Annotated in this window: 35 protein-coding genes, 2 tRNA genes and 1 pseudogene; 11 read left to right on the top strand and 27 right to left on the bottom strand. The window is 45.4% G+C overall.

From position 1 onward, the window contains the following. Positions 1-158 precede the first annotated feature (158 nt). Positions 159-232 (bottom strand) — tRNA-Pro (locus tag QZ331_RS09330). A gap of 108 nt (positions 233-340) precedes the next feature. After that, positions 341-1,399 (bottom strand): 3-dehydroquinate synthase, encoded by a 1,059-nt coding sequence (gene aroB / locus QZ331_RS09325; RefSeq protein WP_294629636.1) that lies wholly within the window; start codon positions 1,397-1,399, stop codon positions 341-343. Between the two features lie 81 nt (positions 1,400-1,480). Here aroB and QZ331_RS09320 point away from each other — a divergent pair, with 81 nt between their 5' ends. From QZ331_RS09320 to cls, 3 genes are all read left to right on the top strand, one after another. Then, a complete protein-coding gene (locus QZ331_RS09320; RefSeq protein ID WP_294629635.1) occupies positions 1,481-1,885 on the top strand; it encodes a hypothetical protein in 405 nt (134 codons plus the stop codon). 83 nt (positions 1,886-1,968) lie between these two features. Then, entirely contained in the window at positions 1,969-4,893 is a 2,925-nt protein-coding gene (locus QZ331_RS09315) for a TonB-dependent receptor (protein WP_294629634.1), read from the top strand. Positions 4,894-5,024: 131 nt separating this feature from the next. Then, positions 5,025-6,464 (top strand): cardiolipin synthase, encoded by a 1,440-nt coding sequence (gene cls, locus QZ331_RS09310; RefSeq protein ID WP_294629633.1) that lies wholly within the window; start codon positions 5,025-5,027, stop codon positions 6,462-6,464. A gap of 24 nt (positions 6,465-6,488) precedes the next feature. Here cls and QZ331_RS09305 read toward each other — a convergent pair whose 3' ends face one another. The 3 genes from QZ331_RS09305 to QZ331_RS09295 are packed head-to-tail and all read right to left on the bottom strand — an operon-like array spanning position 6,489 to position 8,469. Next, positions 6,489-7,022, bottom strand: coding sequence for an RsmD family RNA methyltransferase (locus tag QZ331_RS09305; RefSeq protein ID WP_294629632.1), 534 nt, complete (start codon positions 7,020-7,022; stop codon positions 6,489-6,491). Further along, positions 7,013-7,783 carry a DUF3822 family protein gene (locus QZ331_RS09300; RefSeq protein WP_294629631.1) on the bottom strand — a complete coding sequence of 257 codons (771 nt, stop codon included), beginning with the start codon at positions 7,781-7,783 and terminating at the stop codon, positions 7,013-7,015. Before QZ331_RS09300 ends, QZ331_RS09305 begins: the two co-directional genes overlap by 10 nt. Beyond that, positions 7,783-8,469, bottom strand: a complete 687-nt coding sequence (locus QZ331_RS09295) for a hypothetical protein (protein WP_294629630.1) — start codon at positions 8,467-8,469, stop codon at positions 7,783-7,785. The genes QZ331_RS09300 and QZ331_RS09295 overlap by 1 nt, the downstream gene beginning before the upstream one ends. A 95-nt stretch (positions 8,470-8,564) precedes the next feature. Here QZ331_RS09295 and QZ331_RS09290 point away from each other — a divergent pair, with 95 nt between their 5' ends. Beyond that, positions 8,565-9,983 (top strand): AAA family ATPase, encoded by a 1,419-nt coding sequence (locus tag QZ331_RS09290; protein ID WP_294629629.1) that lies wholly within the window; start codon positions 8,565-8,567, stop codon positions 9,981-9,983. 377 nt (positions 9,984-10,360) lie between these two features. Here QZ331_RS09290 and QZ331_RS09285 read toward each other — a convergent pair whose 3' ends face one another. The 4 genes from QZ331_RS09285 to alaS all read right to left on the bottom strand — a co-directional run bounded on the left by QZ331_RS09285 (position 10,361) and on the right by alaS (position 18,618). Next, positions 10,361-11,281 carry a PD-(D/E)XK nuclease family transposase gene (locus QZ331_RS09285; RefSeq protein WP_294629628.1) on the bottom strand — a complete coding sequence of 307 codons (921 nt, stop codon included), beginning with the start codon at positions 11,279-11,281 and terminating at the stop codon, positions 10,361-10,363. A 3-nt stretch (positions 11,282-11,284) separates the two neighbouring features. Then, positions 11,285-13,549 carry a GH92 family glycosyl hydrolase gene (locus tag QZ331_RS09280; RefSeq protein WP_294629627.1) on the bottom strand — a complete coding sequence of 755 codons (2,265 nt, stop codon included), beginning with the start codon at positions 13,547-13,549 and terminating at the stop codon, positions 11,285-11,287. Positions 13,550-13,582: 33 nt separating this feature from the next. Then, a complete protein-coding gene (locus QZ331_RS09275) occupies positions 13,583-15,823 on the bottom strand; it encodes a GH92 family glycosyl hydrolase (protein WP_294629637.1) in 2,241 nt (746 codons plus the stop codon). A gap of 176 nt (positions 15,824-15,999) precedes the next feature. Continuing rightward, complete coding sequence (alaS, locus tag QZ331_RS09270) at positions 16,000-18,618, bottom strand: alanine--tRNA ligase (protein ID WP_294629626.1); 2,619 nt, start codon at positions 18,616-18,618, stop codon at positions 16,000-16,002. A 106-nt stretch (positions 18,619-18,724) separates the two neighbouring features. On the opposite strand from alaS, the gene QZ331_RS09265 reads away from it, so the two are divergent. After that, complete coding sequence (locus QZ331_RS09265) at positions 18,725-19,693, top strand: M23 family metallopeptidase (RefSeq protein ID WP_294629625.1); 969 nt, start codon at positions 18,725-18,727, stop codon at positions 19,691-19,693. A gap of 26 nt (positions 19,694-19,719) precedes the next feature. Continuing rightward, on the top strand, positions 19,720-20,061 hold the full coding sequence (locus tag QZ331_RS09260) for a MerR family transcriptional regulator (RefSeq protein ID WP_294629624.1): 342 nt from the start codon (positions 19,720-19,722) through the stop codon (positions 20,059-20,061). Positions 20,062-20,380: 319 nt separating this feature from the next. Here QZ331_RS09260 and QZ331_RS09255 read toward each other — a convergent pair whose 3' ends face one another. The 12 genes from QZ331_RS09255 to QZ331_RS09200 form a co-directional block, all read right to left on the bottom strand. Beyond that, on the bottom strand, positions 20,381-21,856 hold the full coding sequence (locus QZ331_RS09255) for a thioredoxin family protein (RefSeq protein WP_294629623.1): 1,476 nt from the start codon (positions 21,854-21,856) through the stop codon (positions 20,381-20,383). Positions 21,857-21,909: 53 nt separating this feature from the next. Further along, complete coding sequence (locus QZ331_RS09250) at positions 21,910-22,884, bottom strand: fibrobacter succinogenes major paralogous domain-containing protein (protein ID WP_294629622.1); 975 nt, start codon at positions 22,882-22,884, stop codon at positions 21,910-21,912. A gap of 9 nt (positions 22,885-22,893) precedes the next feature. Beyond that, a complete protein-coding gene (locus QZ331_RS09245) occupies positions 22,894-23,943 on the bottom strand; it encodes a hypothetical protein (protein ID WP_294629621.1) in 1,050 nt (349 codons plus the stop codon). Positions 23,944-23,981: 38 nt separating this feature from the next. Next, the gene (locus tag QZ331_RS09240) at positions 23,982-25,553 is read right to left on the bottom strand and encodes a RagB/SusD family nutrient uptake outer membrane protein (protein ID WP_294629620.1); all 1,572 of its coding nucleotides are present in this window, start codon (positions 25,551-25,553) and stop codon (positions 23,982-23,984) included. 11 nt (positions 25,554-25,564) lie between these two features. Continuing rightward, positions 25,565-29,203 carry a SusC/RagA family TonB-linked outer membrane protein gene (locus tag QZ331_RS09235; RefSeq protein ID WP_294629619.1) on the bottom strand — a complete coding sequence of 1,213 codons (3,639 nt, stop codon included), beginning with the start codon at positions 29,201-29,203 and terminating at the stop codon, positions 25,565-25,567. A gap of 196 nt (positions 29,204-29,399) precedes the next feature. Next, positions 29,400-30,560 (bottom strand): FecR domain-containing protein, encoded by a 1,161-nt coding sequence (locus QZ331_RS09230; RefSeq protein ID WP_294629618.1) that lies wholly within the window; start codon positions 30,558-30,560, stop codon positions 29,400-29,402. Positions 30,561-30,644: 84 nt separating this feature from the next. Continuing rightward, positions 30,645-31,151 carry an RNA polymerase sigma-70 factor gene (locus tag QZ331_RS09225; protein ID WP_294629617.1) on the bottom strand — a complete coding sequence of 169 codons (507 nt, stop codon included), beginning with the start codon at positions 31,149-31,151 and terminating at the stop codon, positions 30,645-30,647. 1 nt (position 31,152) lies between these two features. Beyond that, the gene (locus tag QZ331_RS09220) at positions 31,153-33,393 is read right to left on the bottom strand and encodes a RelA/SpoT family protein (RefSeq protein WP_294629616.1); all 2,241 of its coding nucleotides are present in this window, start codon (positions 33,391-33,393) and stop codon (positions 31,153-31,155) included. 72 nt (positions 33,394-33,465) lie between these two features. Further along, complete coding sequence (locus QZ331_RS09215) at positions 33,466-34,758, bottom strand: lytic transglycosylase domain-containing protein (protein WP_294629615.1); 1,293 nt, start codon at positions 34,756-34,758, stop codon at positions 33,466-33,468. Between the two features lie 34 nt (positions 34,759-34,792). Then, positions 34,793-35,677 (bottom strand): DUF5683 domain-containing protein, encoded by an 885-nt coding sequence (locus QZ331_RS09210; protein ID WP_294629614.1) that lies wholly within the window; start codon positions 35,675-35,677, stop codon positions 34,793-34,795. Next, a complete protein-coding gene (locus QZ331_RS09205; RefSeq protein WP_294629613.1) occupies positions 35,678-36,568 on the bottom strand; it encodes a ParB/RepB/Spo0J family partition protein in 891 nt (296 codons plus the stop codon). An 11-nt stretch (positions 36,569-36,579) separates the two neighbouring features. Further along, positions 36,580-37,344, bottom strand: coding sequence for an AAA family ATPase (locus tag QZ331_RS09200; RefSeq protein ID WP_294629612.1), 765 nt, complete (start codon positions 37,342-37,344; stop codon positions 36,580-36,582). Between the two features lie 356 nt (positions 37,345-37,700). Between QZ331_RS09200 and surE the strand changes: the two genes are divergently transcribed. From surE to QZ331_RS09185, 3 genes are all read left to right on the top strand, one after another. Then, positions 37,701-38,468, top strand: coding sequence for a 5'/3'-nucleotidase SurE (gene surE, locus QZ331_RS09195; RefSeq protein WP_294629611.1), 768 nt, complete (start codon positions 37,701-37,703; stop codon positions 38,466-38,468). Next, positions 38,468-39,604: a lipid-A-disaccharide synthase gene (lpxB, locus tag QZ331_RS09190; protein WP_294629610.1), complete on the top strand. Its 1,137-nt coding sequence runs from the start codon at positions 38,468-38,470 to the stop codon at positions 39,602-39,604. The genes surE and lpxB overlap by 1 nt, the downstream gene beginning before the upstream one ends. A 91-nt stretch (positions 39,605-39,695) precedes the next feature. Next, complete coding sequence (locus QZ331_RS09185) at positions 39,696-40,466, top strand: NigD-like protein (protein WP_294629609.1); 771 nt, start codon at positions 39,696-39,698, stop codon at positions 40,464-40,466. A gap of 235 nt (positions 40,467-40,701) precedes the next feature. Here QZ331_RS09185 and QZ331_RS09180 read toward each other — a convergent pair whose 3' ends face one another. From QZ331_RS09180 to rsfS, 3 genes and pseudogenes are all read right to left on the bottom strand, one after another. Continuing rightward, complete coding sequence (locus QZ331_RS09180) at positions 40,702-41,550, bottom strand: phosphatidate cytidylyltransferase (protein WP_294629608.1); 849 nt, start codon at positions 41,548-41,550, stop codon at positions 40,702-40,704. A 25-nt stretch (positions 41,551-41,575) separates the two neighbouring features. Next, positions 41,576-43,597, bottom strand: a pseudogene (gene ftsH / locus QZ331_RS09175) (ATP-dependent zinc metalloprotease FtsH); the annotation flags it as partial. A gap of 9 nt (positions 43,598-43,606) precedes the next feature. Then, entirely contained in the window at positions 43,607-43,966 is a 360-nt protein-coding gene (gene rsfS / locus QZ331_RS09170; protein WP_294629607.1) for a ribosome silencing factor, read from the bottom strand. A gap of 263 nt (positions 43,967-44,229) precedes the next feature. On the opposite strand from rsfS, the gene QZ331_RS09165 reads away from it, so the two are divergent. Further along, positions 44,230-44,300: transfer RNA gene (locus tag QZ331_RS09165), tRNA-Gln, on the top strand. Between the two features lie 185 nt (positions 44,301-44,485). Here QZ331_RS09165 and QZ331_RS09160 read toward each other — a convergent pair. The 3 genes from QZ331_RS09160 to rsmA form a co-directional block, all read right to left on the bottom strand. Beyond that, positions 44,486-46,339 carry a DUF349 domain-containing protein gene (locus QZ331_RS09160; RefSeq protein WP_294629606.1) on the bottom strand — a complete coding sequence of 618 codons (1,854 nt, stop codon included), beginning with the start codon at positions 46,337-46,339 and terminating at the stop codon, positions 44,486-44,488. Between the two features lie 85 nt (positions 46,340-46,424). Further along, the gene (mgtE, locus tag QZ331_RS09155) at positions 46,425-47,765 is read right to left on the bottom strand and encodes a magnesium transporter (protein WP_294629605.1); all 1,341 of its coding nucleotides are present in this window, start codon (positions 47,763-47,765) and stop codon (positions 46,425-46,427) included. Positions 47,766-47,772: 7 nt separating this feature from the next. Continuing rightward, positions 47,773-48,564: a 16S rRNA (adenine(1518)-N(6)/adenine(1519)-N(6))-dimethyltransferase RsmA gene (gene rsmA, locus QZ331_RS09150; RefSeq protein ID WP_294629604.1), complete on the bottom strand. Its 792-nt coding sequence runs from the start codon at positions 48,562-48,564 to the stop codon at positions 47,773-47,775. 114 nt (positions 48,565-48,678) lie between these two features. On the opposite strand from rsmA, the gene QZ331_RS09145 reads away from it, so the two are divergent. Continuing rightward, a partial coding sequence (locus QZ331_RS09145; protein ID WP_294629603.1) for a lysylphosphatidylglycerol synthase transmembrane domain-containing protein occupies positions 48,679-49,019 on the top strand: 341 nt, incomplete at its 3' end.

Here is a 49,019-nt window from a genome sequence, read left to right as displayed (position 1 = left end):
CAAACTAACAGGGTAAATTTAACATACCCACAGGGTTTTCGGACTGACCCGAAAATCCCTACGGATTTTCTACTGCTCCCTGAAAAGGGTGAACAGGTTGTAATAGCTATAAATAAAAAGGAGTTAAACCTTAGGCTTAACTCCTCAATGCTCAACAGTCGGGATGACAAGATTCGAACTTGCGACCACACGCCCCCCAGACGCGTACTCTACCGGGCTGAGCTACATCCCGAATTGCGAGTGCAAAGGTAGTGCTTTATTTTTAATCTGCAAATAATATGCAGAAAAAATATCAGTAAATACCGTTTGTATGTCTACTTATATTATACCTCCAAAGGTTTTACCCCATACATTCTCGGTAAAAGTCGAGCATTTCGAAAATAGTATCCTTGTCGGCAGTTTGGTTGATGCAAATATCTCCGATATCTTTCAGTAAGGTAAAGTTAATAGTTCCTGAAGTATTCTTTTTGTCGTGTGTCATGTATGCATAGAGTTGCTCATACTGCTTGCAGTCGAATGTGAACACGCCATAGTTGTCTTTGATAAACCGGATAGTCTGCCGCATTTTCTCTTTCGGGAAACCGGCTTTGAGATGAGACAGATATAATTCGCATACGATTCCCCAAGCTACTGCATAGCCGTGCAATACTGGACGGTTTTCTGCTAATGCCATACTTTCAAATGCGTGTCCCACGGTATGTCCCAGGTTTAGTGCTTTGCGGATACTGTGTTCGAAGGGGTCTTGTTCCACAATATTTTCCTTGACTTTAACCGATTCGCCGACCAAACGTCTGAGAACTGTATAATCAATGTCTGACGTATCGAAATTCAACAATTCCGCCCAATGGGCAACGTTACTGATTAATCCGTGTTTTAGCATTTCCGCATATCCGGAGAAGAAATTGCATACATCCAGTGTACGGAGAAATTCAGTTTCAATCAGTACACTGCTTGCCGGAGCGAATGCACCTATTTCGTTCTTCAATCCATTGAAGTTGATTCCAGTTTTGCCGCCAACGGAAGCATCCACCATTGCCAGCAGGGTAGTTGGTATATTGATATAAGAGATACCGCGTTTGAATGTAGCTGCAGCAAAGCCTCCCAAATCTGTGACCATTCCTCCACCGAGGTTGATAAGCAGGGAGTGACGTGTAGCCCCCTGGGTACTTAAAGCCATCCATACGGAAGCGAGTGTTTCCACCGTTTTATGAACATCTTCGGTGCCGATACAGATTTCAACGGTCTCTTTTAATAATGTGGTTGCTTTCAAGGCAGGCAGGCAGAGGTGCCTGGTATGCTCGTCTGTGAGGATGAATAATTTGTCATGCGGACACTGTTCAATGGCACGACTTAGGCTCGTTTCCAAGCTTTCACAGAGGATAACTTCTTGTCTACTCATGATTCTTTTGCTTTTTTTGATGTGCAAATGTATATAAAATATCTTTTTTTGCTTACTTTTGTCCTGTTAAAACGATTAATTATGAAAGCATTATTACCTGTATATTGTCGTCCTTTGGGATATGTGGTTTTGTTGATAGCTCTGTTCATACCTTTTCTTTTAGTGATGCAGGGAGTGATAACCGACAGCAATCTGCTGTTTTATAAAGAATGTACAAAGTTGCTGATGATGGCAGGATGCTTGTTGATAATCTTTGCGTTAAGCAAACAGGAGAGCCGTGATACGGAACAGATTCGCAACTCGGCTGTTCGTAATGCAATCTTCCTGACATTTCTGTTCGTTTTCGGAGGAATGCTATGGCGTGTCATGCAGGGAGATGTGATAAATGTAGATACTTCCTCTTTTCTTACTTTTTTGATTTTTAATGTGCTTTGTTTGGAGTTTGGGCTGAAAAAAGCACTTGTTGATCGATTCTTTAAAAGATAATTTGCCTTTCGATTAAACCTTTTGCGATTCTGTTTGTCAAAAAGACATTGTTATTGCTACTAATATAATCGTAAATAAGGTAAATGAAAAGATTTTTTGCTGGGTTGGTACTGTTGTTATGTGCCTTCTCTATTTTTGCGCAGAATAAGGTAATTACTGTTTCGGGACGTGTGGTGGAATCCGATTCAAAGGAACCTGCGGCACAGGCTACTGTCCAATTGTTGTCGTTGCCCGATAGTGCTTATGCCGCTGGTATAGCCAGTAGTAATCAAGGGTGGTTTACTCTTCCCAAAGTGAAAGCCGGGAAATACGTGTTGAAAATTTCCTATATTGGCTTCCAGACTAAAATCGTACCGGTACAGTTGACTGCCAATGTCCCCGACAAAAAGATGGGAAACATTGAACTGCAACCGGATGCTGTCATGTTGAAAGAAGCGGTAGTTACTGCCGAAGCTCCCCAAGTAACCGTGAAAGAAGATACGTTGGAGTATAATTCGGCTGCCTATCGTACCCCCGAAGGGGCTATGCTTGAAGAATTGGTGAAAAAACTTCCGGGAGCAGAGATTGACGACGACGGTAATGTCAAAATCAATGGTAAGGAAGTAAAGAAGATTATGGTGGACGGTAAAGAATTCTTTGGCGGTGACGTAAAAACCGGGTTGAAGAATCTGCCGGTCAACATGATTGATAAACTGAAGACCTATGATAAGAAGTCAGACTTGGCGCGTGTCACCGGAATAGACGACGGGGAGGAAGAGACAGTTCTTGACTTGAAGGTGAAAAAAGGAATGAATCAAGGCTGGTTTGGTAATGCAAGTGTTGCCGGTGGTACGGAAGACCGCTACGGAAGTAACTTGATGTTGAACCGCTTTGTCGATAACAGCCAGTTTTCTTTGATAGGTTCCGCCAATAACGTAAACGACCAGGGATTCTCCGGTGGCGGCGGGCCGCGTTTCAGAAACAGCAATGGACTGACTGCTACCAAGATGTTAGGAGCCAACTTCGCTACGCAAACGGAGAAACTCGAATTAGGAGGTAGTGCCCGCTATAATTATAGCGACCGGGATGCAATCTCTAAAAACTATTCAGAACTTATAATGCCGAATGGAAATTCTTATTCTAACTCGAATAGTAAAAATCGGAATAAGAATATGAACTTTAATGCTGATTTCCGTTTGGAATGGAAACCGGATACATTGACTAATATTATTTTCCGGCCGAATGTTTCTTATGGGAAATCTAAAGGATATTCTATTTCCGAATCGGGTACTTTTAATGATGACCCGTTAAATTGGGTGTCCAATCCAAATGATTTCTTGAATAAGATTCAGTGGGGAAGTGACGACCCGTTGAAGGATATCCGTGTCAATGCCAGCAATAGTGAATCTGCATCCGAAAGTGAAAGTCTCTCTGCCAATGCTTCTTTGCAGGTGAACCGCAGATTGAATAATATGGGGCGGAATATTACTTTTCGCGGTACATTTGGTTATGGAGACAGCGATAGTGAACAATTCAGTGAGTCGCTGACCCGTTATTTCGACCCTGAAGCAAACAGGAAGGATGACGAACGTAAGCAGTATATCACTTCTCCGTCCAATAATTATGATTATACAGCCGAATTGACTTATAATGAACCGATTGCCAAAGCTACTTTCTTGCAGTTCCGCTATAAGTTCCAATATAGATATAGCGAGAGTGACAGAAGTACATACAGTTTGATTCCCGAAACGGAAAAACTACAGGATTGGATTTGGAATTTCGGAGACGAACTGCCCGAAGGATACGAAAACAATAAGGATATGAGTTTGAGCAAATATGCCCAATACAAGTATTATAACCATGATATCAATGCGGGTATGAATATTATCCGTGAGAAATACCGGTTCAATTTCGGATTGTCTTTGCAACCACAGAACACCCGGTTGGATTATAAAAAAGCAGAAATAGATACTGTAGTAAAAAGAAATGTGTTCAATTTTGCTCCCAATGTTGATTTCCGTTATCGGTTCTCTAAAGTGAGCCAATTGCGTTTTACGTATCGGGGACGTGCAGGTCAGCCGAGTATGGAAAACCTTTTGGATATAACCGATGACTCCAATCCGTTGAGAATCACTAAAGGTAATCCGGGGCTGAAACCTTCTTTTACTCATTCTATGCGTTTGTTTTACAATACTTATAATGCTGACAAGCAGCGTGGAATGATGGCACACGCCAACTTTAATACGACTCAAAACAAAATTACTAATGCTACCAAGTATAACCAGAAGACTGGTGGAACAATCACACAGCCGGAGAATATTAATGGTTATTGGACTGCAATGGGGATGTTTGGATTTAATACAGCTTTGAAGGACAAACGTTTCACTATCAACTCTTTCTCACGCGCTAGCTATACCAACGATGTGTCCTTCCTCTACAATGATGACACGCAGGTGAATGACAAGAACACAAGTACATCGCTGACTTTGGCTGAGAACCTGAATGGAACGTTCCGTAATGATTGGTTTGAGTTTACCATCAATGGTTCAATTAATTATAACTTTGAACGTAATAAATTGAACCCGAGCACCAACCAAGAACCTTATACTTTCGGATATGGAGCAAGTACCAATATCTCGTTGCCCTGGAGCATGACGTTATCTACCAATATAACGAATAATTCACGTCGTGGCTACCGCGATGCCAGCATGAACAGAAATGAACTTATTTGGAATGCACAGATTGCTCAGAGTTTCTTGAAGGGAAATGCTGCGACCATCAGCTTTGAAATATACGATATTCTGAGACAACAGTCTAATATCAGCCGTTCGTTGTCCGAAGGTATGCGTTCTGTTTCGGAATATAACGGAATCAACAGTTATTGTATGCTTCGTTTTTCTTACCGTCTGAATGTTTTCGGCAATAAAGAAGCACGTGGAAATATTCGTCAGGGCGGTTTTGACGGTGGAGGCCATCGTGGTCCTCGCGGGCCGCAGGGTACTGCTCCGATTCGGATGATGCGTTATTAAGAAGATGTGAATAATGACGAGATGGGAAGTCCCAGTGACAACGATTGATAGAGTTGTCGCCGGGACTTCTTTGTTTATCCGATAATTTACTCTATATTTGTTGTTTAGTATCCGTTTAAAAGAAGATTTCTATGATTGATTGGAATTATATACTCAGTCAGATAGCAACGGTGGCTTTTGATATTCTCTATTTTGGAGCCGTTATCGGTACGATTGTCATTATCATTCTTGACAATCGCAATCCGGTTAAGACGATGGCATGGATACTGATATTGCTTTTCCTTCCTATCGCGGGTCTTGTCTTTTACTTTTTCTTTGGGCGCAGCCAACGCCGCGAGCGTATTATCAGCAGGAAGAGTTACGACCGCTTGCTGAAGAAACCGATGGCGGAATATCTGGCACAGGATTGTTCGGAAGTGCAATATTCATATTCGCGGTTAATCCAATTGTTTCAGCATACCAATCAGGCTTTTCCTTTTGAGGGCAATCGCGTAGCTGTTTATACCGAAGGTTATACGAAATTACAATCATTATTGCGCGAGCTTCAGAAAGCGCAGCAACATATTCACATGGAATATTATATCTTCGAGGATGATGCTGTTGGACGTTTGGTAAGGGATGTGCTGATTGAAAAGGCTTCCCAGGGAATTGAAGTGAGGGTGATTTATGACGATGTGGGATGCTGGCGTGTCCCTAACAGTTTCTTTGAAGAAATGCGCAATGCGGGAATTGAAGTGCGCAGTTTCTTGAAAGTGCGCTTCCCTTTATTTACCAGCAGGGTAAATTACCGGAACCACAGAAAGATTGTGGTTATTGACGGACGTATCGGGTTTGTGGGAGGAATGAATTTGGCGGAGCGATATATGCGTGGTTACTCTTGGGGGATTTGGCGTGATACACATATCATGCTGGAAGGGAAGGCAGTGCACGGATTGCAGACAGCATTTCTTCTCGATTGGTATTTTGTAGACCGTACGCTGATAACCGCGTCCCGCTATTTCCCGAGAATAGATTCCTGTGGAAGTTCATTGGTGCAGATTGTTACCAGTGAACCTATCGGACCGTGGAAGGAAATCATGCAGGGATTGACTGTGGCGATAACCAATGCCAAGAAATATTTCTATATACAGACACCCTATTTCTTGCCGACAGAACAGATATTGGCAGCTATGCAGACAGCCGCCCTTTCTGGAGTGGATATACGCCTGATGCTGCCCGAACGTGCCGACAATTGGATTACGCATCTTGGTTCACGTTCCTATCTGGCGGATATATTGCAGGCTGGTGTCAAAGTCTATTTTTATAGGAAAGGCTTTCTTCATTCCAAGTTGATGATTTCGGACGATTTGCTTTCTACGGTAGGTTCAACGAATGTGGATTTCCGTAGTTTCGAGCATAATTTTGAAGTGAATGCCTTTATATATGATGTGGATACGGCACTTGAGATGAAGGAGATATTTCTTCAAGACCAGCGTGAATGTACGCAGGTATTCTTGAAAAACTGGATAAGGCGTCCGTGGAGACAAAAGGCAGCGGAGTCTGTCGTACGTTTGTTGGCTCCGCTGCTTTAATACTTTCTATAGTTTGGCGGTGACTTATCGGAACAGAGAGAAGTTTACGCTTCCATACACTCTTCTTTCAATGAAGTGTGGATTTTCTTCAAAGTTATTCTCTTTTCCATGTTCCAATACCAATAATCCTCCTTCTTTGAGTAGATTGTTCTGAAAGATTAGTTCGGGTATTGTTTCCAATTCTTTTAAGGCGTAAGGTGGATCGGCAAAGATAAAGTCGAACTGCTCGCGGCTGCTTTTGATAAACTTGAATACATCTCCGCGTATCGGCAGACACTTGTCTGTCTGTACCTCTTTCATGATTTTGGTGATGAATGAATGGTGAGCCGGTTCTTTTTCAATGCTGATAACGCGATCGCATCCTCGGGAAACGAGTTCGATACTGATGCTTCCGGTTCCGGCAAACAGGTCGAGGGCATTCACCCCTTCTTCAAAATCAATGTAGTTATTGAGTACGTTGAACAGATTTTCCTTTGCGAAATCTGTTGTGGGACGCGCTTTGAACGTTCGTGGCACGTCAAATCTTCTTCGTTTGTATATACCGCTGATTACTCGCATATTAATAAGGCTTGCATATCGATATTAGCAGCAGGACTCATGATGAAGACCTGCAAGATAAACTTTTTCAATTCATTGAGCAGAAATTCTTTGTCCGGAAGCGTTCCGGTGAGGTGCAACTCATCCCGTTCCTGATTGAATTCTAATTGTTTCCATACGCACAACAGATAGTAGATGCGGTCTTCTTTGTGTGTGCATTCAAAGGAGTTGGCGAGAAGGAGATGTCCCCGTTCGAAACAGTAGACATCGATTCCGTTCCGGCGTATGGAGGCATACATCTTTTTGTTGTTCCCCAATCTGCTTCTGACGGAAAAACAGTCGATGAGCGCGGTAGATTGAGCATAGAAGCGGGCTTCGGGATATTGTTCTTTCAGGAAGGTGTATGCACTTTTATTTATACCGAAGATAACAACAAGGTTGTTCTTTTGCAGAATGTTGTAGATTACTGTTTCGTTCTCCCGTTTCTGATGGTTGTGATAAAACAAAAGTTCGGCCTGTTCCTCTTCAAATAATTCCAACGGTACAATCGTAAAGCGCTTGTCGGTCATCATGATATTTACCCGTTTGTAAGGATGGCTTAAGAAGTCCGATTCCTGGAAAACAGTTTTCAGATTGGCTGTGAGAGATAAAGAAGGCTCTATCTCTTTTTCTATGATTGACAGTGAACCGTCGTGAATCGGGTTGTAGATAGAAAAAGAAAATCCATCCGTACTAAGACGGATGGATAAAGTATATTGTTTTGATTTAGTAAAATCAATCATTATTCCCAGTTTCCAGCACCATTGTTCGGAGTATCGATAGAACCTACCATCAAACCGCAGTATCTACCCAATTTGTTTTGAAGGTCTTTCAAGTTGATGATTTCCTGTGGGTCAAGTCCGTTCAAATAAGTTTCGTACGGAGCTTTTACTTCAAACAAGAATACGGGAGCACCTGATTTTGCTGTATCGTTTTTGACGTTCATTTCGAACTGAGCACCGTTTCCGTAAGGAATGTATCTCATGGAGTCTGCGTTGAATCCTTTCGGGAAAATAGTATCCATAACGGCTACCCACAGGGTGTCGCGTTTGAAGTTTTCAAGTCCCCATTTCTTAACTTCGTCATATCTTCCTGTCTTTTTCGCTTTGTTGATGATAGACATCGCTTTCTTTTCAGTCAAACCGTCTTCCAATTGCTTGTCTGTCAACTGTCCCATTTTCATAACGAACGGCAACTTCTGGTTCTTTACGAAGTCGATCAGTGTGTCGAATTTGTCTGTGTACATTCCGTGGTGAAGCGTGCGGTATTCCTGCTGTGCTTTACGGATGTCAATCAAACGGGCAATGACTGCTTTTTCTCTGTCTTTTTTTGCGTTTTCAAAATTGATAGGCCCCATGATACTGTTGTAGCAAATGTAAACAAGTGCAACAGCACAGAGCGCTAATACAATATTAAATACTGTTTTCATGATAAATTATGTTTTTAGTTGTTATATTCGCATCGCAAAAATAGAATAAATAAATTTAAATACGATAGTTCGGAGAACTTTTTTCTCGTACAAAAATGATAAATAACTATTTAGAAAGGCAAATTAAGGAAAATTTTCCTTACCAACCAACTTTGGAGCAGGAAATTGCTGTAAAATCGCTTTCAGAGTTTCTTCTGTCTGCTTCGGCCGACGAGGTTTTTGTGCTCAGAGGTTACGCTGGTACTGGTAAAACGTCTCTTGTGGGAGCACTGGTGAAAACAATGTCGCAGTTGCAGCAAAAGACAGTATTGTTGGCTCCTACAGGGCGTGCGGCGAAAGTCTTTTCGGCGTATGCGCGACATTCGGCTTTTACGATTCATAAGAAAATATACCGACAACAGTCTTTCTCCAACGAGCTGAATAATTTTTCAATCAACGACAATCTGGCTGCGAATACACTGTTTATAGTCGACGAGGCTTCCATGATTTCAAACGAGGGGCTGTCGGGGAGTGCGTTCGGCACAGGACGTTTGTTGGATGATTTGGTGCAATTCGTCTATTCGGGACAAGGATGCCGTCTTTTGCTGATGGGAGACACGGCACAGCTTCCTCCGGTGGGAGAGGAGATGAGTCCGGCACTTTTCGGTGATGCATTGAAAGGGTATGGACTGGAAATTCGCGAGGTCGATTTGACCCAGGTAGTCCGTCAGGTACAGGAGTCGGGTATTTTGTGGAACGCTACGCAGTTGAGGCAATTAATTGCGGCAGACGAATGTTATTCTCTGCCTAAGATTAAGGTGACTGGCTTTCCCGATATAAAGGTGGTGCCGGGCACGGAATTGATTGAAGAGTTGAACAATTGCTACGACCACGACGGAATGGATGAAACGATTGTGATTTGCCGTTCAAACAAGCGCGCGAACTTATATAATAATGGAATACGTACACAGATTCTTTGGCGTGAAGATGAGTTGAATACGGGCGATATGCTGATGGTGGCCAAAAACAACTATTACTGGACGGAGCAGTATAAAGAGATGGACTTCATAGCCAATGGTGAAATAGCTGTTGTCCGCCGTGTCCGCCGTACCCGTGAAATGTACGGTTTTCGTTTTGCGGAAGTCACGCTTCGTTTTCCCGACCAGGATGACTTTGAACTGGATGCAAATCTGTTGTTGGATACGTTACATTCGGACTCGCCTGCATTACCGAAAGCGGACAACGACCGGTTGTTTTATACCGTGTTGGAGGACTATGCGGATATTCCCGATAAGCGTGGCCGGATGAAGAAGATGAAAGCCGATCCGCATTATAATGCGTTACAGGTAAAGTATGCCTATGCGGTGACTTGCCATAAAGCACAGGGCGGGCAATGGCAGAATGTGTTTTTAGACCAGGGATATATGACGGACGAGTATCTGACGCCCGATTATTTCCGTTGGTTGTACACTGCGTTTACGCGTGCAACGAAGACTTTGTATCTGGTGAATTATCCGAAGGAACAGGTGGAATAGATAATGGGGATATCAGGTATGAATTTACCGCTATCCCGTCCTCAGTCGACCGATGATAAAGTTCTCCTTTATTAGATGTAAACTTTTCGGCAAGTGGCAGCAATCTTTCTTTTTGCCGATTGCAAACTATAAACGCAAGTTTCGTTTTTATAAATGAAGGCTTTGTTTTTATAAACGAAGGCTTCATTTATAAAATCAAAGCCTTCATTTATAGTTTATGAACAATCAAACGGAACTTTATATATAACAATTCGGAAGTTTTTTATTCAGATGTAACAGCTTTATTGTTAGTTGTTTCCATAAAAGAAGCCCGTCATTGATGTGGATTCTATCAATGACGGGCAAATTGTTGTCTGTTGGTCTTATATCCTATTATCTTATGATATGTCCAGTTGCTCCACTTCCGTAGGAGTAAGACCGGATGCTGCGCAAATGATGTCTATGGATACTCCTAATTTTTTGAAGTTTTTAGCCATAATAATTCGCTCTTCCATCTTTCCTTCCATTCTACCTTCTATTCTTCCCTCCATCCTGCCTTCTAACTTAGCAGAATCCAATACATCGTTCTGTATCATCATCGCATTGATATGTTTATCATACGCATATCTTTCCTGTGGAGTCATTGAGTAATATTTCAACTTCTCACGGGCTTCTTTCAGTCCGGGAGCAGTAGTATCGGGTCGGATAAATCCATCTTTCAGATACTTCATCCATTCGTCGAGAGGGGTCACGGCTACTTTGTCGAATTCATTCACCCGGATTAGGATATATTCGGGGAAGATACTTGCCGGTGTACGGCTGACAATAGCGTTGCGTTCTTTTACATTCACTTGCAAAAGGTCGCCCGTATGAATACCTACAAACTGGTTTTGCCCGTGATATAGGTAATCGGAACCTTTGCCGATATCGAAATAAAGAATGCTGATGGAATATATTTTTTTCACCTTGTAGTAAGTATCCCCCAACGATATATGTTCGGTTATGGCTTTTGCTACTCCATAAAGAATACGTTCCAGGTAATAGAGCTCGCGTGTGTTCTGTATTTCGACAATAATGATTTCCCCTTTGCTGTTCAGCGCCTTGATATCCACCCGGTTGAATTTGTCGTCGGCACTTTCCTGATTCCCTTCGCTTTCAAGAATCTCAAGTATTTTCATATCCTCGTTCAACATTACCTTGAGGAATCCTTCGAGTACATCAAAATTCGCCTTCTGACGTAAAAGGCGTTTGATAGCCCAGTCAAAACGGATATACCGGTCTTGCAATACTTCCGTCTTTATCTCTTTCTTTTCTTGCATAAACTATTTATTTAGTTTGTCAGTCATCTTGATTTCTATCGTTCCGCCGGCCGTGATATCCTGATGGCTGAAGAACGGAGTATCCAACGGTTTGCCGTTCAGCATGATGCTTTCGATGTATTTGTTCTTTTTCGTATTGTTCTTCACCACAATGCTGAATTTCTTTCCATCAGGCAGGTTGACTACCGCTTTGTCGAAAACGGGGCGACCGATGGAATAGACCGGTTTGCCTGGGCATACCTGATAGAATCCCATTGAGTTGAGTACGTACCATGCAGACATCTGACCGCAGTCCTCATTGCCCGATAGCCCGTCTATGCTGTTGGCATACTGGCTCCGGTAAACGCTGTCTACCAGTTCTTGCGTTCTCCACGGACGGTTTACGTAGTTATATAAGTGAATCACATGATGGCTGGGTTCGTTGCCATGTGCATACTGTCCGATGAGGCCGCTTATGTCCGATGAAGTCGTCTCGCCTTCGAGCGACGAATCGGCCGTAAACAGCGAATCGAGCTTTTGGGCAAATGCGTCTTCACCTCCCATCAGGTTGACCAGTCCTTCCACATCGTGCGGTACAAACCAAGTCCACTGCCAGGCTGTTCCTTCGCAGTAATCATCGTTGCGGTGGGTCGAAGCACGTGGATTGAACGGTGTGCGCCATTCGCCTTTCGAGTCGAGCCCGCGCATGAAGCGGACAGACTTGTCGAAATAGAACTCGTATGCTTTGGCAAAACGTTCGTACTTGGCTTTCGATTCAAAATCGTTCATGGCTTCGGCGAAGATGGAGATACACCAGTCGTCGTATGCATACTCCAGCGCTTTGGCTACCGATTCGTTTTCGCGGTCGCAGGGGATATAGCCGATGGTGTTCTTGTAATACTTGGCTTTCGGCATGAGGTGCGGTACGACCAACGCCGGACATTTGATGTTGGCAGTATCGTACTCGGCGGCACGCAGGCAGCCTTTGTACGCCTCTTTGGCATCAAAATTACGGTAACCTTTCATGTAGGCATCCACAATGACGGGGACGGCATGATAGCCAATCATCGTGCCGGTGTAGTTGGAAGCCAAGTCCCACATCGGATATATTCCGCCTTCCTGATGTTTCTTTATCAGAGAGTTGATAAACTGGTTGTTCAAGTCGGGGTCGATGATGGTCATTAGCGGGTGCAGCGCGCGGAAAGTATCCCACAGAGAGAATACGGTATATACAGGGTTGGCCGTGTCTCCCTGGTGCACTTCAAGGTCCATTCCCAAATAACGCCCGTCTGCGTCGGTAAACAGGTTCGGGCTGATACCCGTATGATAGAGAGCGGAGTAGAAGATGGTCTTGTCGTCCTTGTCGGAAGTGGTGATGTCTATTTTCGACAAGTATTGATTCCAGGCGGCACGTGCGTCTTTGCGTACCTTATCGAAATCCCATGCGGGGATTTCCGATTCGACATTTTTGCGTGCGCCTGCCATGTCGACGGCGGAAACGCCTACTTTCACCAATACCTGTTCGTCCTTCTTCGTATTGAAATGCAACAGCGCTTTGCAGACAGGAAGCCGCTTTCCGTTGTCCATCGTGACGGAATCGGTGACAAGCGTATAGGAGAACGGTTTGGAGAACTTGGCGTAGAAATTGATGTATTGGTCGAACGCCCAATAAGTTGTTTTCTTGTGTCCGCAGATTTCCGTGTCGCTAATCACTTCGATTTCCATCTCCGAATTGGTTTGGCGTTGCAGGCTATAATCCAGGTCGATGACGAACCCCGATTCGTTGCTTTCGGGGAAAGTATAGCGATGGATGGCACCACGGCTGGTAGCCGATAGCTCTGCTTTTACCTGATAGGTGTCTAAAAATACGGAATAATAGCCCGGTTCTGCCGTTTCATTTTTGTGCGAAAAGGCAGAAGCGTAGGCAAGTGTCTGACTTTTAGGGTCGGTAGTCAGATAGCGTTGCTTCCCCACCGTAGGCATGAGCAGCACATCTCCATAGTCGCAACAGCCGGTACCGCTTACGTGTGTATGCGAAAAACCGTTGATGGTGGAGTCGGCATAATAATATCCCGAACAGGCATCCCATTCGTCAATCCGTGTGTCCGGACTGGGTTGAATCATACCGTGGGGAACTACTGCTCCGGGGAAAGTGTGTCCGTGTCCGCCCGTTCCGATAAAGGGGTTGACGTAAGCACTGTAGTCTTTTACGTTGGTGGAGTCTGTGCAGGCACAAAGTGTGAATGCTCCTCCTAAACAACCTGCTATTAGAAATGTCTTCAATTTCATGATAGTTATAATTTTTAGTTGTGTCCGAACGGTTTATTTTAACGGACACTTTTCCGAAAAAATGTTGATTTCTTTGGGAGTATCGCCCATTTCAAACTCGACGGTGGCTCCACTCATGATTTGCTCATGAGTAAGGTATGTCTTGTTGTAGGGCTGTCCGTCTACTCTGACGGATTGGATATAGATGTTCTTCTTGCTTACGTTGGGGGCAAGCACGCTGAAGGTCTTGCCGTTTTCTAAATGCAACCGCATTTCAGGGAATAGGGGAGTACCTATTTCGTACTTTCCGCCGACGGGATTTACGGGATAGAATCCCATTGCGCTGAATACGTACCAGGCTGACATTTGTCCGCAGTCTTCGTTGCCGCAAAGTCCGGCAGGCTCGTTTCTGTAAAGCTCGTTCATGACTTTGGATACGTAGTATTGAGTTTGGTCGCTGCATCCTACCGAGTTGAAGAGGTAGATGACGTGGTGGCTCGGTTCGTTGCCGTGTGCATACTGCCCAATCATACCCGTGCTGAAGATAGGCAGTTCGTCGTCGGCTACCGGATGGTAGGTAAACATACTGTCCAACTTTTCGGCAAAGCGGTTTTTGCCGCCTACGAGGTCTATCAGTCCGTCGATGTCATGTTGTACCGACCAGAAGTACTGCCATCCGTTGCTTTCGCAGATATGCGGGGTATATTCGTCTGCCTTGAAGTTTTCGATGAAGTCTCCTTTGTCATCGCGCGGCTGCATGAAAGAAGTGGCGGGATTGTAGATATTCCTGTAGTTTTGCGCACGCTTGTAGAATGTATCGGCAATCTCTTCTCTGCCCATCTTCTTTGCCATTTCGGCGATGCAATAATCGTCGAAGGCATACTCCAATGTTTTCGACAACGACCAGTTTTCGGCGTTGTAATGGTCGGTCACGTTGTAAGGGATGTATCCTGCCTCTTTGTAGAGTCCGATACCACGGTAGCTGTCAAGGTTGGCGGTTGCCACACAGGCGTTTAATGCTTTTTCCGCATCAAAGTCGCCGATACCTTTCAGATAAGCGTCTGCGATGACGGGGACGGCGTGGTAACCAATCATCATGTCCGTCTCGCTTCCATAGAAGTTCCATACGGGCAGGCGTCCGTTCTGTTCGTAGAAAGCGATGAACGATTTCACCATGTCGTTGACGCGTTGCGGTTCGGTGTAGGTGAAGAGCGGATGGGCGGCACGGTACGTATCCCATAAGGAGAAAGTACTGTAGTTCACCCAGCCGTCGGCTTGGTGTATCTGTTTGTCGGGACCGTAATAGGCTCCGTCCACATCGTTGTAGATGGTGGGGGCAAGCATGGAATGATAGAGGGCGGTGTAGAAATTCACTTTGTCGTTCGCGTTGTCTCCTTCTATCTCAATCTTTCCGAGTTGGCGGTTCCAGTTTGCTTTCGTTTCGGCGAGGTATTTGTCGAAGTCGTTTTCGGGCACTTCGGCTTGCAGGTTTTTGGCAGCGCCTTCCATGCTTGTGCCCGAAACGGCTGTGTTTACAAGAATCTGCTCACCCTCTTTGGTGTGGAAGTCGAAGCGGGCGACGACAGCCGTGCCAATGCGTTTGTTTTCCTTGATAATGGCCGTTGTGTCCAGTTCCATTCTCTCAAACGGACGCGAGAAGCGCGTACGGAAGTAGATATGCTGGTCACGTGCCCAACCGTCGGAGAAACGGTATCCCTGGATAGTGACCGAGTCTACCACTTCGATGTGGGAGTCGTTGGTGAAATCCCAGTTCATCGCCTTCTTCAAGTTCAGGAAGATGGCGGCTTGCGCTTCGGGGAAAGTATAGCGTTGGATACCGCAGCGTTCGGTTGCGGTGAGTTCGACGTTGATGTCGTAGTCTTTCAGCAGCACCCGGTAATAGCCGGCACAGGCACTCTCTTCCTCATGCGAAAATTTGGAGTGGATACCCAACGGGGCTTCGGCCTCCTTATAAGGCAGCGTGACAGGCATAAAGGAGATGTCGTATAAGTCTCCTGCACCGGTGCCCGAAAGGTGTGTGTGGCTGAATCCGGCGATTGTACTGTCCGGATAGAAATAGCCGGAGATGCGGTCCCAACCGGGAAGTCCGTTGTCGGGACTGAGCTGTACCATACCGAAAGGAGCTTGGGCGCCCGGATAGGTATTGCCGGTAAAGTCGGTTCCGATAAACGGGTTTACATAAGATGTGTAATCGATTTCGTGTTTTTCTTGTGCAGGAGTACAAGAAATCAACATACTGGTTAACAGCAGGCATAGATAAGTAGATGCTTTCATCATTTTTCAGGTATTAGTGATTATTTATTTTATTCATAGTGAAGGGGTAATAAAAATAAGTAATCTGTTTGCAAAGGTAGGAAAAAACTCTCACAAGCTGCGGAATCCGTACCTGAAAAAATAGGAGCTGTTGGGAAAAAACAACTCCTATCCTTCATTTTATTTTTATCTTATTCTCAGATTCCTGCGAGTTCCAGTACCTTTTCTACTGCCGCATTCAATCCGTCGGTATTCTTACCGCCTGCCGTTGCGAAGTGTGGCTGGCCACCGCCGCCGCCTTGAATCAGTCTGGCGGCTTCTTTCACCAAGTTGCCTGCTTTCAAGCCGGTTGCTACCAGGTTGTCGCTCAGCATCACAGTCAGCATCGGTTTGCCGTTGTCAATGCTTCCGGCTACGAAGAACAAGTTCTCGGTTATTTCGCCGCGAAGCTGGAAAGCGATGTTCTTTACTACCTCTGCCGGCAGTGGTGCGCAGAACTTGACAACTTTTACACCATTGATTTCCTGTATGTTTTTCAGCAGTCTTTCTTTCAGGGCAACCTCTTTTTCCCGCATGAAGTCTTCCACCTGTTTCTTCAGTCCTGCATTCTCGTCCATATATTTGCGGATGGCGATGCGCAGGTCGGGCGCATTGTTGAAGAGCGCTTTCAGTTCGTTGAAAGTATCCTGTATGGTATCCAACAGCTCCTCTACACGCGCTCCGGTAAAGGCCTCGATACGGCGTACACCGGCAGCTACGGAACTTTCCGACATGATTTTCACCATACCGATATTTCCTGTTGCGGCTACGTGCGTACCGCCACAGAATTCGATGGAAGAACCGAACTGGATAACGCGTACCTTATCGCCGTATTTCTCGCCGAAGAGGGCGATGGCTCCCAATTCCTTCGCCTCCTCGATAGGAATATGGCGGTATTCCTTCAAAGGTATGTTGGCGCGTATTTTTTCGTTGACGATGTGTTCCACTTTGCGTATTTCTTCGTCGGTCACCTTCTGGAAGTGCGAGAAGTCGAAACGCAACGAATCCGGAGTTACCAGCGAACCTTTCTGTTCGACGTGTTCGCCCAACACTTCGCGCAGGGCAGCGTCGAGCAGGTGAGTAGCCGAGTGGTTGGCTGCACAGGCCGCACGTTTGTCGGTGTCTACACAAGCCATCATCGGAGCTTCCGGATGTTCGGGCAACTTTTTGGTGATATGTATCGGAAGGTTGTTCTCCTTCTTCGTGTCGATTACTTCAATCGTTTCAAACTCGTTGACCAATACACCCGTATCACCTACCTGACCACCGCTTTCCGCATAGAAAGGAGTACAGTCGAGCACAATCTGATACAAAGTCTGGTTCTTCTGTCTGATTTGGCGGTAGCGGAGGATAGATGCTTCGTATTCGGTATAGTCGTAGCCGACAAATTCAGTCGTTCCCTCTTTCAGTGTAATCCAGTCGCCGGTTTCGATGGCGGCAGCGTTGCGGGCGCGTTGTTTTTGTTGCTGCATCTCTCCGTCGAACTCTTCGATGTTGACGGTCATTCCGTTTTCGCGGAGAATCAGTTCGGTAAGGTCGAGCGGGAAGCCGAATGTATCGTATAAAGTAAAGGCATCTTTGCCGCTGATTTCTGTTTTTCCTGCCGCTTTCGCATCTTCCACGGTCTTGTCCAGCAGGCGGATACCCGTCTCCAGTGTACGGAGGAATGATTCTTCTTCTTCCTTGATTACTTTTTCAATCAGCGTCTTTTGGGCAATCAGTTCGGGATAAGCATCTCCCATGTTGTCGATAAGCACGGGCAGCAGTTTGTACATGAAAGCCTGCTTCTGTCCGAGGAACGTATATCCGTAACGGACGGCACGGCGGAGGATACGGCGGATTACATATCCGGCTTTGGCGTTGGACGGCAACTGGCCGTCCGTGATAGAGAAAGCAATCGTGCGGATATGGTCGGCAATCACACGCATGGCGATGTCCTGCTGCTTGTCTTTTCCGTATTCCGTATTCGACATCGTTGCGATGGCTTTCAGCATCGGCTGGAAAACATCGGTATCATAGTTGGAAGTCTTGCCTTGCAATGCCATACAGAGACGTTCGAATCCCATACCCGTGTCAATAACTTTGGCGGGAAGGGCTTCGAGACTGCCGTCGGCCTTGCGGTTGTATTGCATGAACACGAGGTTCCATATTTCAATCACTTGCGGATGGTCGTGGTTCACGAGGTCGCGGCCGGAGATTTGTGCGCGCTCTTCTGCCGGACGAAGGTCGATGTGGATTTCCGAACACGGTCCGCACGGTCCTGTATCGCCCATTTCCCAGAAGTTGTCGTGCTTGTTACCGTTGATGATGTGGTCTTTCGGCAGGAATTGTTCCCAGTAAGAAGCGGCTTCGTCGTCGCGGCCCAGTCCTTCTTCGGGGCTTCCTTCAAACACGGTGGCATAGAGATGTTCCGGATTCAGTTTCAACACGTCTACCAGGTATTCCCAGGCCCAACTGATGGCTTCTTTCTTGAAGTAGTCGCCAAACGACCAGTTGCCGAGCATCTCGAACATGGTATGATGGTACGTATCGTGTCCCACTTCCTCCAGGTCGTTGTGTTTTCCGCTTACGCGCAAGCATTTCTGAGAGTCGGCGACTCTTTGGTATTTTGCCGGGTGGTTGCCCAAAATAATATCTTTAAACTGGTTCATACCCGCGTTGGTGAACATCAGGGTAGGGTCGTCTTTTATCACCATAGGAGCCGACGGAACGATGTGATGTCCTTTCGACTCAAAGAAATTCTTGAATGAATCTCTGATTTCTTTTGCAGTCAACATATCTTCTATATATCTATCGTTGAGGTTAATATTCTCAAAAAACTGTGCAAAGATAGCGTGTTTTTATTACTTTTGCCGTATTAATAAGCGAAATATTTCCAAAAAGATGCGCAAAGTATACTACATTTATAACCCACAGACCCAGACTTATGACCGGATTTATCCTACCGTGCGGCAGCGTGCGTTCAGTTATTTGCGCCGGGTTTTCTATGGAATGGGGTTGGGAGCAGGGTGCTTCATCCTGCTGCTCTTTATTTTCGGTTCTCCGTCGGAGAAAGAGTTGCGAATAGAAAACAGCCGCCTTTTGGCGCAATATAACGTACTTTCCCACCGGCTCGACGATGCGATGGGAGTGCTTCAGGACCTTCAGCAGCGCGACGATAACCTTTACCGGGTGATTCTTCAGGCCGATCCGATTTCGCCGGCTATCCGCCAGGCTGGCTATGGCGGCACGAACCGTTACGAAGAGTTGATGGACTTGGCAAACTCCAAATTGGTGGTGAATACGACTCAGAAATTGGATGTGTTTTCCAAACGTCTCTACATACAGTCCAAGTCTTTTGACGACGTGGTGGATATGTGTAAGAACCACGATGAGATGCTGAAATGCATTCCTGCCATCCAGCCTATCTCAAATAAAGACTTGCGGCAGACGGCTTCCGGCTACGGAACGCGCATCGACCCGATTTACGGTACGACGAAATTCCATTCGGGAATGGACTTCTCCGCCCATACCGGGACGGATATTTATGCCACCGGCAACGGAACGGTAGTGAAAGCCGGATGGGAGACCGGCTATGGGAACACCGTAGAGATAGACCACGGATTCGGATACATGACCCGTTATGCGCACTTGCAGGCGTTCGACACGAAAGTCGGAAAGAAGGTGGTGCGCGGCGAAGTGATAGGCAAGGTGGGCAGCACCGGCAAGAGCACCGGACCGCACCTGCATTATGAAGTGCACATCAAAGGCAAGGTGGTGAATCCCGTCAATTACTATTTCATGGATTTGAGTGCCGAAGATTACGAAAGGATGATTCAGTTGGCTGCCAACCACGGCAAGGTATTCGATTAGTCTCCCTCCGAAAACTTAGAAATGTTATGCTTAATACAGATAAAGAACTGAAACTATATTACTCCATCGGCGAGGTGGCCGATATGTTTGGCGTCAATCAGTCTTTGCTTCGTTTTTGGGAAAAGGAGTTTCCCCAAATTTCGCCCAAAACCGTCGGTCGCGGAATCCGCCAGTATCGCAAAGAAGACGTAGAGACCATCGGACTGATTTACCACTTAGTGAAAGAAAAAGGAATGACCCTCACCGGCGCCCGCCAACGGCTGAAAGACAATCGTGAAGCTGCCATCCGGAACTATGAGATTGTGAATCGGCTGAAGGAGATAAAAGAGGAGCTGCTCGCCATCAAACGGGAGCTGGACGGAAGATGAAAAAGAGCCATACCGCGCTTCGTAAAAGAGGCTGGTATGGTTCTTCTTGTATCTATTCTTTTTCTTGTGACGGCTTACCGGTTGCGGTGCGAACAACTATTTTTTTCTTACTAAGATTTATTCGTCTGACTGTAGTTGAACTTTCGTCTGACTATAGTGTCCGTTTCGTCTAACTATAGTCAGACGAAACGGACACTATAGTCAGACGAATAAATTTATGCATTCTCGCCGTTAGTCGTCAGGCAACAGAGAATTAAACCTTAGGTAAATTCTCCGTTGTTTCTTTCGGTAAAGAGCCGGTGTCCGTACTTCGGCCGAATCAGGGAGCGGGAATCTCGGAAGCGATTTTCAGCAAGGCGCTTGCACTCTGCCCGCCGATTACCTTTTTCACGATGTTTCCGCTACCGTCCATGAACAACAGGGTAGGATAGGAAGTGATGCCGTGTTTTTTGCCCAACATCCGTCCTTCTTCTTGTTCCATGTCTACTTTGATATTGATGAAGCGTTTGTTGAATTCGGCTCCTACGTTGTCTTGCACGAATACCAGGTTACTCATGCGCCGGCAGGGGCCACACCAAGTGGTGTAGCAGTCTACGAACAGAAGTTTGCCTTGTGCTTTGGCTTTTTTCATGGCGGTGGCAAGCGTACCGTTTTCAAACTGTATTCCGTTGGGGTGTTCCAGTTTGTAGACAAATGCTTTCAGTTGTTGGGCCACTCCGGGCTCTTTGGTGCTTTCGATGCTTGATTTCAGATAGCGGATGATTTTGCCTTGCGTCTCGCCCGAAATGTCGTTGAAGTCTAAAGAGGTGTCGATGTATAGTTTATTCATTCCCAATTTCTCCTCGTTCGCCGTGAGGTATGCAAACAGTTCGTCGAACCGGCGTTCGCCACGCATTTGGATAATGGGGTAAATGCGACAGATACTGCACGTGTCGGGCAAACCGGCTTTCTGGATTTCGTTGTGCAGTTCGATGACCTTCATCTTGTCGTATTCTTTTCGTCCCAAAGCATATCCGAGGATGTCCCAGTAATACTGCCCTTCGATGAATGCGTTGACTTTGGCTTCGCCGTTTTGCTTTACGAAATCCTTCTTGTGCTGAATGAGGTAGGCGAAGCGTTCGCTGTGGCGGTCGGCGATGGTCGATGTGAATGAAGTCCAGTTTTCGGCGCGTGAATACTCTTTCGGGCTTAGCATTGCCATATATTCATCGTTGACTTTTTTGAACAGTTCTTCGTTGTTGCCTGCCAGTGCCAGTACGTTCATGTAGTTGAACACCTCTTTTTTTCCTCTCTTTCCGCTACGGTAGATTTCCTCTGCGCCAGGCAGGGTGGTTTTGGGGTTGAGTGCCAGTGCCACGTTGCGTTGCAGCTCTTCCTTCTGCCGGCCGCCTGAGATGCGGAGCAACACGTCGCCGTCTGAATTTAAGACAAGAAAATGGGCAAACGTCTGGATGTCATATTTCTGGGCGATGCTCTTGTTCTCTCCTTTGCTGACGTCCATGAAGAGGTTGATGAAGTGCTTGTTCATGTAGTTGCAGAACTTTTCATCGGAAAACACAAATTTGTTCATTCCGTGGCAAGGTATCGCCCAGTCGGCGAAGCAGTTGAAGAATATCGGCTTTTTCTGTTCGCGCGCCTGCTTGAATGCTTCTTCCATCGTATAAACGTATTGCATTTTTACATCGGCTTTGGTGACATCGCCATAGATACTTTCCGTCTGTTGTGCATATGCGGAGAGATGGCCCACAGTCAGGAGAATGAAAAATGTAAGGAGGTTGTAGAATCTTTGTTTCATGTTTTTATGGATTGTTTTAAATTAGTAATCGGTTGTTTCGGGGGAGAGGAGTACTATCGGGCCTCCCTGACGCAGCGTACACTGTAGAGTACATCGCGGCGTCCGGTGGTGATGCGGCTGGTTCCTCGCCATATCCGGTCGGAATAGAGGGCCGACATACGGAACAGCGCCACTTCGGTAGAATCGTTTTCTTTGAATTTGGTAGACGACCAGTAATAGCCCGCTTCGTCTTTGTTGAGGTATTTCTCTTCGTTGGCTTCTACAAAGACATTGGCCCCTCCTCTTTGCAGATTGAATCCGCTCTCGCCGTTTTCGCCCAGCAGGGTGGCAAGCCCGTTGCCTCTCCATGCTTCCAGTTTTTCTGCTTCGCCCGAGGGCATACCCAATGTGGTTTCCAGCTTCATCCAGTCTTCGTCGCTTGGCAATCGCCATCCTTCGGGAACGGCTGCCAAAGCTGCTTTGTAGGAGTAGAGAAAACCGTATTTCCGGGTGTAATGTCCGTTCTTCTCTTCGGCTTGGTCAAAGAGGGTTTTGCCGATGATTTCCTGCGCTTCGGGCGTTTCCTTGTATTTGTTTTCCCTTGCGGCGAAAGCATCCGGAAAGCCGGGGATGTATTCGAAGAAGTTGCGTATGGTTTCCTGTGGAAGTTCCATATCGAACCATAGGGCGATGTTTCCTCCCATTAGCCCCCAGTCATATTGCGGGTCGGAGGCCACCTCCAAAGCGAGTGTTTTGAAGGTTTCATCGTCCAGGGCGATTTTGATTCTCTCCAGATTGGGATAGGCTTCTTCCCAAGTGAAGCAGCCTTTGAATGCATGGCCCGGAAGTTGGTAGCACAAGTTCTTTGTCATCCATATCTGGTTGCCTATCCGGACACAGGGATATACACTGCCGTCGCGCGGGTCGGTGAAATCTTGTGCCGGACTTATCAGTTCGCTCAGATTTGGGCGATGGTATTCTTCTTTGTCGCAGGAAGTGATTGCCGTCAAGGCAACACACGACCATAGTATAAGTAGTTTTTTCATCATCTTGTTTTTTTAAAGTTCAATTTCGAGGGTTGTCGTAATGTAGTCATACAGCAGGTTGAATTTCTGCATCACAAGCGGACAGTTGCCGAACCGTTCGGTAAACGTGTCTTTGCCCATGTTGATGATTGCTAACGTATAGGCGGCAAGGTCTTCGTCTTTGTTGCTTGGCGAGCTGAGGTACAGTCTTTCCGCGCCTTTGATGAATCCGTATTGCCCGATTTCCGCCACAATTCGTTTGCGTATGTTTTCGGCCTCTTCTTGGTCGCCGACGGCACCCGATGCAACAAGATATTCCGCGAAGTCGACCTCTCCATACCAGGATGTACTGTTGTCGTAAGGTGCTCCGTGGAACAACATATTGACATTGGCATTGCCATAGGTCTTTCTGTGCCACTCTTCGACGGTGGAACATTCTTTTAACTCGGCCCATTCTTTCCAATAGAAGCCGCTCGACACGTTTTCAAATTTCTTGCATAGAGCGTCGTTGGTTTTCACTTTCTGCAATATCATGTTGTTGATGATGGTTTTCGATTTTGAAATGATTTCCGCATTGTCCGTAATGTGGGCAATGTCGTATAATACCAATGTGCGGAAGCCGACAAAATAGTTCTGCGGCAGTTGGGCGTCGGGCGAGGAGGCTGTCAGCCCGTTGGCGAGCATGATGCTGAACGGACGCATGGAGCGGCTGCATACTTCGAGGTATTTTTCAACGAAAAGCAGGGCGTTCATTTTCTCCTCATCGGTTTCTATGTAGTCGTATTCATAGGTCAGCGACGTGTTGTACGAATCGAATTCCCAGTTCAAATCGACGGTTTCGTAATGCATCACAGGGTTTCCGTACCAGTCTTTGCCGATTTCTTTGGTGGAAATGGTGTCGTTGAAATATACCGGAACATTGTAGGTGTGGTATATCTGATACCGTTTGTGCTGAATCGGGTCGTTCGGGTTGTCGCTGATGGCGAATATGTCTTCCAAGACGGTTTTACCTTGCGGAATGTCCTCTTTGGAACAGGCTCCGAAAGCGAAGCATAGGGTGAGTAAGCAGATGAATTGTTTCATATCTTTATTGAACTCTTTTTTTTAGTGGAATGTTTTGATTACTTTTTGTCCTCTGTCTCTAATGGTTCTCTCGGGTCGCGCGGATTGTTGGGCAACGGAACCTTGTCGTAATCGAGCACTTTGCGCGGAAGACTGAATGTATAGGCGGGGTCGCCTGCCGGCAATCTGTAGTATTCGGTGGCGGCAAAGGAGAGGTTGTCGTTGTAGACGTTGAATACGTGGATGATGTCGCGCGAATAGGGATACCGTTCGCATACGGCATATCTCCGCAAGTCGAACCAGCGTTTTCCTTCGAAGCAGAGCTCCTTGCGGCGTTCGTTGCGTATTTCTGTCACCAACTCCTCTCCGTTGTATGTTTGGTCGGTGTATTCCTCTATGCGCAGGTGGCGCAGGGAGTTTAAGGTAGTGTTGGCCTCCGTTGTTTTTGACGGTTGCATGGCACACGCTTCTGCGTAGTTCAGATAAGCCTCGGACATACGCAGCATGAGCGCATCCGAGATGTGGTTGATATCGCCTTTCTGATATTTACGCAGACCGATGCTGTCGGTGTCGACTACTTCTTCAAAGAAACTGCTCTTGCGCTTGTCGCTGTTCGAATATAAGTCGTAGAGGTCGCGCGTCACGCAGTGGTCGCTTCTTTTGGCCGTGACCGACCAGTTGGTAACATCTCCTCCGATGGGGTTGGAACCTTGCGAGAAGATGATTTCCGGATTGTTGCGCGTGAGGAAAGGCTCCTCGGAAAGTGTGTTGATGGCTGCCAGGTCGAATAGGGGGCTTTTCATCACTTTCGCGGCTTCTTTTTCGGCATTCTCCCAGTCTTGTACGTAGAGGTAGACACGGCTGAGCAGTAAGGAAGCCGCTTCCCAGGTGGCACGATGCAGTCTGAATTTGCTTTGCTGGGGGCTTTCGGTCAGTAGTCTGGCAGCCTCTTTTAAGTCGGCGATTATCTGGTCGTAGACGACTTTGACGCTTGCCCGTTCAAATTGCCGATCGGCTGTTTTATCATATTCTACGTAGTTGGTGAGTTTCAGAGGGACGCACAGTTTGCCGGCACAAGTAGACGGTGCGTAGGCGTCGCCGTAAAGATTGGCAAGGATGAAGTAGAATTGTCCACGCAAGAAATAGGATTCTCCCTTTACGCGCAGGTATTTCTCATAATCGTCCGGTGTTTCGTGGGGCAACTCTTCGATTTCATGTAGAATGATGTTCACCACGTTGATGCGGTGATAGAGGTCGTTCCACGTCGCACTGTCGTCGGAATGACTTTTGGCCTGATAGCAGAAACGTACATCCTGCTGCCAGGCAAAGTAGCCGTACATACCGTTGACGGAATAATTGTAGTTGGGGTGTCCCACATTGCCTGTCTTATTCGTGCCTACGGTATTGATATCATCGTCAAGCATATTGAAGAAAAGACACGAACCGTCGTTCATTCCATACTTCTGTTGTTTGCTGGGCATATAGACCTCTCCGATGAGCAGTTCGTTCAAATCGTTGATGGTTTTGGGGACAATCATGTCTTGCGAATATTCGCTCAGAAAATCGCTGCAACCGCAAAGCAGTGTGGTTGACAGGCATATCCGGATTAAATTTCTTATATTCTTTTTCATACGTATGTGGTTTACAGTGTAACTTGAATTCCTAAAGTGTAGGTAGGGCGTGTGGACAGCACAGTGGAAGCGGAGAAACCGCTTTGACTGGGGTCTTGTCCTTTCAGTTGCCGCGAACAGATGGTGAACACGTTGTTGGTAGAGAAATCAACGGACAGGTTATTGAACGGGGTCTTCCGCAATTGCTCTGACTTGAAACGGTAGCGCAGACTGAGCTGCGATAGTTTCAGGTAATTGCCGGATACGACACGGATATCCGAATTGTCGTACATATTCCAAATGCTCGTGGCAAAGGTCTTGATTGTTGACAAATTAGCGTTTCTGGCACTCCAATGATAGGTATAGTCGGGATATTTCGGGTCGGACGGACTGATTAGTGCAGGATAATCGGTTCGGTGTTCGTCTCCCGGCACTCTCCATCGTTCGGTGAAGTCTTTGCGGATGTTGTTTTCTGAAGAGACGCCGCTCAGAATGTCGGAGTAGAGGTTGAACTTACGTACCTTATTGCCTAAGCTATAGGTGAAATTGGTGCTTAAGGTAAGTTGTTTCCATGTGAGGGTGCTGTATAATGCGCCTTGAAATTTCGGTTCGCGTGTGCCGCTCTTTACCAGTACCGTTTTTACCACTTGCTCTAGGTTCTTGTTTTGCAATAAGTGGCGGCGGTCGCTGTAGTCATCGAACAGAGGAGTTCCGTTCTTAGGATTCAATCCTAAGAATTCGTAGGAATAGAAAGTACCGATGGATTCTCCGCCGATAATGGCAGATCCGTTCAGGTAGTTATCGATGCTATAGTCGTTGATGACATCGTTTTCCACTTTGTTCTTGACAACGGAGTAGCTGGTCGACAGATACCATCGCCACTCCTTGTTGCGGATGGGATAGCCGTTGACGGAGATGCTGAAACCTTTGTTCATGATGTCGCCGCCGTTCATGACGAATGAAGATAAACCGTTGACGGTGGAGATGGGAACCGTGGTAAAGGCATCTTTCGTCTTTTTGTAGTAGATGTCCGAGGTTACATTCAGCCGGCTATCGAAAAGAGAGGTTTCTATACCTATATTGTATTGGTCGGTTTGTTCCCATCGCAGGTTGGGATTGGGAAAGGCGTAACGGTTGTTTACGTAGGCCACGGTGGAAGAGTTTTCACCATAATAAACGTTCATACTGCCTTGTTTGATAAGCAGGTTGGGGGTCTGTCCGTCTACCATGTTACCGGTTTTACCGTATGAGAAACGCAGGCGTATGTCGTTTATCCGTTCGTTGTCTTTGAGGAATGTCTCTTTGGCATTGAACATCCCCGAGATGGACCATATCGGAAGGAATTTTTCGTTACTGCGGCTTCCGAACTTGTTGGAAGCGTCAAACCGTCCGTTCATGTTGACGGTGAAGTAATCGCCATAGCTGTAGGAGGCTGTGAGGTAGCCGCTTAGTTTGTTGGTCTTTTCGGAAACCATGTTACGATGGGGCATGACGAGCCATTTGGCATATTGCGGGTATTCCAACACTTCTTCCAGTGTTAAGGATTCGATGTATTTCATACCTCTGTCTTTGTAGTAGCCTCGTGTCTGGTCGTTGTAACCGTTGTTGCGGAAGGTGTTCAACTCATAACCTAACGTGCTGCTGAGCAGGTGTCTTTTGTTGCTGCCTAAACTTTGGTGGTAATTGGCCTGAATGCGGAATGTCACATTGTCTGTGATATAATTGCTCGTGTTCAGTACGCCGCCGTAGGGCAAGTCGCATTTGCCGTCTTCGCCCTTTTGCGGAGTGTCGTCTACTTCACCGTTCTTTAATTGTGCTACGTAGTTTGACTTCTCTCCGTACCATGTCTCTGTTGTACTCGACGAACGTTGATAGGCCATCGTGGCGATGACGTCAAAAATCTGTTGGTATTTGTATTGCAAATCGAATGCTGCGAGGAGCTGGTTGGAGTTATACGTTTTGGAGGTATTCTCCATTTCGTTGATAATGTTGTAATTGTACTTGTAATAATCTGTGTCTTTATTATTGCCCACATTGTATGCATGGCGTTTGTAGTAATAGAGCGAGCCGTCCGGATTGTAACAGGGCAGGGCACGGGTGGTATTGTAGGCGTAATCCAATGCATTGATTTCATCCGGCAGGTAGTTTTTCTTTGTAATGTTGCCATTCAGCCGCACGTTGATTTGGAGAGACTGGCTGATGTTGCTCTGTATGTTGAGCGATGTGGTGTAGCGATCGTTATATTGGGTCTTTACGACACCATCTTCGCCGGTGTATCCTAAGGATGCGTAATAACGGGTGTTTTCGTTACCGCCGGATGCACTGACCGTATGAGTGTGGGTCCATGCATCTCTGGATAAAATCTTGAACCAATCGGTGTTTGCATTTTCAAAAAAACGTACCTGGTTCTGAAATTCATCGAAGTTTATGTTGCCTTTCAGATAGTTGTTGTAGGCTCCTTCGTATCCAACCATTGTCATATTGGAGGGGAAGGCGTAGTGTAAGTCGCATAAGTCTTTTCCGAATTGTATGCGTTCCTGCGAATTCATCAGGTTGATATTGTGGTCGGTATATCGGGGGCGTACAATAAGTTTCAGTTGTCCGGAGTAATTGATGCTTGGTGCCCCGATGTGTCCCTTTTTGGTCGTAACGACGATTACACCGTTGGCGGCACGCGTTCCGTACAGAGCTGTAGCGGCAGCGTCTTTCAAAATGTCTACACGGTCGATATCTTGCGGGTTTATTCCGGAGATGGCATTACCGATGTAGTTGATATAATCGGGGTCGTTCAATTGGTCGGTGGTGATGTCTACCGGATCGGACAGAGGGATACCGTCCAATACCCAAAGCGGTTCGCGGTTGCCCACCAAAGTGGAGGTTCCTCGAATGCGCATACGGGCGGTAGCACCTACTTCACCCGAATTCTGCATAAAAATCATGTCCGGAACTCTACCTTCCAATGCTTGGTCAATGGAGGTCATACCGGGCATCAGGATATCATCCATCTTCAACGAGGTGATGGCACTTGTTTTCTTACGGGCATCTATATTGCCGTAGCCGGTGACTACCACTTCGTTGATTTCATTTTTGGAGGGAGTTAATACGAACTTGTAGTTTGTTCTTTCTTTGCCGATTTGCGATTTCATCTGTGTGAATCCTATAAAACTGGCTTTAATCACAGCTTTTCCACTGTGCATGGCGGCATTGGGAACGTGGATGGTGAAATTGCCGTTAATATCTGTCGAGCTTCCCCAATGCTTGAAATCGTAGGTGATGGCTACCGTTGCACCGGGAAGAGGCTCGCCCGTGTTGTCCTGTACTATTCCCGTGATGGTGCAATAGTTTTTTTTCTTGATGGCTTCGGGCGATTTCGGGTCGAGATAAACGGTGATAAACTCTCCTCGTTCTCTAAATAAAAGAGGAGTACCTTGTAGAATCTGTAACAGAGCTTCGTGTATGGTTTTGTTCCGTATCGTAACGGTTACTTTATACGGAGCTATGTCTTCGTGACTGAAACTGATTTTTTGATTTCCCGTTTGGGCCACTTCCTTTAATACCGATAGCATAGGCTCATCGTGAACATCTAAGGAAATTCTTTTTTCTTGCGCAAGTATTTGCAGGGCGGTGCATAAATACAGTAGCAGAATAAGCCCGAATTTCATCTTCTTCATAACTTCTCTTGATTTAATAAATTATAGAAAACTTTCAATATTCTATATTTATTATCGTGAAATAGGAGAAGGCGGGTGACAAGGAAATGATGAAATAGTTACTTTATGTATGCTTTTTGTTTCAAAATGGACGTTATATGCATAAAATGCAAGAAACGGTTTCGTTGTTTGTTGCTTATCCGGCAGTTTTGTTCTGTTAACGTTTACTGATAAATACTTGATTGGTTGATGTGTTTATCTGCACTTTTACCGTTCCTATCTGATTGAGCATTTCCAATGTCGTTTTTAAACTTTCCGATCGTTTGGCCCAGAAAGTGAAGCGATAGTGTTTGATGTCTTCGTCTTTGAAGATAATGGTGGTGTTGTACCATCGTCCTAATATTTGCATGAGACTGAGGAGATCGGTTTGTTCAAAATAAAACAAGTCTTCTGTCCAGGCGGTAAATTCACGCGGGTTTACCTCTTTTTTGATTATACTGTTGGATGAGTCGTATTCTGCATCTTCGCCGGGCAACAGAATTTCCTGTTGCAGCGACAGGGTGTCTTTGACAAGCACTTTTCCTTCTATCAGGGTGATATGTTTTACGTCATTTGCATACGAGCGGATGTTGAAAGCCGTACCTAAGGCTTGTGTACTGGTAGTGTGATGCTTGACGATGAAAGGACATTGTGGATTGTGCGCTACTTTGAAGTAGGCTTCTCCCTTCAGATGTACGGTACGCGTGGAATCGGTGAACCGGGAAGGGTAAGTTAAACGGCTTTCGGCGTTTAACCACACTTCCGTGCTGTCGTCGAGTCGTATTTTGACGCTTTTCCCACGTGGCGTAGTCAGAGTGAGCAGTTCTGCATCGGTGGCAGAAGAAAGAGTCTTTGGTTGTGTGTAATCGAGAAAACCAGTACGGACAACCGATGTTTCTCCTTTCTCTGTAGAGAGGAGAATGGTGCGATTCTCTTGCTTCGATTCGGTGACTATGGTTGTTTCCGGCTTTATGAGTATGTCGGACAGGCACATTTCGGTTTCGATTTCCTCAACGGTTGATTGGGGAACGGTTAGGTATAAATATAGTCCGGCGGATAATATAAGCAGCAAGGAGGCTGCAACGCTTATCGGTTTCCAGTAGTGGAGGGAGCGTTTTCGTTGGTTCCTCTGTCTTACCCGTTTCCATTGAAGTTCTACATCAGGAGTGTTTTCCGGAAGCAGGCGACGTTCTGCCTCGCGGTAGGCGAGCAGTTCTTCGAACAAGTCTTTGTTAGCTTGGCTTTCTGCCAGCCATTGTTGCAATTCTTCCGACGACCGCAATTCGGGAGTTGATAATGCGGAGAATACAAAGTCCGGTATGTTATCTATTGGGTTCATATGATGGCTGTCTTTTTATTATAAATCGTTATATGTTAGCTGAAAGGGTGATATGTTCCTTCTTTTTTTGCGTATTATTAAGACTTATTCGTTGTTTTTCTTACGTAATAGTGACAGTGCTCTTTTGATATGTGTTTTTACAGTGTTGATGCTTATTTGGTTTTCATCGGCTACATCTTTATAGGTTCTCCCTTTCATGAAACATTCGTTGAAAATGTTGTGGGTCTGGGGAGGGAGTTGCCGGATGTTGTCCATGATACGTTTGATTTTCTGTTCTTGCCTGATTGTTTCTACGATGGAGTCGGTGCATAGGTCGGATAGCAGGAGCAGGTTGAGTTTTTTTTGTTCCGCTTCTTTTTTGCGCAGGTGGTTTACGCAGTAGTTGCGTATTAGGGTGTACAGAAAAGGGAGGGGAGAAGCACCCAAATCCAGTTGGTCGTATTTCTCCCAATAGTAACAGAATACATCGTTGGTAATGTCGGCGGCGTTTTCCGTATCGTTGACATACCGAAGCGCGTAGTAGAAGAGTTGCTTGTAATGTGTTTTGAATAGAATCTCGTAGTCTCTTTCTTTCTCCGTTTTTCTTTTCATGTTATTCTTCTACCCGACTTACTTGCTTGATATTCTGAATCTTCTTCAAATTATTGCAAATTGTTTTCACATCTTCCACATCGTGTACCCACAGTTGTATTTTTCCTTCGAAGATGCCGTCTTCGGTTTCTATGGTGAGTTTGCGGATATTTACATTGAGTTGTCTTGATATGACTTGTGTAACTTCGTTCAGCAGTCCCATACAGTCTATACCTTTTATATATATATAGACAAGGAAAGAAAGTTCTTTATGTGTGTCCCACTCGGTTGCCAATATACGGTTGCCATAACTGCTTTTCAGTTTGGCGGCAATGGAACATTGGCGTTTGTGAATGATAATCCGGTCGTTTTCGTCCACATAGCCTAATACATCGTCACCGGGAATGGGGTGGCAACATTCGGCCATGATGTATTTCTTTTGCAGACTTTCTTCGGTCAGTTTGAGTATTTGCTTCGGATTGATTTTTTCTTTCTCTTGCGGCTCTTTCTCTTCCTGCTGTTTTTCTTTATTGCCGAAGGAGAAAGTGAGATACTTCATCCAATTGCTGGTTTGTTTTTCTTTCAGTTCATTTTTGTCCGCTTCTCCCAAGATGATGGCTTTGCTTCCGATGGCAGCCAGTAACTCTTCTTCATTCTTGGCATTATGCAGTTTGCGTAACTTTTCAATAACCGTTTCTTCCAAATGGATTTCTTCTTTCTTCAAGAATTCGTTGAGAATCTCCTCACCGATTTTTTGGTTTGCTTTCCGTTCTTTGCGGAGAATTGCCGCTATCTTGGTACGGGCGCGGGCAGTGGTTGCAAATACTTCCCATTGAGGCTGTACGCGCTGAGACTTGGATGTGAGTATTTCCACCTGGTCGCCGCTTTGCAATTTGTGGCTTAGCGGCACTAATTTATGATTCACTTTGGCGCCGATACAATGACTGCCGATATCCGTGTGCAGGGAAAAAGCAAAATCAAGTGCCGTTGAATTTTGCGGCATGGTTTTTAGTTCCCCTTTCGGTGTGAATACAAATATTTCGGAAGCAAACAGATTTAGTTTGATAGTATCAAGGAAATCAATGGCATCCGGTTGCGGGTCGTCCAATATCTCTTTGATGGTCTTTAGCCATTTTTCCAGTTCGCCTTCATCTTCACTGCCTCCTCCTTCTTTGTATTTCCAGTGGGCGGCAAAGCCTTGTTCGGCCACATCGTTCATTCGTTCGCTTCGGATTTGGACTTCAATCCATTGTCCGTTGTTGGCCATTAAAGTGACGTGCAAAGCCTGATATCCGTTTGCTTTAGGATGGCTTACCCAATCGCGCAGGCGGTCGGGATGAGGCTTGTATATCTTGGAGATAGAGACGTAAATGTCGAAACAATCGTTGAGCTCTTCTTCTATGTTACGTGGTTCGAAGATGATTCGGACAGCCAATAAGTCGTAGATTTCTTCGAAAGGAACGTGCTTGGTTTGCATCTTGTTCCAAATGGAATAGATTGATTTCACCCGGGCAAGTATCCGGTATTTCAATCCCATCTTGTCCAGTTGTGTACGGATGGGAGCGGTGAAGTCATAGAATACCTTGTCGCGTTCGGCGGCGGTAGCGTTGAGCTTCTCTTCTATTTCCGCATATTCTTCCGGGTGTTCGTATTTGAAACTCAGATTTTCGAGTTCGGTCTTTATCTTGTAAAGCCCTAACCGATTGGCCAATGGAGCATAGATATACAAGGTTTCACCTGCGATTTTGTATTGTTTGTTGGGCAACATGGAACCGAGGGTGCGCATATTATGCAGGCGGTCGGCTATCTTGATAAGGATGACACGGATATCATTTGACATCGTGAGAAGCAACTTCTTGAAGTTTTCTGCTTGTGCAGAAGCACGATCACCGAAAATCCCACCGGATATTTTGGTCAGTCCGTCTACAATTTGGGCTATCTTCGGACCAAAGATATTTTCGATGTCTTCCACCGTATAATCTGTGTCCTCCACTACATCGTGTAGCAGAGCGGCACAGATAGAAGTAGAACCAAGCCCGATTTCATTGCAAACAATGCTTGCTACGGCAATCGGGTGCATGATATAAGGTTCACCGGAACGGCGCTTGATTCCTTTATGCGCCTGGTTGGCAAAGTTGAAGGCTTTCGTTATGATTTCAACTTTCTTACGGTGTTTGGTGCTGAGATAATCATTCAGTAGTTTCTGAAACGCCTGATTGATCATTTCTTCATCCGTTATTTCTTTTGGGGGCAGATTATCCATAATTGTGATCCTTTCATTTGCTTGGTTTTGCAAAAATAAGCAAATTTCCAAACGATGCAAGCAGGAGACCGTTTATTTGTATATTTTCAATCGTTTTCCTGCTGAAATTTTGGTGTTGGAAAGTCCGTTCCATCGTTGGATGTCTTTCACTGTGACACCATATTTCCCGGCAATGGTTGACAAAGTGTCTCCACTTTTTATTGTATAATAGGATAATTTTCCCTTGCCGACAACGGCTGTTGTTGTTTTACGTGTTGTTGGCGTATCTTTTACCGTCACGGTTTTACGGTTGCGGAACAGTTCGTCGGCGCGATGCGCATAGATGGTGTCTTGTTTGTCAATAAAGTTGCTGATGGCTTCAAGAGGCAATCGCAGTGTATAAGGTTTGCTATCTCCCGGAATTATCATTTTTTTATATTGAGGATTCAAACTTTTAACCTGGTCTAATGACACATTGCAAAGTTCGGCAATCTGTTCGAAATGCAGGTTCTTATTGACTTGTACAGTGTCTGTACTTGCCGGAATATCGGTTTCCATTGGACAGATGTTATGGTCGCAGTAATAAGTCATCACATAGTTGGCTGCAATGAAGGCAGGAACATATCCACGTGTCTCTTTGGGCAGATAATTATAAATTTTCCAATAGTCAGTCTCGCCATTAGCACGCCGGATAGCTTTGTTGATAGTGCCAGGACCACAGTTATAGGCCGCAATCACAAGGTTCCAGTCTCCGTAGATGGCATACATTTCTTTCAGGTAACGTGCAGCAGCCCAAGTAGCTTTTATAGGATCGCGCCGGTCGTCTACCAAACTGTTTGATTCCAGTCCGTAGATTTTACCTGTTCTAATCATAAATTGCCATAATCCGGAAGCTCCCGCACGGGATACGGCAGAAGGATTCAATGCAGATTCGATAATGGGAAGGTATTTCAGTTCCAAAGGCAGTCCGTATGCATCCAGTGCTTCCTCAAAAATCGGCATATAGAAGTTGCAGGCACTCAGCATGAAAGAAACCTGATTGCGCAGGCGTCCTGCATACATATCAATGAATTTGCGTACAATGTCATTGTAAGGCATTTCCATGATAGCCGGAATGCGTGACAAGCGGTCGATGTAAACAGAATCGCTGAACTGGGGATTGATGTCTGCCGTGCTGCAATCTTTGCTTAAGTTAATGTAATTCTTAGCTTTCCAGTCGCTCAACAAACTGTCGAGAGGATATGTCATACTTTTAGGCAAGTCGATGCTTTCTTTACGTTCAGTTCCGTTTTCACGGATTACTACATCTACACTTTGTGCTCTTACTTGAGACGTTGCTACCAGTAAAAGAAAAATAACCGAACAATAGTTTACTAATTTCTTCATGCTTCAATAATAAGATCAATCTAAATTGTATTTTCTAAAAACGTAATACGCATTGCAAACCAACCGACTTGTTTCTCAGGCTATTGGAGCGGAAAATGTTGTTATTGTCCATAACAGCCGGTTCTACTTTCATGCTCAAATCGGGGGTTATATCGAAATTGGACAACTCTGCATCTACATAAGCGTCGACGATGGAGATGAGGTAAACTCCGATAAATGCAAATATGCTGAGGTCCCGGTAACGCCGGAACATATCTTTTCTTCGTTTTAATGTATTTTTCAATTGCTCCTCGTTGTAAGTTGCGTTGGGAGGCAACAGATCTTCGTAACTTTTGGTATTCGGATTGCTATCCATGATGTCCAAATAAGCTTGCGAATAATCTTTGTACATCTTACCGTTCCAGCTCAAGGCGTAGGCACAACCGGCAAATCCACCATATATAATAGGTAACTTCCAATATTTTCGGTTGTAAATTTGTCCGGCGCCGGGGAAGACGACGGCAAGCCAAGTTGCTTTGGTTGGGTTGGGGATAAAAATCTTCTTGTTGATATCTTGTGCGGGCGGAACGCTGTCTGCATTGGCAACAATTGGCATCGGTTGTTCTATCTTTTTCAACTCCTTCTTGTTGGCTGCGTCCAAACTATCCGCTATCTGTATTTGGGCAACAGACATACTATCAATGGCTGGAAATTCTTTGGAGGGTATAATCTGAATAGAATCTTTCTTTAGCGAATCTTCCACAACCGGTTTACGGTGTCTGCGTGCGCGGGCTTTTGGTGCTTCCCGTTGCACGACGGTAGTATCTTTTTGCACCGAAGTTATGGTGGATTGTGCAAACACATCAATCCCTGCCACCTGTAATAAACAGAGAAGCAGGGTGATGACGAGTGACTGATATTTCTTACTTTTTCTAATCATTTACTTCTTTAGCGTGTCGAAGATTTCCATGATACGTTCCAATTCCTCCTCATTGCCGAACGGAATACTGATTTTACCTTTCCCTTTTTCAGAACAGGTAAGTTGTACTTTGGTGTTGAAAAAGCCTGAAAGTTGTTGTTTCAGTAAGTTAAACTCTTCCGGAAGTTTGGCACGTTTCGGAGCTATTTTCCGCGTACCGCTTTTCACAGCTTCTCCTTCACTGAGTGATTTGACTATTTCTTCTACTTTACGTACCGAATATCCGTGTTCTTGAATCTCTTCGAATACTTTGACTTGCAGTTTGGGATCGCCTAACGAAATGAGTGCACGTGCATGACCCATATCCAACTGTTTGTTTTGCAACGCCATCTGTATGGGAGCCGGCAATTTCAGCAGGCGCAGGTAGTTGGCAATTGTTGTCCGGTTTTTGCCGATACGTTCGCTCAGACGTTCTTGTGTCAGTTCGTACTGGTCGAGCAAATGCTGGTAGGCAAGTGCGATTTCCACGGCATTCAGGTCTTCGCGCTGAATATTCTCAATTAGCGCCATTTCCATCATGTTTTCGTCGTCTGCGGTACGGATATAGGCGGGGACTGTTTGCAGTCCGGCTTTTTTGGAGGCGCGGTAGCGGCGCTCTCCGGCGATGATTTGATATTCATCTTCCGAGACTTTGCGTAAAGTAATGGGTTGGATAATACCGATTTCTGCAATTGAATCAGCCAATTCCTGTAAGGCCGTTTCATCAAACTCGCGGCGTGGCTGGTTGGGATTGACAGTAATCTTCGACAACTCTATTTCACTAATGGAAGAAGAACCTTCGGTTTTCACATCATCCATTGAGAGTAAGGCGTCAAGTCCGCGTCCTAATGCATTTCTTCTTTGTGTTGCCATATCTTCTTCTTTTATTTATTTCGGTTGATAATCTCTTTGGCAAGGGCCAAATGGTTTTTGGCGCCGGTAGAGTCCGCATCGTAAAGGATAGTCGGGATACCGTAGCTGGGAGCTTCGCTCAATTTGACATTCCGTTGTACAACAGTGTTGAACACTAATTCCTGAAAGTGACGTTTCACTTCATCGTAGATTTGGTTGGCCTGGCGCAGACGTGAGTCGTACATTGTGAGAAGGAAACCTTCGACCTCCAGAGCCGGGTTCAGTTTCGATTTGATGATTTTAATGGTATTCAGCAGTTTGCTGATACCTTCGAGTGCAAAATATTCGGCTTGTACGGGGATAATCACAGAGTCGGCTGCTGTCAGGGCATTGATTGTGATAAGTCCCAACGAAGGCGAACAGTCTATCAGTATATAGTCATATTCTTTTTTCAGGGGAGTAAGCACTTCTTTCAGAATCTTTTCGCGATTTGGGAGGTTCAGCATTTCAATCTCTGCTCCTACGAGATTGATGTGCGAAGAGATTACTTTTAAAGAATCAATTTCCGTGTCAAGGATAGCGTCCTGTACGTTGGCTCTGTCAATAATACATTCATAGATAGTGCATTCCGACTGCTTGATGTCTACTCCCAGACCGGAAGAGGCATTAGCTTGCGGGTCGGCATCTATCACGAGTACCTTTTTTTCGAGTGTAGCAAGCGACGCCGCGAGGTTAATCGTAGTCGTTGTTTTTCCTACACCGCCTTTTTGATTGGCCAAAGCAATAATTTTTCCCATATTCTCTAATTTTATTGGCGGCGAAATAAGTGATAAATCCTTAGAGCGCCTACGAAAAAAGAGAAACTTTGCAATTTCTGTTGATAAGTCACCTGTTTTGTTAATAACTGCCGGACGGAGCAGTTACAAAACCGAGTCGGGTTCTTTATCTGCTTATTCTCTTTCTGAGCCTGCAAATATACATATTTATATTGGATATTTATTTCTTTTTTTGCTCGCTTGCAGAAGATTAAGATTTGTAAACGGGTAAGGGCAGGAGGGATGGGAGGCTTTCGTGTCCGGCAGAAAGTAGGTTTGGCAATACAGCTTCTTTTTGCTACTTTTGTGCAAATATTAAATAGGAAAGGAGTGAATATATGGAAAATGAAAAACCGTTGATTCTTGTTTCAAATGATGATGGCGTGATGGCTAAGGGTATTAATGAGTTGGTGAAGTTTCTTCGCCCTTTGGGGGAAATCGTTGTGATGGCACCTGACTCGCCGCGTTCGGGGAGTGGTTGTGCTTTGACAGTGACTCAGCCTGTTCATTATCAACTGGTCAGGAAAGAAGTGGGGCTGACTGTATATAAATGTTCGGGAACACCGACTGATTGCATTAAACTCGCGCGCAATACGGTGCTTGACCGGACACCGGATTTGGTAGTAGGTGGTATTAATCATGGTGATAATTCGGCTACCAATGTGCATTATTCTGGTACGATGGGAGTGGTGATTGAAGGTTGTCTGAATGGAATTCCTTCTATCGGTTTCTCTTTATGCAATCACGGTTTTGATGCTGATTTTTCTGCTACAGCTCCTTTTGTCCGCAATATTGCCGCGATGGTACTGGAAAAAGGACTTCCTCCTTTGACTTGTCTGAATGTGAACTTTCCGGATACTGCCGATATAAAAGGAGTGAAAATCTGCGAGCAGGCAAAGGGACGTTGGGTAAACGAATGGGCTGCTTGTCCCCGTCCGACCGACTCCAATTACTTTTGGCTGACCGGTGAATTTGCTGACCACGAACCTGGCAATGGAAAGAACGACCATTGGGCTTTGGCCAACAGTTATGTAGCCATCACTCCGACTACTGTTGATATGACAGCTTATAACTTGATAGACGAACTTAATAAGTGGTTTGATTAATGAAATATTATCTGATTGTCGGCGAAGCATCCGGCGACTTACACGCTTCTCATCTGATGGCTGCCTTGAAGGCGGAAGATCCGCAAGCCGATTTCCGTTTTTTCGGGGGTGACTTGATGGCAACCGTTGGCGGAACAATGGTGAAACATTATAAAGAATTGGCCTATATGGGTTTTATCCCCGTATTGCTCCATTTGCGCACGATTTTCGCAAACATGAAGCGTTGCAAGGAAGATGTCGTCGCCTGGAGCCCCGATGTGGTTATTTTGGTAGACTATCCGGGATTCAACCTTGATATAGCCAAATTTGTTCGCGCCAAAACTCAGATACCGGTTTACTATTATATCTCTCCGAAAATATGGGCTTGGAAAGAGTACCGCATCAAGAATATAAAACGAGATGTGAATGAACTTTTCTCCATTCTTCCCTTTGAAGTGGATTTTTTTGAAGGCAAACACCGGTATCCCATTCATTATGTGGGAAATCCGACGGTAGATGAAGTGGCTGCCTGGCAGGAAGCAAACCCGGAAGACTTGACAGGATTTGTAACAGAGAATCAATTGGAAAATAAGCCGATAATTGCCCTCTTGGCAGGAAGCCGTAAACAGGAAATAAAGGATAATCTGCCGGATATGTTGAAAGCGGCCTCTGCTTTTCCTGCTTACCAGCTTGTTTTGGCCGGTGCTCCTTCCATTGCTCCCGAATATTACAAACAATACATCGGTGATGTGAAAGTGAAAATCGTTTTCAATCAGACATATCGCCTTTTGCAGCATTCGGATGTTGCTTTGGTCACTTCGGGAACGGCCACTCTTGAGACGGCTTTATTCCGTGTTCCTCAAATTGTCTGTTATCATACGCCGATAGGCAAGGTTATTTCCTTTTTGCGGCGTCATATTCTGACGGTAAAGTTTATTTCGTTGGTTAATTTGATTGCCGATTGCGAAGTTGTGAAAGAATTGGTAGCCGATACGATGACCGTGAATCATATACGGAGTGAACTGAAGAATATACTTGAGAATGAAGAGTATAAGAACCGAATACTCAAAGGATACGAGTCGATGGCTGAACGGTTGGGACCTGCCGGTGCCCCTCGCCATGCTGCGCACACGATGATATCACTGTTGAAAAAATAACCTTCTTTTTCTGAATAAACGTAAAGCCGATGCAGTAAATGCTCGGCTTTTTTATTTATACTACAGAAGATTAAAAAAGAAAGGAACAGATATGAAAAAAATTAAGTGGTTTTTAGGTGTCCTTGTGTTGGCATTGGTGCCGATGTTGCAGTCGTGTGATGATAACGACGGCTACTCTATCGGAGATTTTAGTTGGGATTGGGCAACTGTTCGTACAACGGGCGGTGGCGGTTATTATTTGGAGGGTGACCGTTGGGGAGTAATTGATCCGGTTACCACTTCTATTCCCTGGTATAAACCCGTAGCCGGTGAGCGTGTTGTGGCATTTTTCAATCCCTTGTATGATGTGGAGAATGGTGTCCAGGTGAAGATGGAAGGCATTCAAAATGTCTTGACCAAAGAGGTGGAAGAAATGAAAACCGAAGAAGAGGCCGAAGAATTCGGAAACGACCCTATCGTAATCTATCAGGGCGATATGTGGTTGGGAGGCAAGTACTTGAATATCATCTTCAGGCAGGACAGACCTCGTGCTGAAAAACATCGTATCAGCCTTGTTCAAGATCTGATTGAAGTAGAAGAACCGACCTCCGTTCGAGTAGGAGAGGATGGCTATGTACACTTGGAGTTGCGTTATAATACGTACGGCGACAAGACCGGCATTTTTGGCTGGGGACGCGTATCTTATAATCTGGAGAAATTCTTTCCTGCACCCGAAGATTCCTGGGTAGCTCCGAAAGGCTTCAAGATTACAATAAATTCAGAAGAACATGGAGAAGGAAGAGTTGTAGTAATAGACTTGAATCATCCGGTGGGAGTGCCGGAGAAGGCAAAGGATGTACATTCTACTTCTTCAATCCGATAACCTCTGACTATGAATGGACAAAGGTCGGGAGCTTTACCGAAAGCATCCCGACCTTTGTTGTTTTTAACTTGGTTTCGTTTGAATGAAAATCTGCTGTTTTCACTCTCCATATGACTGATTTGCAGGATATATATGTCCGACTTTCAGCGCATATATGTCCTACCTCCAGCATCTATATGTCCTGCGTTCAGCATCTATATGCGCTGTAACCTGTTGATTATTAAGTTGTAATTGCTTAAACCCAAGTCAAGGCATACAAGTAGACTACTGCTGCCGGAATAGCCATTAGGGCACTGTCGAACCGGTCGAGCATTCCGCCGTGTCCCGGAAGGATGTTTCCGGAATCTTTAACGTGTAGTTGGCGCTTGAACAAAGATTCCGTCAAGTCGCCCCATGTACCGAATACAACCACTACCAGCGCTAATCCCGCCCACTCCGGCATGGACATAAACGGAAAATAGTGCGCAAGTATAAAAGACACACCGATAGCTACCACTCCGCCGGCGATAGAACCTTCCCAGGATTTTTTTGGGGAAATACGTTCGAAGAGCCGATGCTTGCCGATGAGTGAGCCGATGCAATATGCGCCGGTGTCGTTCAGCCACAGGAAGATGAAGATAGATAACGGTAAAATCGGGTTATAACTGACACTGCTATATTCCGGATTGTTATGAAACGCCAGTATGTTCAGCATGGCAAAAGGCAAACCGATGTAAAGCTGGCTGAGCATGGAGTACGCCCAGTTGAGTACCGGATTCTCTTTTTTGAGGTACAATTCGCTAATCATCATGTAGAGCAGCAAGAGCACGTATGGAATAAAAATGCTTGAACCGGCCGGACTTGCGTTGGTGCAAAATCCCATTATTGCAAGGAACAGATAGGCTCCTCCCAACATGGCGATGGTTTTGTTTATTTTTACTCCTTCTACCCGCATATTCACCAACTGCCCGAACTCGTAGATGGTCAGTGCGCTGATGATAGTGAACAGAATACCGAAACTCAGCGGATTGTAGAGGATGCACCCCACCAGGATGGCGACAAAGAGTACACCCGTAATAGCTCGTTTTATAAAATTGTTAATCACAATCAGCGTATTTAAATTAGTTGTTCGCTTCCTTTTCTTTTTCCTCTTCTTTCAGTTTCTCGACAAGTTCTTGTTCGGCCTTTGCTGCATTCTGGCTCTCTTTGGCTGCCATGATTTCTTCCGAACGGGAAGCCCACGGGCGTTTTCCGAAGATGCGTTCGACGTCTTCCGCAAAGATTACCTCTTTGTCAATCAATAGCTGAGTCAATTCGTTGTGGCCTTCTTTGTGCTCGGACAATATCTGCTTGGCGCGTTCATACTGCTCGTTTATCATCTTCTTGACTTCTTCGTCAATAAGTTCGGCTGTCTTTTCGCTGTATGGACGATTGAAGGAGTACTCGTCGTTATTATAATAGCACAGATTCGGCAACTTATCGCTCATACCTAAATAAGCAATCATTCCGTATGCTTGTTTGGTGACTCTTTCCAAATCGTTCATGGCTCCTGTAGAGATGCGTCCCATGAATAAGTCTTCGGCTGCGCGTCCTCCAAGCGTTGCACACATTTCATCGAGCATTTGCTCTTTGGTAGTAATCTGTCGTTCTTCGGGCAGATACCAGGCTGCACCTAATGCACGTCCGCGAGGGACAATCGTTACTTTAATCAACGGGTTGGCATATTCCAACAGCCAGGATATGGCAGCATGACCTGCTTCGTGCAGAGCAATGGAGCGTCTTTCGGCTTCGGTTGTAATTTTGGTTTTCTTTTCCAATCCACCGATGATACGGTCGACGGCATTCAGAAAATCCTGTTTGCCCACGAACTTTTTACCATGACGTGCTGCAATCAGTGCGGCTTCGTTGCAGACGTTGGCAATGTCTGCTCCTGAGAATCCCGGAGTTTGGCGTGCCAGTAAGTCTACGTCTACTGTATCGTCTATCTTAATCGGGCGCAAATGCACGCCGAATACCTCCTTACGTTCATTCAGGTCGGGCAGGTCTACGTGTATCTGACGGTCGAAACGTCCGGCGCGGAGCAATGCTTTGTCCAATACATCTACGCGGTTGGTGGCGGCAAGGATAATGACGCCACTGTTAGAACCGAATCCGTCCATCTCTGTCAGTAGTTGGTTCAGCGTGTTTTCGCGTTCGTCATTTCCACCCATTGCCGGATTCTTTCCACGTGCGCGTCCTACGGCGTCTATTTCATCAATAAAGACGATGCAAGGAGCTTTCTCCTTAGCCTGTTTGAACAAGTCGCGGACGCGGGAGGCGCCTACACCTACAAACATTTCCACGAAGTCGGAACCTGCCAAAGAGAAGAATGGTACGTTTGCTTCGCCTGCAACGGCTTTGGCAAGCAGTGTTTTACCGGTTCCCGGAGGGCCTACCAGCAATGCTCCCTTAGGAATTTTACCACCTAAGTCGGTATATTTCTGAGGCTCTTTCAAGAACTCGACAATTTCTTCCACTTCTTGCTTGGCTTCCGCCAGACCTGCTACATCTTTGAATGTGACCTTGATGGAACCGCCTTTTTCAAAAAGTTGTGCTTTGGATTTTCCTACGTTGAATACACCGCCGGGACCACCGCTGCCGCTGCCACTCATGCGGCGCATGAAGAACATCCATACGCCAATCAATAAGACTAACGGAAGTATTTGTATCAGGATACTTGGAAATAAATCCGACTTGGGCGGATATTCCGATGTTCCGTCAAAATGACCGGCTTCTTTTTCTGTTTGCAGAAACTCCTCCAGTTTGTCGGTCGACGGAGCTCTACTTGTAATGACGGGATTGCGTCCCACTTTTGTGGAGTCTGCACCGAATACGGCGCCTACAGCGCTTGGTTTTAGGAAAGCTTCGATTGTTTTGTCTTCATATCCCAGTATTTTGCTGATATATCCCTCCTTTACATAATTTTGGAGTTCGCTATAACCAACCTCTTTGACTCCCACGCCTGCCGAATCGCTACCCCACCAAAGGCCGAGAAGCATCAGGGCAATAATCATGTACATCCAGTTCAGGTTGAACTTCGGCAAATTAACCCGGTTGTTAGGGTTATTGCTGTTACTATTGCTGTTATTGTTGCTGTTATTATTATTGTCCATAATTATAAATTAATCTAAGTCGGGGATTTGGGTAAGTTTGGCATCTGCCCAAAGATGCTCGAGGTTATAGAAACTTCTTGTTTCCGGCAAAAAGACGTGTACCAGTACATCCGAATAGTCCATAGCTACCCATTCTGCATTCCGAAGTCCGTCAATGGCAAACGGTTTGCTGTCTGCCCCTTTGCGTGTCGATTCTCTGATTGAATCCACGATGGCGTTCACTTGGTTGGGTGAGTTTCCCTGACAGATAACGAAGTAGTTACAGATGGTATCTTCTATACTGGTTAGGTCGGCAATAATGATGTTTTTACCTTTTTTTTCTTGAATTCCTTCTTTTATTTTTTCAATTAATACTTTAGTATCGTTCATTCTTGCAATTGAAATTAATAATTCATGTTCTTTTAGTTTATAACAACGAAAGACTACTCTTTGTTTCTCATTATAAACGTGATATTTTTGACAAATATACGCTGATTTATTTGGATACAAGAAAGTTATACCTTAATTTTTGTGTTTTTTAGTGGAGATAGTTGCCTGTAGAAAACTAAATTGAAGATTTTTGCAAAAAAAATAGCGGAAATGTTTTGATTTCACAAATTATTTGTATCTTTGCACCCGCAAACGAGAAACATTGGGCTATGGTGTAATGGTAACACTACAGATTCTGGTCCTGTCATTCCTGGTTCGAATCCAGGTAGCCCAACAAAAAATAATAAATCAAATCCCCTGCAAAGAGCTATTTTTTGCAGGGATTTTTCGTTTTAGGGGAGATGCATTTACCGACAGGTCGGCTTAGTTTGAAACTCTAAGTGGGTAGATAACAAAACAGGCTTTATCGTCCATAGAAGCGATAAAGCCTGTCTTATGTGTCTTAAATCGGCAGAAGGATTACTCTTCTTCCTTTATTGATTCGTCGATAACCTTGATTTTCTGCAATACCAGTTCCAAGTCAGCTTTCAACTTATCTACTTTGCGGTTCAGTTCTGTCAGCAGGCTGCTGCCTTTCTTGGAGGTAGAAGTGAGGAAACCTAAGTTGTTTTCGTAAGTTTGAAGTTCATTCTTCATGTTTTCGTAAGCACGTGCCAATTTCTCACGTTCCTTATACAGAGATTGCGGACCGTTACTTTGTATGTTGCTGATATTCGAACGGAAGTTGCTGAGCTTCTTGTTTGAGTCAGTGATATTGAAGCGGTCGAACAATTGGTTGATAAGGTTATGATATTGCTTGTACAGTTTATCTTTTTCCTTAAATGGGACATGACCGATAGTGTTCCACTCTTTCATTAAGTTGCGTACGAGTGTGTTGGCCTCTTCGATATCCATATTTTCGTCAATGGCAGATAACTGTTCGATTAACGCTTTCTTTTTTTCCATATTCTCTATCTCTACGGAACGTTGGGAAGAAGTAGCTTTATTCTTCTGTTCAAAGAAATAGTCGCAGGCTGAGATAAAGCGTTTCCAAACAGCATCCGAATGTTTCTTCGATACCGGACCAATGGTTTTCCATTCTTTTTGGAGTTTGCTCAGTGCATCAGCCGTTTTTTTCCAGTCAGTGCTGTCTTTCAATGCTTCCGCTTTTTCACAGAGAGTTTTTTTCTTTTCCAAGTTTACGTTCATTCCCTCTTTCAAACTCTTGAAGAATTCTCCTTTTTTCTTGAAGAAGTCATCGCAAGCATGACGGAAACGCTCGAAAATTTTCACATTCATCTTTTGTGGTGCAAAACCGATGGTTTTCCATTTGTTCTGTAGAGCGATAATCTCTTGGGTCTTGTTTTCCCAAGCGGCAAATGTTTTCAGTTCGCTGTATTCTATTGATTCTACGATTTCGCAGATAACGGTCTTTTGATCCAGGTTATGTTGTTCCGCTTCCTTCAAAGATTCGAAGTGCTGTTGGTGGCGGCGGTTGACGGCGGCAGAGGCTACTTTAAAGCGATTCCAGATTTCATTGCGCAACTCTTTCGCTACCGGTCCTGTATCACGGAATTCCTGGTGTAACTTTTGAAGCTGGTGGAAAGCCGAAACTACATCTTCTTCGTCAGCCAACTTTTCGGCTGCTTCACAGAGATGTGTTTTTATTTCCAGGTTCTTTTTGAAATCATATTCACGGAATTCATTGTTCAGTTTCAGCAAATCGTAGAATTTCTCCACATATAGTTGATAGTTCTTCCAAAGTTCGTTTACCTTGCCTTGTGGAACTAATTTCGTTTCATTCCATTGCTGTTGCAACTTCTTGAATTCCGTATAGGATTTGTTGGTATCATCACCGGATTCCACCAACTCTTTCAACTCTTCGATAATGGAAAGTTTAACTTGCAGATTCTCTTCTTTCTGTCGTTCCAGTTCGGCTGCCTTTTGACTGCGCTTGTCCTTGATGGCTCCCATCAGACGCTTGAACTCCTCTTCTGTCGGGTCTGCTTGAGGAACAAAATCCTCAATGGCACCGCCATTGTCTGTAAACTGTTTCTTAGCAGCTTCCAGCTCGATATTGTGTAACTTGTAGAATGATTGTTTCAGATTGTCAATATCCTGCTTGTTCGTATTCTCGGCATCCTGCGCAAGTTCTTTCAACAGGTTGAGTACCTCTTCCTTAGTGGCAGGTTTGTGAACTGCTTCAGGTTGAACTTCGGCGGTAATTTCTTCAGTCGGAGTCTCTGTAACGGGGGCAGAAACCTCAACTGTTTTCTTTTCTACTTCTAATTCCCCTTGATTCAAGGGTTGATTAGTGTCATGAGCGTCCATCATTGTATATTAGTTTTAGGTCACAAATTAATGAAATAAAACGATTACTTCATACTGTTTTGCTTGTTTTTTTTAGTTTATTCCGTTTTTATGATAACAAAACTGTAATTCCCATATACAACATCATACCTATGATGTCGTTTGTAATGGAGATAAACGGTCCTGTCGCAATGGCAGGATCTACTTTCAGCTTTTCCAATGTCATAGGTACTAAGGTTCCGAATATGGAAGCAAACATCACTACTGCAAATAGGCTGATGGATACGGAGTAAGTGACCGTAGCTGTTGCACCGAACCGGATAAAGTTGTAAGTATATACCAGCAGCGAGATGATAGTGGCATTGATTAAAGCTACTACCGATTCTTTTGCGATTTGTTTGAAAGTATCTTTGGCGTCCAGCGAGCTGTTGGCCAATCCCTGTACGATGATAGCCGAGGATTGCGTACCAACGTTTCCTCCCGTTCCACCGATAAGCGGGATGTAGAGTGCCATTTCCGGATGAATGGCGAAAGTGGAGTCGAAATTGCCTAATATCATCGAGTTGCCGATTCCACCGAGCATACCGATAAGCAGCCACGGAAGGCGCGCTGTAGTCTGCCTGAGTACATTATCGTCCGTTTCTACGTCTTGCGAAAGACCGGAAGCCAACTGATAGTCGCGTTCCGACTGTTCGCGTACTTCGTCCATGACGTCGTCGACGGTAATCTGCCCGACGAGCCGTCCGATGCTGTCGACTACGGGGATAGCTACCAAGTCGTACTTCTCAATCGCCTGCACCACCTCTTCGATAGGTGTGTCCACGTGTACTGAAATCGGGTCTTTCTGCATCACGTGCTTCACTTTGGATACGGAAGGAGAGGTAATCATCTTCTTGAGCGGGAAAATACCTCGCAGACGTTCGTCGTCGTCGATGACATATACATAATAGATTTCATCCAGCTCCTCCGCTTGCTGGCGCATCTCTTTCAGACATTCGGGCATACTCCAGTTCTCATTGACAAGCACCATTTCCGTGCCCATCAGACCGCCGGCCGTATTTTCGTCATACTTCAACAAGTCGACAATGTCGCCTGCCTGTTCGATATCCTCGATGTGCGAAAGAATCTCTTCCTGTTTGTCCTCATCGAGTTCGCGCATAAGGTCTACGGCATCGTCCGTATCCATATAGTCGACAAAACGCTTGGCGATGGTCTCCGAAGGAAGCATTTCGAGAAGTTCTTTACGTGCGTCCTCGTCCATTTCGACCAATACGTCGGCGGCTACTTCGTTATCGAGCAGCCGATAGATGAATTTGGCTTCATCCGGGCTGAGGTCGTTGCATAATTCAGCGATGTCGGCCGGATGGAGGTCGATGAGAAGTTCTTTTACCTTATCAGCTTCTTTCTGTTCGATAAAATGCTTTACGTTGTCGATGTATTCCTCGTTCATTGTCGTTCTATTGCAAAAGTGTTAATGCTTGTTCCACTTTGTTGGTCAGGTCGATAAATTCCTCTACCGACAGTTGTTCCGGGCGTTTGTTGAATAGTGCGTCTTCCGTGAGCGGGCATTCCTTGCCCAAAATTGGTTTGATGGAGTTGCGCAATGTCTTCCGGCGTTGGTTGAATGTGGTTTTCACTACTTGCTTGAAAAGTTTTTCGTCGCATCCCAATTCGCGGGTATCGTTGCGCGTCATGCGGATGACGGCGCTTTTTACTTTTGGGGGCGGGTTGAACACGTGCTCGCTTACGGTAAACAGATATTCCACTTTATACCATGCCTGTATCAATACGCTGAGAATGCCGTACGTCTTGCTGCCCGGTCCGGCGGCGATGCGTTCTGCCACTTCCTTCTGAATCATTCCCGTGCAGCAGGGTATGATGTCCTTATTGTCGAGCATCTTGAAGAAAATCTGGCTGGAGATGTTGTACGGATAATTACCGGTCAGCACGAAAGGCTTGCCGTCGAACAGGCGGTTGAGATTCATTTTCAGAAAGTCGTCCTCAATGATATGCTCTTCCAGTGAGGGATAGGCTTCGCGGAGATAGGCAACCGATTCATAGTCAACTTCCACGACTTTCACCAACCGGTCTTTTTTTACTAAAAACTGAGTCAGTACTCCCATGCCGGGACCTACTTCGAGGATGGGCAGTTCGGGGAAAGTGTCGACTGTGTCGGCAATATCCTGCGCCACTTTCAAATCTTTCAGAAAGTGTTGTCCGAGAAACTTTTTAGGCTTTACTAATTTCATTTACCAACTAAATAATTACTTTTGCAGCCGACAAAGGTAACTCTTTTAAATGAAGAACGTGCCACTATTAGGAAAATAAATGATGTGTCGGCGAAGCTGATTGAAGAATAAAAGATGAAGGGATTGTTAAAAAAGACACTGAAATTGATATTGCCGGTTGTTTTGGGCGGTTTTATTCTGTTTTGGGTATATCGTGGCTTTGACTTTGCGAAGGCAGGTGATGTACTGCTGCGTGGCACGAACTGGTGGTGGATGCTTTTCTCACTGTTGTTCGGAGTGTTTGCACAAGTGTTTCGGGGCTGGCGCTGGCGACAGACGCTCGAACCGTTGGATGTCTTTCCGCGAAGGAGCGATTGTGTGAATGCGGTCTTTGTCTCCTATGCTGCCAGTCTGGTGATTCCCAGAATCGGTGAGGTGAGCCGTTGCGGTATATTGGCTAAATATAATAATGTGTC

Source organism: uncultured Bacteroides sp., from assembly GCF_910586915.1.
Classification (GTDB): domain Bacteria; phylum Bacteroidota; class Bacteroidia; order Bacteroidales; family Bacteroidaceae; genus Bacteroides.
The sequence above is the reverse complement of the archived record's forward strand: the minus strand, read 5'-3'. Positions and strand labels throughout refer to the sequence as shown.

Bases quoted from the DNA above. Each gene is read 5' to 3' on its own strand.
- aroB (WP_294629636.1), bottom strand. From the start codon at position 1,399: ATGAGTAGACAAGAAGTTATCCTCTGTGAAAGCTTGGAAACGAGCCTA.
- QZ331_RS09320 (WP_294629635.1), top strand. From the start codon at position 1,481: ATGAAAGCATTATTACCTGTATATTGTCGTCCTTTGGGATATGTGGTT.
- QZ331_RS09315 (WP_294629634.1), top strand. From the start codon at position 1,969: ATGAAAAGATTTTTTGCTGGGTTGGTACTGTTGTTATGTGCCTTCTCT.
- cls (WP_294629633.1), top strand. From the start codon at position 5,025: ATGATTGATTGGAATTATATACTCAGTCAGATAGCAACGGTGGCTTTT.
- QZ331_RS09305 (WP_294629632.1), bottom strand. From the start codon at position 7,022: ATGCGAGTAATCAGCGGTATATACAAACGAAGAAGATTTGACGTGCCA.
- QZ331_RS09300 (WP_294629631.1), bottom strand. From the start codon at position 7,783: ATGATTGATTTTACTAAATCAAAACAATATACTTTATCCATCCGTCTT.
- QZ331_RS09295 (WP_294629630.1), bottom strand. From the start codon at position 8,469: ATGAAAACAGTATTTAATATTGTATTAGCGCTCTGTGCTGTTGCACTT.
- QZ331_RS09290 (WP_294629629.1), top strand. From the start codon at position 8,565: ATGATAAATAACTATTTAGAAAGGCAAATTAAGGAAAATTTTCCTTAC.
- QZ331_RS09285 (WP_294629628.1), bottom strand. From the start codon at position 11,281: ATGCAAGAAAAGAAAGAGATAAAGACGGAAGTATTGCAAGACCGGTAT.
- QZ331_RS09280 (WP_294629627.1), bottom strand. From the start codon at position 13,549: ATGAAATTGAAGACATTTCTAATAGCAGGTTGTTTAGGAGGAGCATTC.
- QZ331_RS09275 (WP_294629637.1), bottom strand. From the start codon at position 15,823: ATGAAAGCATCTACTTATCTATGCCTGCTGTTAACCAGTATGTTGATT.
- alaS (WP_294629626.1), bottom strand. From the start codon at position 18,618: ATGTTGACTGCAAAAGAAATCAGAGATTCATTCAAGAATTTCTTTGAG.
- QZ331_RS09265 (WP_294629625.1), top strand. From the start codon at position 18,725: ATGCGCAAAGTATACTACATTTATAACCCACAGACCCAGACTTATGAC.
- QZ331_RS09260 (WP_294629624.1), top strand. From the start codon at position 19,720: ATGCTTAATACAGATAAAGAACTGAAACTATATTACTCCATCGGCGAG.
- QZ331_RS09255 (WP_294629623.1), bottom strand. From the start codon at position 21,856: ATGAAACAAAGATTCTACAACCTCCTTACATTTTTCATTCTCCTGACT.
- QZ331_RS09250 (WP_294629622.1), bottom strand. From the start codon at position 22,884: ATGATGAAAAAACTACTTATACTATGGTCGTGTGTTGCCTTGACGGCA.
- QZ331_RS09245 (WP_294629621.1), bottom strand. From the start codon at position 23,943: ATGAAACAATTCATCTGCTTACTCACCCTATGCTTCGCTTTCGGAGCC.
- QZ331_RS09240 (WP_294629620.1), bottom strand. From the start codon at position 25,553: ATGAAAAAGAATATAAGAAATTTAATCCGGATATGCCTGTCAACCACA.
- QZ331_RS09235 (WP_294629619.1), bottom strand. From the start codon at position 29,203: ATGAAGAAGATGAAATTCGGGCTTATTCTGCTACTGTATTTATGCACC.
- QZ331_RS09230 (WP_294629618.1), bottom strand. From the start codon at position 30,560: ATGAACCCAATAGATAACATACCGGACTTTGTATTCTCCGCATTATCA.
- QZ331_RS09225 (WP_294629617.1), bottom strand. From the start codon at position 31,151: ATGAAAAGAAAAACGGAGAAAGAAAGAGACTACGAGATTCTATTCAAA.
- QZ331_RS09220 (WP_294629616.1), bottom strand. From the start codon at position 33,393: ATGGATAATCTGCCCCCAAAAGAAATAACGGATGAAGAAATGATCAAT.
- QZ331_RS09215 (WP_294629615.1), bottom strand. From the start codon at position 34,758: ATGAAGAAATTAGTAAACTATTGTTCGGTTATTTTTCTTTTACTGGTA.
- QZ331_RS09210 (WP_294629614.1), bottom strand. From the start codon at position 35,677: ATGATTAGAAAAAGTAAGAAATATCAGTCACTCGTCATCACCCTGCTT.
- QZ331_RS09205 (WP_294629613.1), bottom strand. From the start codon at position 36,568: ATGGCAACACAAAGAAGAAATGCATTAGGACGCGGACTTGACGCCTTA.
- QZ331_RS09200 (WP_294629612.1), bottom strand. From the start codon at position 37,344: ATGGGAAAAATTATTGCTTTGGCCAATCAAAAAGGCGGTGTAGGAAAA.
- surE (WP_294629611.1), top strand. From the start codon at position 37,701: ATGGAAAATGAAAAACCGTTGATTCTTGTTTCAAATGATGATGGCGTG.
- lpxB (WP_294629610.1), top strand. From the start codon at position 38,468: ATGAAATATTATCTGATTGTCGGCGAAGCATCCGGCGACTTACACGCT.
- QZ331_RS09185 (WP_294629609.1), top strand. From the start codon at position 39,696: ATGAAAAAAATTAAGTGGTTTTTAGGTGTCCTTGTGTTGGCATTGGTG.
- rsfS (WP_294629607.1), bottom strand. From the start codon at position 43,966: ATGAACGATACTAAAGTATTAATTGAAAAAATAAAAGAAGGAATTCAA.
- QZ331_RS09160 (WP_294629606.1), bottom strand. From the start codon at position 46,339: ATGATGGACGCTCATGACACTAATCAACCCTTGAATCAAGGGGAATTA.
- mgtE (WP_294629605.1), bottom strand. From the start codon at position 47,765: ATGAACGAGGAATACATCGACAACGTAAAGCATTTTATCGAACAGAAA.
- rsmA (WP_294629604.1), bottom strand. From the start codon at position 48,564: ATGAAATTAGTAAAGCCTAAAAAGTTTCTCGGACAACACTTTCTGAAA.